Annotated in this window: 56 protein-coding genes, 1 tRNA gene and 1 other RNA gene (2 of these 58 running past the window's edge); 35 read left to right on the top strand and 23 right to left on the bottom strand. The window is 59.5% G+C overall.

The features are described 5' to 3' along the window. Positions 1-107, top strand: the end of a protein-coding gene (locus HBA49_RS03415) for a serine hydrolase domain-containing protein (protein WP_005526449.1). Its footprint begins 724 nt before the window's first position; only the last 107 of its 831 coding nucleotides appear in the window; its start codon lies off the left edge, out of view; it ends in the stop codon at positions 105-107. A gap of 381 nt (positions 108-488) precedes the next feature. Then, positions 489-749 (top strand): hypothetical protein, encoded by a 261-nt coding sequence (locus tag HBA49_RS03420; RefSeq protein WP_050773720.1) that lies wholly within the window; start codon positions 489-491, stop codon positions 747-749. Here the strand turns inward: HBA49_RS03420 and HBA49_RS03425 are convergent. Beyond that, positions 746-1,048: an acyl carrier protein gene (locus tag HBA49_RS03425; protein ID WP_005521663.1), complete on the bottom strand. Its 303-nt coding sequence runs from the start codon at positions 1,046-1,048 to the stop codon at positions 746-748. The two genes, HBA49_RS03420 and HBA49_RS03425, sit on opposite strands and share 4 nt — an antisense overlap. A gap of 79 nt (positions 1,049-1,127) precedes the next feature. Here HBA49_RS03425 and HBA49_RS03430 point away from each other — a divergent pair, with 79 nt between their 5' ends. Genes HBA49_RS03430 through HBA49_RS03440 form a run of 3 tightly spaced genes read left to right on the top strand, consistent with a single transcriptional unit; the run spans position 1,128 to position 5,143 of the window. Next, positions 1,128-2,066 carry an alpha/beta fold hydrolase gene (locus tag HBA49_RS03430; RefSeq protein ID WP_005526064.1) on the top strand — a complete coding sequence of 313 codons (939 nt, stop codon included), beginning with the start codon at positions 1,128-1,130 and terminating at the stop codon, positions 2,064-2,066. Between the two features lie 13 nt (positions 2,067-2,079). Then, on the top strand, positions 2,080-3,420 hold the full coding sequence (locus HBA49_RS03435) for an LssY C-terminal domain-containing protein (protein ID WP_005526136.1): 1,341 nt from the start codon (positions 2,080-2,082) through the stop codon (positions 3,418-3,420). A 34-nt stretch (positions 3,421-3,454) separates the two neighbouring features. Then, positions 3,455-5,143 carry a glycoside hydrolase family 32 protein gene (locus tag HBA49_RS03440; protein WP_040431914.1) on the top strand — a complete coding sequence of 563 codons (1,689 nt, stop codon included), beginning with the start codon at positions 3,455-3,457 and terminating at the stop codon, positions 5,141-5,143. 25 nt (positions 5,144-5,168) lie between these two features. Here HBA49_RS03440 and HBA49_RS03445 read toward each other — a convergent pair whose 3' ends face one another. The 4 genes from HBA49_RS03445 to aceE all read right to left on the bottom strand — a co-directional run bounded on the left by HBA49_RS03445 (position 5,169) and on the right by aceE (position 10,217). Beyond that, entirely contained in the window at positions 5,169-5,963 is a 795-nt protein-coding gene (locus HBA49_RS03445) for a class I SAM-dependent methyltransferase (protein ID WP_005525533.1), read from the bottom strand. 11 nt (positions 5,964-5,974) lie between these two features. Continuing rightward, positions 5,975-6,769 carry a class I SAM-dependent methyltransferase gene (locus tag HBA49_RS03450; RefSeq protein WP_005526522.1) on the bottom strand — a complete coding sequence of 265 codons (795 nt, stop codon included), beginning with the start codon at positions 6,767-6,769 and terminating at the stop codon, positions 5,975-5,977. A gap of 73 nt (positions 6,770-6,842) precedes the next feature. Next, the gene (locus HBA49_RS03455) at positions 6,843-7,346 is read right to left on the bottom strand and encodes a hypothetical protein (RefSeq protein WP_005521671.1); all 504 of its coding nucleotides are present in this window, start codon (positions 7,344-7,346) and stop codon (positions 6,843-6,845) included. A gap of 135 nt (positions 7,347-7,481) precedes the next feature. Continuing rightward, positions 7,482-10,217 carry a pyruvate dehydrogenase (acetyl-transferring), homodimeric type gene (aceE, locus tag HBA49_RS03460; protein WP_040431912.1) on the bottom strand — a complete coding sequence of 912 codons (2,736 nt, stop codon included), beginning with the start codon at positions 10,215-10,217 and terminating at the stop codon, positions 7,482-7,484. 282 nt (positions 10,218-10,499) lie between these two features. Between aceE and HBA49_RS03465 the strand changes: the two genes are divergently transcribed. From HBA49_RS03465 to HBA49_RS03485, 5 genes are all read left to right on the top strand, one after another. Next, the gene (locus HBA49_RS03465; RefSeq protein ID WP_005526345.1) at positions 10,500-10,940 is read left to right on the top strand and encodes a DUF3052 domain-containing protein; all 441 of its coding nucleotides are present in this window, start codon (positions 10,500-10,502) and stop codon (positions 10,938-10,940) included. A 71-nt stretch (positions 10,941-11,011) separates the two neighbouring features. Beyond that, positions 11,012-11,087: transfer RNA gene (locus tag HBA49_RS03470), tRNA-Val, on the top strand. 49 nt (positions 11,088-11,136) lie between these two features. After that, positions 11,137-12,120 carry an adenosylcobinamide-phosphate synthase CbiB gene (cbiB, locus tag HBA49_RS03475; RefSeq protein WP_005526519.1) on the top strand — a complete coding sequence of 328 codons (984 nt, stop codon included), beginning with the start codon at positions 11,137-11,139 and terminating at the stop codon, positions 12,118-12,120. 89 nt (positions 12,121-12,209) lie between these two features. Then, the gene (locus HBA49_RS03480) at positions 12,210-12,653 is read left to right on the top strand and encodes a hypothetical protein (protein WP_005526218.1); all 444 of its coding nucleotides are present in this window, start codon (positions 12,210-12,212) and stop codon (positions 12,651-12,653) included. Beyond that, positions 12,650-12,991, top strand: coding sequence for a hypothetical protein (locus HBA49_RS03485; protein ID WP_005526035.1), 342 nt, complete (start codon positions 12,650-12,652; stop codon positions 12,989-12,991). Before HBA49_RS03480 ends, HBA49_RS03485 begins: the two co-directional genes overlap by 4 nt. A gap of 15 nt (positions 12,992-13,006) precedes the next feature. Here the strand turns inward: HBA49_RS03485 and HBA49_RS03490 are convergent, their stop codons facing one another. The 3 genes from HBA49_RS03490 to HBA49_RS03500 form a co-directional block, all read right to left on the bottom strand. Further along, positions 13,007-14,023, bottom strand: a complete 1,017-nt coding sequence (locus HBA49_RS03490; RefSeq protein ID WP_005526368.1) for an SURF1 family cytochrome oxidase biogenesis protein — start codon at positions 14,021-14,023, stop codon at positions 13,007-13,009. A gap of 66 nt (positions 14,024-14,089) precedes the next feature. Next, positions 14,090-14,680 (bottom strand): low molecular weight protein-tyrosine-phosphatase, encoded by a 591-nt coding sequence (locus HBA49_RS03495; RefSeq protein ID WP_440588163.1) that lies wholly within the window; start codon positions 14,678-14,680, stop codon positions 14,090-14,092. After that, the gene (locus HBA49_RS03500; protein WP_005526524.1) at positions 14,562-15,311 is read right to left on the bottom strand and encodes an HAD-IA family hydrolase; all 750 of its coding nucleotides are present in this window, start codon (positions 15,309-15,311) and stop codon (positions 14,562-14,564) included. The genes HBA49_RS03495 and HBA49_RS03500 overlap by 119 nt, the downstream gene beginning before the upstream one ends. A 74-nt stretch (positions 15,312-15,385) precedes the next feature. Between HBA49_RS03500 and cobC the strand changes: the two genes are divergently transcribed. From cobC to HBA49_RS03530, 6 genes are all read left to right on the top strand, one after another. Next, on the top strand, positions 15,386-16,420 hold the full coding sequence (gene cobC / locus HBA49_RS03505; RefSeq protein ID WP_005525809.1) for an Rv2231c family histidinol phosphate aminotransferase CobC: 1,035 nt from the start codon (positions 15,386-15,388) through the stop codon (positions 16,418-16,420). 3 nt (positions 16,421-16,423) lie between these two features. Next, positions 16,424-17,557: a Nif3-like dinuclear metal center hexameric protein gene (locus HBA49_RS03510; protein ID WP_005525895.1), complete on the top strand. Its 1,134-nt coding sequence runs from the start codon at positions 16,424-16,426 to the stop codon at positions 17,555-17,557. 16 nt (positions 17,558-17,573) lie between these two features. Beyond that, positions 17,574-18,284, top strand: coding sequence for a zinc ribbon domain-containing protein (locus HBA49_RS03515; protein WP_005521685.1), 711 nt, complete (start codon positions 17,574-17,576; stop codon positions 18,282-18,284). Positions 18,285-18,376: 92 nt separating this feature from the next. Next, complete coding sequence (locus HBA49_RS03520) at positions 18,377-19,582, top strand: bifunctional RNase H/acid phosphatase (protein ID WP_005526123.1); 1,206 nt, start codon at positions 18,377-18,379, stop codon at positions 19,580-19,582. 41 nt (positions 19,583-19,623) lie between these two features. Next, positions 19,624-20,030, top strand: an RNA gene (rnpB, locus tag HBA49_RS03525) — RNase P RNA component class A. A 65-nt stretch (positions 20,031-20,095) separates the two neighbouring features. After that, on the top strand, positions 20,096-21,565 hold the full coding sequence (locus HBA49_RS03530; RefSeq protein ID WP_005526237.1) for an RNB domain-containing ribonuclease: 1,470 nt from the start codon (positions 20,096-20,098) through the stop codon (positions 21,563-21,565). An 11-nt stretch (positions 21,566-21,576) separates the two neighbouring features. Here the strand turns inward: HBA49_RS03530 and HBA49_RS03535 are convergent, their stop codons facing one another. Next, positions 21,577-22,908 carry a galactokinase family protein gene (locus HBA49_RS03535; protein ID WP_005525906.1) on the bottom strand — a complete coding sequence of 444 codons (1,332 nt, stop codon included), beginning with the start codon at positions 22,906-22,908 and terminating at the stop codon, positions 21,577-21,579. A 132-nt stretch (positions 22,909-23,040) separates the two neighbouring features. Here HBA49_RS03535 and HBA49_RS03540 point away from each other — a divergent pair, with 132 nt between their 5' ends. Then, positions 23,041-23,235: a hypothetical protein gene (locus tag HBA49_RS03540; RefSeq protein ID WP_040431909.1), complete on the top strand. Its 195-nt coding sequence runs from the start codon at positions 23,041-23,043 to the stop codon at positions 23,233-23,235. Positions 23,236-23,262: 27 nt separating this feature from the next. On the opposite strand, the gene HBA49_RS03545 is transcribed toward HBA49_RS03540, so the two are convergent. Beyond that, the gene (locus tag HBA49_RS03545) at positions 23,263-24,792 is read right to left on the bottom strand and encodes a CYTH and CHAD domain-containing protein (RefSeq protein ID WP_005526144.1); all 1,530 of its coding nucleotides are present in this window, start codon (positions 24,790-24,792) and stop codon (positions 23,263-23,265) included. Positions 24,793-24,873: 81 nt separating this feature from the next. Here HBA49_RS03545 and HBA49_RS03550 point away from each other — a divergent pair, with 81 nt between their 5' ends. The 14 genes from HBA49_RS03550 (at position 24,874) to HBA49_RS03615 (ending at position 39,419) form a co-directional block, all read left to right on the top strand. Further along, positions 24,874-26,214 carry a glutamine synthetase family protein gene (locus tag HBA49_RS03550; protein WP_034995428.1) on the top strand — a complete coding sequence of 447 codons (1,341 nt, stop codon included), beginning with the start codon at positions 24,874-24,876 and terminating at the stop codon, positions 26,212-26,214. 11 nt (positions 26,215-26,225) lie between these two features. Further along, on the top strand, positions 26,226-29,321 hold the full coding sequence (locus HBA49_RS03555; protein WP_005526406.1) for a bifunctional [glutamine synthetase] adenylyltransferase/[glutamine synthetase]-adenylyl-L-tyrosine phosphorylase: 3,096 nt from the start codon (positions 26,226-26,228) through the stop codon (positions 29,319-29,321). A 174-nt stretch (positions 29,322-29,495) separates the two neighbouring features. Then, positions 29,496-31,142 (top strand): hypothetical protein, encoded by a 1,647-nt coding sequence (locus HBA49_RS03560; protein ID WP_005526518.1) that lies wholly within the window; start codon positions 29,496-29,498, stop codon positions 31,140-31,142. A gap of 311 nt (positions 31,143-31,453) precedes the next feature. Then, the gene (locus HBA49_RS03565) at positions 31,454-31,909 is read left to right on the top strand and encodes a hypothetical protein (RefSeq protein ID WP_005526169.1); all 456 of its coding nucleotides are present in this window, start codon (positions 31,454-31,456) and stop codon (positions 31,907-31,909) included. Beyond that, complete coding sequence (locus HBA49_RS03570; protein WP_005526298.1) at positions 31,903-32,364, top strand: hypothetical protein; 462 nt, start codon at positions 31,903-31,905, stop codon at positions 32,362-32,364. Before HBA49_RS03565 ends, HBA49_RS03570 begins: the two co-directional genes overlap by 7 nt. A gap of 15 nt (positions 32,365-32,379) precedes the next feature. Beyond that, the gene (locus HBA49_RS03575; RefSeq protein ID WP_005525966.1) at positions 32,380-32,811 is read left to right on the top strand and encodes a hypothetical protein; all 432 of its coding nucleotides are present in this window, start codon (positions 32,380-32,382) and stop codon (positions 32,809-32,811) included. A 12-nt stretch (positions 32,812-32,823) separates the two neighbouring features. After that, entirely contained in the window at positions 32,824-33,693 is an 870-nt protein-coding gene (locus HBA49_RS03580) for a hypothetical protein (RefSeq protein ID WP_112767159.1), read from the top strand. A gap of 353 nt (positions 33,694-34,046) precedes the next feature. Beyond that, complete coding sequence (locus HBA49_RS03585; protein WP_005521703.1) at positions 34,047-34,352, top strand: hypothetical protein; 306 nt, start codon at positions 34,047-34,049, stop codon at positions 34,350-34,352. Between the two features lie 51 nt (positions 34,353-34,403). After that, positions 34,404-35,831: a threonine synthase gene (gene thrC / locus HBA49_RS03590; protein ID WP_040431907.1), complete on the top strand. Its 1,428-nt coding sequence runs from the start codon at positions 34,404-34,406 to the stop codon at positions 35,829-35,831. 41 nt (positions 35,832-35,872) lie between these two features. Then, complete coding sequence (locus HBA49_RS03595; RefSeq protein ID WP_005526383.1) at positions 35,873-36,010, top strand: hypothetical protein; 138 nt, start codon at positions 35,873-35,875, stop codon at positions 36,008-36,010. Further along, positions 36,010-36,549 (top strand): NUDIX hydrolase, encoded by a 540-nt coding sequence (locus HBA49_RS03600; protein WP_005525602.1) that lies wholly within the window; start codon positions 36,010-36,012, stop codon positions 36,547-36,549. Before HBA49_RS03595 ends, HBA49_RS03600 begins: the two co-directional genes overlap by 1 nt. Before the next feature lie 93 nt (positions 36,550-36,642). Next, positions 36,643-37,572, top strand: a complete 930-nt coding sequence (locus tag HBA49_RS03605; RefSeq protein WP_225866043.1) for a hypothetical protein — start codon at positions 36,643-36,645, stop codon at positions 37,570-37,572. Between the two features lie 68 nt (positions 37,573-37,640). Beyond that, positions 37,641-38,045: a DUF2231 domain-containing protein gene (locus tag HBA49_RS03610; protein WP_005525793.1), complete on the top strand. Its 405-nt coding sequence runs from the start codon at positions 37,641-37,643 to the stop codon at positions 38,043-38,045. A gap of 24 nt (positions 38,046-38,069) precedes the next feature. Then, positions 38,070-39,419, top strand: coding sequence for a Na+/H+ antiporter family protein (locus tag HBA49_RS03615; protein ID WP_005521711.1), 1,350 nt, complete (start codon positions 38,070-38,072; stop codon positions 39,417-39,419). A gap of 7 nt (positions 39,420-39,426) precedes the next feature. Here HBA49_RS03615 and HBA49_RS03620 read toward each other — a convergent pair whose 3' ends face one another. After that, complete coding sequence (locus HBA49_RS03620) at positions 39,427-40,956, bottom strand: LCP family protein (RefSeq protein WP_005525899.1); 1,530 nt, start codon at positions 40,954-40,956, stop codon at positions 39,427-39,429. A gap of 77 nt (positions 40,957-41,033) precedes the next feature. Here HBA49_RS03620 and HBA49_RS03625 point away from each other — a divergent pair, with 77 nt between their 5' ends. Next, on the top strand, positions 41,034-41,591 hold the full coding sequence (locus HBA49_RS03625; protein ID WP_151505522.1) for a hypothetical protein: 558 nt from the start codon (positions 41,034-41,036) through the stop codon (positions 41,589-41,591). Between the two features lie 27 nt (positions 41,592-41,618). Here the strand turns inward: HBA49_RS03625 and HBA49_RS03630 are convergent, their stop codons facing one another. From HBA49_RS03630 to glnA, 3 genes are all read right to left on the bottom strand, one after another. Then, positions 41,619-42,158, bottom strand: a complete 540-nt coding sequence (locus tag HBA49_RS03630; RefSeq protein WP_040431903.1) for a Panacea domain-containing protein — start codon at positions 42,156-42,158, stop codon at positions 41,619-41,621. Positions 42,159-42,222: 64 nt separating this feature from the next. After that, positions 42,223-42,993, bottom strand: coding sequence for a CPBP family intramembrane glutamic endopeptidase (locus HBA49_RS03635; protein WP_005526412.1), 771 nt, complete (start codon positions 42,991-42,993; stop codon positions 42,223-42,225). Between the two features lie 26 nt (positions 42,994-43,019). Beyond that, positions 43,020-44,453 carry a type I glutamate--ammonia ligase gene (glnA, locus tag HBA49_RS03640; protein ID WP_005526236.1) on the bottom strand — a complete coding sequence of 478 codons (1,434 nt, stop codon included), beginning with the start codon at positions 44,451-44,453 and terminating at the stop codon, positions 43,020-43,022. A 129-nt stretch (positions 44,454-44,582) separates the two neighbouring features. On the opposite strand from glnA, the gene HBA49_RS03645 reads away from it, so the two are divergent. Beyond that, on the top strand, positions 44,583-45,068 hold the full coding sequence (locus tag HBA49_RS03645) for an RDD family protein (RefSeq protein WP_005521722.1): 486 nt from the start codon (positions 44,583-44,585) through the stop codon (positions 45,066-45,068). Between the two features lie 42 nt (positions 45,069-45,110). On the opposite strand, the gene HBA49_RS03650 is transcribed toward HBA49_RS03645, so the two are convergent. The 7 genes from HBA49_RS03650 to gcvP all read right to left on the bottom strand — a co-directional run bounded on the left by HBA49_RS03650 (position 45,111) and on the right by gcvP (position 52,694). Next, positions 45,111-45,884, bottom strand: a complete 774-nt coding sequence (locus HBA49_RS03650; RefSeq protein ID WP_005521723.1) for a DUF4191 domain-containing protein — start codon at positions 45,882-45,884, stop codon at positions 45,111-45,113. Between the two features lie 32 nt (positions 45,885-45,916). Further along, the gene (locus HBA49_RS13120) at positions 45,917-46,039 is read right to left on the bottom strand and encodes a hypothetical protein (protein ID WP_256588203.1); all 123 of its coding nucleotides are present in this window, start codon (positions 46,037-46,039) and stop codon (positions 45,917-45,919) included. Positions 46,040-46,153: 114 nt separating this feature from the next. Further along, complete coding sequence (lipA, locus tag HBA49_RS03655) at positions 46,154-47,242, bottom strand: lipoyl synthase (protein ID WP_050762734.1); 1,089 nt, start codon at positions 47,240-47,242, stop codon at positions 46,154-46,156. Between the two features lie 51 nt (positions 47,243-47,293). Continuing rightward, a complete protein-coding gene (gene lipB / locus HBA49_RS03660; RefSeq protein WP_040431901.1) occupies positions 47,294-48,049 on the bottom strand; it encodes a lipoyl(octanoyl) transferase LipB in 756 nt (251 codons plus the stop codon). Positions 48,050-48,206: 157 nt separating this feature from the next. Then, the gene (gene gcvH / locus HBA49_RS03665) at positions 48,207-48,593 is read right to left on the bottom strand and encodes a glycine cleavage system protein GcvH (RefSeq protein WP_005526617.1); all 387 of its coding nucleotides are present in this window, start codon (positions 48,591-48,593) and stop codon (positions 48,207-48,209) included. A 51-nt stretch (positions 48,594-48,644) separates the two neighbouring features. After that, positions 48,645-49,754, bottom strand: coding sequence for a glycine cleavage system aminomethyltransferase GcvT (gene gcvT / locus HBA49_RS03670; RefSeq protein WP_005526159.1), 1,110 nt, complete (start codon positions 49,752-49,754; stop codon positions 48,645-48,647). A 120-nt stretch (positions 49,755-49,874) separates the two neighbouring features. Further along, positions 49,875-52,694 (bottom strand): aminomethyl-transferring glycine dehydrogenase, encoded by a 2,820-nt coding sequence (gene gcvP, locus HBA49_RS03675; RefSeq protein ID WP_050773701.1) that lies wholly within the window; start codon positions 52,692-52,694, stop codon positions 49,875-49,877. A 167-nt stretch (positions 52,695-52,861) separates the two neighbouring features. Between gcvP and HBA49_RS03680 the strand changes: the two genes are divergently transcribed. Continuing rightward, positions 52,862-53,548 carry a DUF3558 family protein gene (locus tag HBA49_RS03680; protein WP_040431899.1) on the top strand — a complete coding sequence of 229 codons (687 nt, stop codon included), beginning with the start codon at positions 52,862-52,864 and terminating at the stop codon, positions 53,546-53,548. 53 nt (positions 53,549-53,601) lie between these two features. On the opposite strand, the gene sucB is transcribed toward HBA49_RS03680, so the two are convergent. Then, a complete protein-coding gene (gene sucB / locus HBA49_RS03685; RefSeq protein ID WP_005525953.1) occupies positions 53,602-55,314 on the bottom strand; it encodes a 2-oxoglutarate dehydrogenase, E2 component, dihydrolipoamide succinyltransferase in 1,713 nt (570 codons plus the stop codon). Positions 55,315-55,444: 130 nt separating this feature from the next. Between sucB and HBA49_RS03690 the strand changes: the two genes are divergently transcribed. After that, positions 55,445-55,831, top strand: a complete 387-nt coding sequence (locus HBA49_RS03690) for a hypothetical protein (protein ID WP_005526054.1) — start codon at positions 55,445-55,447, stop codon at positions 55,829-55,831. A gap of 13 nt (positions 55,832-55,844) precedes the next feature. Here the strand turns inward: HBA49_RS03690 and HBA49_RS03695 are convergent, their stop codons facing one another. Further along, positions 55,845-56,775: the 3' portion of a leucyl aminopeptidase gene (locus HBA49_RS03695; protein ID WP_005526466.1), read on the bottom strand. It continues 560 nt past the right edge of the window; the window shows 931 of its 1,491 coding nt (coding positions 561-1,491); its start codon lies off the right edge, out of view; the stop codon is at positions 55,845-55,847.

Here is a 56,775-nt window from a genome sequence, read left to right on the forward strand (position 1 = left end):
CCACGCGCCGAGGGGCGATTGTTTTGACCGATCGGGCATTCGGGGAGTGGGCGAAGCCGGCCTGGACGCGGCTCAATGATGAGCTGTGGCAGGCATTGGCGACATAGGCACCCACCAGATCTTAGTAATTGACGATAGATGAAAAGATTTTTTATAGGGATGATGCTAATAGGAGCGACTGAAATTTTGATAAAAACAACTGGTAAGAGGTCACTCTAAACTTTTGGTTTAACTTTAAAAGACCTGGTTAAAGTGTAAGTTTAGAGTTGCTGATGGGGGCAGAGTTGTAGTTGAATCGTAAGTAAATCAAAGTGACAGATGTTCATATTGATGCTGTTTCGTATTGGTGTTGAGGCTAGGCCGTTGGGGAAGACGATCCTCGTCTTAGCGGGAGTACCCCATGACTCCCGCTTTCACCATCAGTAGAGAAACGGTTACTTACAGTGGAAAAAGAAGTGCAGCGCATTGCTGTCTTACACGTGAGCGGTATGCCCCGCGCCTACCGCCCCCGAGTAGAACAAGCAATGCTCGACGTTATCACCTCCGAACCCATGTCAGCAGCACCCGGCGCGGACGTTTTAGACGCGACGTGGTGCACCAGGTGGCAGCGCTCCGGTGTTGCTGTCGGTGCCGTTGATTGCCGTCAGGTGCTTAGCGGCACTGATGAAGAACTAGATATATTCTCCGGGGTCATGAGCCTCATGGCCGGGGAGTACGGTTTCCAAGCCTATGTGGAGCTTGTCGGTTAGTTCGTAGACTGCTCACAAAAGCGGAGCACGTCTGCGAAGGTGCGCATAGTGAGATAGGCTTCGGCGTTGGTTTTTACGCCGAAGGTTTGTTCGCAGCGTACCGCTAATTCAATAAGATCAAGGGATTGGAACCCTAGGTCGTCGATAAGTAGCGAATTATCGGCGATGTCCTCGGTGGTGACTCCGGCAATAGATGCCATGAGGGTGCGGAGTTTAGTCGCGGTAGTGGCTTCGGCGCTGGTTGAAGCTGCGGCGGTGTCGGTGTGTAACGCGGCGAGTTGTTCTTGCAAGGAAGTCATAGTTTGACCTTAATAGAGACGGTTACGGGAATGCAGATAAGAATCAAATAGGACAGGGCAAAAGGGTAATCTGGGACCCATGGTGTTTGCTCTTGTGACCAAGAAGTTTCGGGCCTGGAGAATTGCCCGCAATACGCGGGGCCAGGAATTCAAACCGCCCCAATTCAGTCAGGGGCATCGGGTAGGAAAGCTGCGCTACTACACCGAGGGTGACGAGAATTCGCAGGTCACCCTGGTTTTTGTACACGGTTACACATTGGCCGCGCAGGCGTGGCACGTGCAGGTGGCGGCGTTTGCCGACCAGGTGCGGTGTATAGCCATGGATTTGCGGGGGCACGGAAAGTCGGATCCCGTTCCGGCGTCGGAATGCAATATTCCTGATGCCGCGGATGATGTGATGGCGGTGTTGGATGATGCCGGGGTCACAACCCCGATTATTTTGGTGGGTCATTCACTAGGCACCATGGTGGTGCTGAATTTTTTACGACGCTACCCGCAGTTTCGGCTGCGGTGTCGGGGTGTGGTGTTGGTGTCGGCATCGGCGCAACCGTTTGCTTCGGAAGGCATGACGCAACTGCTGAAACTGCCGATCGTGAACTCGCTCCGGCATGTTGCCGAGGAAAACCCCGAGGACGTGCAGGCGTTACGGTCGGCGGTTACCAATGTGGTGGCGCCGGTGGTGACGGCAGCTGCGGCATTGGCCCACGAGGAAGACATGCGGAAACTACACATCAAACTTATCGACGACACCCCGCTGGCGACGATCATCGGCTTCCTGGATGATTTGCAGGAGGAAGACGAAACCGAGTCTTTGGCCCAGCTGTCTAGCATACCGGGGGCCGTGCTGGTGGGGGCCGATGACATATTCACACCGGTGGCCAGCTCGGAATACATTGTGCAGCATTGGCCGGCGGCCCGGCTGACGGTGGTGCCGTCGGCGGGCCACATGCTGCCCCTGGAAAACCCGGCCGCGGTGAACACGGCGATTTCGGCGGTGCTGGCCGCGGCGACTCCATAGCAGTGGGGGAGCGATGAATCATTATCCGATTCCGCGGGATTACCCGGAATACCAGTCGCCCCCGAAAAAGGTATCCGATGGGCGGCGGTTTTCCATCTATGCGGCGCTTGACGCCGTGTTCATTGTGGTGGCCTTGGGGTTGGCGTTGTGGCTGGCCTACATTCTGTTGGTGGGGTCGTTCGTGTGGTCGGTCAAACTGGTCATCCCCCTGACGTTTGGGTGGGCCACCCTGGCGTATTTGGCGCTCCCCAGGCTGCACCAGCTCTTCACACTATTATATGTGCCTAACTATTTTATTGGTAGGACGAAAACCGTGGATGGGATTTTAGGGGACCCGGTCAACCTGGCGTTCGACGGCACAGAAACAGACGTGCACGCCGCCATGCGGAACGCGGGGTGGGTGCCAGCCGACCCCATCACATTACGGTCCTCGTGGAACATCATCATTTCCTCGGTGTTCGGCACCTCATACCCGCGGGCCCCCGTGTCAGACCTGTACCTGTTTGACACCAAACAGGATTTCGCCTACCAGCAGGAGGTGTCGGGTAATGCGTCACAGCGGCACCACGTGCGGTTTTGGCGGGTACCGGAAGGGTGGGTACTCCCGGGCGGTCACCGGGCGGATTGGCTGGCCGCCGGCACCTACGACCGGTCGGTGGGGTTTTCCAGCTTCACATTCCAATTCACCCACAAGGTGGATGCTGACACCGACCTGGAGCGAGACTACATTGTGAAAACCCTACGGTTCAGCGACCACGACATTGGGGTGGAGGTGATCCGGGACTTCTCCACCGCCTACCACCAGCGCAACGGCGGGGGCGACAAAATCAACACCGACGGAAACCTGCCGATCATCGACGTGCGCGATGCCGCCCATCGCACCCCCATGCCGGCGGCTAAGAAATCGCTCCGGAAGTGGAAAGACCCGGCCGACCATGGGGTGCCGCCCGTGTCACTCCTTGTTGCCGGCGGGCTGCTTGTCCTCAACATTGTGGGGGCAATCCAGCTAGGCATAGTCGCCCTGACCGGCCAGGATTGGGGTTGGCTGCTTATCGACGACGGTGCCGACGAACCCTGGTGGATCCTGCTGCTCATGCCATTCATGTCCCTCATCGAGATTTTCCTGCTGGTAGGCACCCTCCTGCGGCACAAATGGGCCCGCATCGGGCTCATGGTGTTGTGCGTGATCTCTGCGGTACAAACACTTGTAGCATTAACGGGGGAAACCACATCGTTCCGGGCCGTGTTGTTCGCATTCCTATCGGTGTTTGTGGTGTTGGGGGTAAGTGGGGATAAAGTCCGGGAATGGGTGTCGGGGGAGCATACAACGCTGCGAACCAAGCAGCAGGCATAAAGACGCCCCTACCCCCGTCCGTAGAATCGGTGCTATGAACAAAAGATCCGTGATGGTATCCGTCATTCTCGCGGCCGTTGCGGTTGTCACCCCGACGGCAACCGCGGAACCCGCCAACCCCGACGGCCTGGTTGCCGCCTACCATCTCACCACCAAAGACGGTTGGTCCAATGATCTACAAAGCATTGTGTGGAACGAAAAAGCCAAACACTACGATCTGTACTTCCTCCACTCCGCTGACGGCGCCGAAAATCCACTAGGGCCCAGAGGCCAAGACTGGTACCACACCACAACCACCGACTTTGTGCACTTCACCGATCAGAAACAAGCCATACCCGCCAGCGGTGGACACGCCACCGACGGGTGGAAATCCGCCTGGACCGGTTCCGTCATCAACCGCGGCGGCACCCCCACCGCCTACATTTCCGGCCTGAAGAAAACCGACGGTTCCCAAAACATTTGGGCCGTGGCGAGCACCGACGGGGGCGCCACCTTCACGAAACCACTCAACGACGGTAAACCCGTACTCGACATCACCGCCCCCAGCGCCTCAGTCAACCGTACCGACGAACGCGACCCCTACGTTTTCACCTACAACGGCAAAACCCTCATGTATGTGGCCGAAGGCGACCACATCGGGGTGTACCGCTCTACCGACGGCATCCGTTGGACCAAGGCTGATGCGGCAGCGGAGGCAAAAATCCAGCCGGCAACCTTCTTCCGCGGCCACACCTGGGCCGATAACGCACCGATCGAATGCCCCGTCCTGAAAACCATGAAAACCCCCGCCGGTGACAAACAAGTTCTTTTCTTCGGCGCCAAAGACGCCAGCCGCGGGGAAACCACCGGCACCTACTACACGGTGGGGCACCTCGACGCCAACGGCATGTTCGTCGCCGACACCGACACCCAACGCCTCGACCACGGTCCCGACTACTATGGTGCCAACTTCACCGGCAGCACCGACATCAGCACCGCGGAAGACACCATCACCTCCCTGGGCTGGGTGGGCAACTGGAACTACACGGCCGATGGGGTACACGCCGCCGACAACGGCAGTGGCCCCTACCTGCGCCGACTAGGGTCTTACAGCCTGGCCAGGGAGCTCACCCTGGGGGCGGACAACCGTATCACCCAAAAACTAAAAACCAGCGACCTGAAATACCGCAATGTGAAAACCCACACCGGCGTGACCAAAGACAAGCCCGTCTCCGCCAGCGGAAAACCTTGGGTTGATCGGAAAGACACTAATGGCGACGTGTATGGGCTTTACGACGTACCAAACCAGGATGCTGCCCAAAAACACACTCTGCGCTTCCGTAACATGGCTGGTAACTACACGGGTCGGATCTACATTGACCTGTGGCAGGGTGGCGACTGGGTGCGGTTCAACTACGACCCCACCGACGGCTGGTATAACGTGAAGGCTCGCGCCGGGGAGCTTGACAACAGCAAGAAGGGGCAGGATTCCACCCACTACTATTTTGATGGGCTTTTGGGTAACGGCAATGGGTACAGTGCCCAATCCTTGGTGCAGGACCAGCGGGACATCACCCTAGAGGTGTACACCGATACCACCTCGGTGGAGTTCGTGTTCCCCAATGGACACACCTTCACGATCGCTAGGTTCTCCCAGTCGGACAAGCAGGACTTCAAAGTGTTTACCGAGGACCCGACCGGCAAGAACACCGTCGACATTGAGGTGGGGGACGTGGGGAGGTAACGATACGAGGTTGGTGGTCGCGTCGCTAGAATCCCATATTCACCACATATATGCCGCGAATACGTTCGAAGAAGCCGAAGAGGATTCGGTACTGTGATGGAATCTGTTTCCGCTGTTCATCGGTGAGGTAATCCAGGAAGTTGAATGTGACGTGGTAGTCCCGCACCGCGTCACTCCAATCCTGAGGTGTGTATGGGTCTTTCACCTTAAACGGCATAGATGCTGGAGTACCATGTCGGGCGATTTGTTTTTCGCTGCCGCGCATCACCATGGGGGATTCGGTTTCATACACCAGTCGGCCACCGGGAAACGCCTGGCCAAATGCATCAACCAGTGCCGCTACCTCGGGGATTGGCAAGTAATAGAACACCCCTGGAGCGACTGCTATGACGCCCTTATCTCCAGATACTTTTGTTAACCATTCGTGATCCGTGGCGGAGTAGGGGAGATCAATCTCGTTGTCAGCCTTGGGTACCCACCGGTGTCGCATGTCGATGACGTCGGGAAAATCCAGGTTATAGATGGTGCAGTCGTAGCCGGCAAGGTCCTCGGATAGTACGTCGAGGCCACAGCCAATATTCACGACCGCGGCACCCGGATGCGTATCTAGGTATTGGGTAATCTCCCGAATGGTAAACAGGTGACGAAGCCCATAGCATAATGTTGGAAAAGTGCCGAGTGGCTGTGCGGGTGTTTTCTCCGCTGCCGCAATGTGCGCGGCCTGGGTGGCCCACGGGTCGGGGAATAGGTCGGGCCATTGACTGGCCGCCTTGGCTCGACCTAGCAGTGGGTAAAACAGGGTTTGGGAAACGTCTTCCATGGGGATTCTCCTTAAAAATCGACGCGAACGAAATACATGCCTTTATTCCACTTCAACATGAGAAAAATCAGGCGGTAGCTCATTGGTAATTGGGAGCGGAGCTTTGGTGCCAGCCGGTCAAGGAAACTAAACTCCACGGTTACGTTTGTGACGGTGGTGCTCCATTTCCGTGGCGAATATGGGTCTTTGACCTTAAACGGCATTTCCGCGGGGGTGCCCTTTTTCTCTAGCATGCGTTCGCTGCGCTTGGTGGCGTCTGGGGATTCGGCGTCATACACCATGCGGCCGCCGGGAAAGGCGGTGCCGAAGGCGTCGATAAGCGAAGAAACGTCGGCGACCTGGAAATAGAAAAACACGCCCCCGGCCAGGGCAATAACCCCGCGGGAGGCGTCAACTTTACTTAGCCACTCGTGATTGGTGGCGGAGTAGGGGAGATCAATCTCATTGTCGGCCTTGGGTACCCACCGGTGCCGCAGCTCGATGACGTCGGGAAGATCCAGGTTGTAGATAGTGCACTCGTGGCCGGAAAGGTCCTCTGCCAGCATGTCCAGGCCGCAACCAATATTGACGACCGCGGCGCCCGGGTGCGTTTCCAAGTACGCCCGTGCCTCCTGCACCAGAATCATGTGCCGCAGGCCGTACACCAGTTCGGGAAACCCATCCATTGGCTGGGCAGTGGTGCCTTCCTGCGCCGCAATCTCCATGGCCTTGTGCGCCCACGGGTCGGGGAATAGCTCGGGCCACCGGTCACTCGCTTGCGCTCTACCGAAGAGCGGATAAAAAAGCGTTTGGGAAACATTATCCATACCGGCAAGCCTAGCCTAAGTTGGCGCCGATGGACAGCAAGTGGGTCCTCAAACGCTATCCATAAATATTTTCTTATTGCTGGGGGACTGTGGGGACATTTTGGCTGGTTGTCATGGTTGACATTGCCGTGTTTCCCGCCGGGTTTGGTGTGGCGGCATCAAATTTTGTGGCCCCCACACTGACCAAAACAGCCACCACCAGGAATAGAATCCACTGCCCCTGCTTGGCGTAATCCATTTTCTTGCGGCCTTTGGAAAACAAGATTGACAACAACCAAAATAGGGCATAGCCCAGGTACCAGAAAAATAGGGCGCTGAGCAGGGCCACATTGACCTCCATGAACTTAAAGCCCATGAGAATCAACAACGCCGCAGGCAGCAATAGGTCTATGCTGCCCATTTGGAATACCGCTCGGCCATTGAGCCATGCGGTGAATTTCTTATCACCCTCGTCGTCCTCGCTGCCTCTTTCCGGACGCAGCGCAGCATAGGCCGCATTGCCCCAGATGAAGTGGTAGCCGAACAAGATAAGCAGCAGCACGCCGGCGATGGAAAAAAGGATATGGGATATTGTCATTATGCCCCTTCTGTCTTATGAACCAGCCACACAGAATACGCCGAAACCTGGGTGTCTGAAAGCGTTGGGGCAATGGTTAACCCCGTCGTCGAAAAGTAGCAAATAACTTAACGACGACGGGGTAGGGAAAACCTATTAAGCCTTGGTTGGATCGGTCAAATTGAACCGTCGAGCGGCCTCAGCAGCCACCGAACGATCAATCTTGCCTTCCAGGGCCAAAGCATTCAGTGCGGCCACAACAATCGACTCCGCGTCGATATTGAAGAACCGGCGTGCCGCGGAGCGCGTGTCCGAGAACCCGAAACCGTCCGCACCCAGCGTGGTGTAGTCACCAGGCACAAACCGACGAATCTGTTCCTGCAAATCGCTGGCGAAGTCGCTCACCGCAATATACGGGCCAGAGGCCTTCCGCAGCTGCTTCGTGGCGAATGCCTCCTCCGGCGGATTCTCCGGGTGGCGCAGATTCTGCCGTGACTTTTCGTGACCCTCACGAGCCAACTCCACCCACGACGTCACCGAGAAAATATTCGTGCCAATGTTGTACTCATCCCGCAGGATCTCCTTGGCGCGCAACGCCTGCTGCATGCCAATACCCGACGCCAACACCGACACCTCATGGTCGCCACCGGCAGCCTTCTCGTACAGGTAAATACCCTTATGCAGGCCCTCAACATCCAGGTCGGCCGGCTCCGCAGGCTGGGGAATCGGCTCATTGTAGATCGTCAGGTAATACATCACATCCTCGCCCCGGCCTGGGCCATACATGCGATCAATACCCTCCAGCAACAGGTGCGCAATCTCATAGGCGAACGCCGGGTCGTACGACACCACCGCCGGGTTGGTGGCGGCCAGCAGTGGCGAATGCCCGTCCATGTGCTGCAAGCCTTCACCAGTGAGCGTGGTCCGGCCGGCCGTGGCACCCAGGATAAACCCACGGGTCATCTGGTCACCTGCGGCCCAGAAATCGTCACCCGTGCGCTGGAACCCGAACATCGAATAGAAGATATACAGCGGAATCATGGGTTCGCCGTGCGTCGCATACGACGTGCCCGCCGCAATGAACGATGCCGTGGAACCGGCCTCGCTGATGCCCTCGTGCAGAATCTGGCCATTCACCTTCTCCGTGTACGACAGCATCAAATCATGGTCCACCGGCACATAGTTTTGGCCGTGCGGGTTATAGATACCCAACGGTGGGAACCACGAATCCATACCAAACGTCCGGGCCTCATCCGGCACAATCGGCACAATCCGCTTCCCCAACTCGGGATCCCGCAGCAGCTCCTTAAACGCCCGAACCACGGCCATTGTGGTGGCCACCTTCTGCTTGCCCGAGCCCTTCCGCAGGCCCCGTAGCTTCGTCAACGGTGGCACCTGCAACGGCTTATAGTTCACCCGACGTTCCGGCAAATACCCGCCCAGTTCTTTCCGGCGGGCCTGAAGATACTGGATTTCCGGGCTGTCCTGACCTGGGTGATAATACGGCGGCAGGTATGGATCCTTCTCCAGCTCCTCATCCGTGATGGGAATACCCTGCTTATCGCGCAGCTTCTTCAAATCCTCCAGTGTCAGCTTCTTCATCTGGTGGGTAGCATTCCGGCCCTCGAAGTTACTGCCCAGGCCGTAACCCTTAATGGTGTGCGCCAAAATCACTGTCGGTCGGTCCTTGGTTTCCAAGGCTCGCTTGTATGCCGCATAGATCTTGCGGTAGTCGTGCCCACCACGCGGCAGCTTCCAAATCTCCGCATCGGTCCAGTTCTCCACCAGCTTGGCGGTCCGGGGATCCTTGTTGAAGAAATGCTCCCGCACGTAGGCGCCATCGTTGGCCTTCATCGTTTGGAAGTCGCCGTCGGCGGTGGTGTTCATCAGATCCACCAACGCCCCTTCCTTATCGGCTTCGAACAGTTGATCCCATTCGCGGCCCCACACGACCTTAATAACCGACCAGCCGGCGCCCCGGAAGAAGGACTCCAACTCCTGAATGATCTTCGTGTTACCACGCACTGGGCCGTCCAGCCGCTGCAGGTTACAGTTAATGACAAACGTCAGGTTATCCAGGTTATTTAGCGCAGCCATTTGGATCAGACCCCGGGACTCCGGCTCGTCCATTTCGCCGTCACCCAGGAACGCCCACACGTGCTGATCCGACGTGTCCTTAATGCCCCGGTTGAGCAGATACCGGTTGAACTTTGCCTGGTAGATGGCATTCATCGGGCCTAAGCCCATGGACACGGTGGGGAATTCCCAGAACGTCTTCATGCCATGCGGGTGCGGATACGACGGCAAGCCGCCCTGCTCGCGGGACACCTCCTGCCGGAACCCGTCAAGGTCGTCTTCCGAAAGTCGGCCCTCTAAAAACGCCCGTGCATACATGCCGGGGGAGGCGTGACCCTGGAAAAACACCTGGTCGCCCCCACCAGGATGGTCCTTGCCGCGGAAGAAATAGTTAAAGCCCACCTCGTAGAGCGGGGCGGCGCCCGCATAGGTGGAAATGTGGCCACCGACGCCAATGCCGGGGCGCTGGGCCCGGTGGACCATCACCGCGGAATTCCACCGAATCCACCGACGGTACCGCTTCTCGATCTCTTCATCGCCCGGGAACTCTGGCTCCATCGAGGTGGGGATCGTATTAACGTAATCCGTAGACGTCATTGCCGGGAGTGGCACCCGTTTGGCCGATGCCCGTTCCAGCATTCGCAGCATTAAATATCGGGCCCGATCTGGACTGGCCTCCCGTAACAGCCCATCCAGTGATTCTAGCCACTCCGAGGTCTCCTCTGGGTCTGAGTCATTTAAGTATGACGCGACACCATCACGAATTAACGCGAAATTAGTGTCATCTGGGTGCTTCCCGGGTTTCGGGTCAGCCATTCCACACCTCCATGTGAGAGAGTCAGTCATAAAAACGATTGAGCCACAATAATCACGCACGGTCACACCGTCGATAAGCGTAAAAATGCGCAAAATACCGGCAACACCCCTACTCTACGTGTACTTGACACATCAGGGGGTAATTTTAGGCAGCCAATCTCCAAATACCAGGCTAAAAACCCTCATGAAACTCCCGCAAATTCCCGAAAAATCGGTGTAATACCAAAAAATTTCCCAGATAGGGTGTAAACCCGCAAATATTACTTGTATCATCATGCTTTGATGAACGTTCAAAAACCCGAAGGGAAAAACACCACTCTCACCACAACCGATGGAATCGCCGCCCGGCTTGGCGTCTCCCATGGATTGATAGTGCAAGAGGTAGGCTGGGACGAGGATTGCGATTCCACGCTCAGCGAAGCAATCGAAGATGCTATCGGCTCCGAATTGCTCGACGAAGACAGCTACGAAATCTGCGACATTGTGCTGCTGTGGTGGCGAAGTGACGACGGCGACCTGGTAGACGGGCTTGTCGACGCCGTCCGGCCGCTCGCCGACACCGGTCGCGTCTGGCTACTCACCCCCGGTAACGGAAAGTCCAATGCTCTGGCCCCCGGAGACATCGCCGAATCCGCGCAACTCGCTGGCATGGTGCAAACCAAAGCCGAACGGTTCGGTGACTGGCAGGGAAGCTGCCTCGTCCGCCGCGGCAATAAACAATAACCAACCAGTGTTTTTGTGCACATTCGCGGTTTGCTGTTAACATTTATCACCGACGCTTTACCGCGTTGTGCGCGCCTTTAGCTCAGCTGGGAGAGCAGCTGGTTTACACCCAGCAGGTCGGCGGTTCGAGCCCGTCAGGGCGCACCAATATGTATGAGGCGGATGACGCCAAAATCACACAGAGAAGGCGGCGGCCATGACCCTGGGAATCTTCCTCGGCATGGCCGCCGATCGCGTGCTTGGCGACCCGCCCACCGCCGTCCACCCCGTTGCCTTGTTCGGCCGCGCCGCCACCAAGCTAGAAAAAGTGTTCTATAGGGATTCCAAGCTGGCTGGCGCGCTCTACCTCACTGCGGCGGTCGTGCCGCCGGTCGTGGCCACCCGTTGGCTGGAGAAACGCTACCCAACCGCTACGATGACCCTGGCATTATTCTCCGCCCTGGGCGGCACCACCCTCGAACGTGTTGGCGAACGCATGGCTCGGGCCCTGGAGGTCAAGGATATCGACCAGGCCCGCGAACTTGTTCCCTGGTTATGCTCCCGCGACCCCCAGTATTTGGACGAACAAGGCATTATCCGCGCCACCGTGGAGTCCCTGGCGGAAAACACCTCGGATGCCGCCACTGCCCCCATTCTCTGGGCCACCTGCGGCGCCTCGGGGGTGGTGCTGCACCGCCTGGTCAACACCTTGGATGCCATGGTGGGCTACCGGTCCCCGCGGTACGAGAATTTCGGGTGGGCAGCCGCCACCTTCGACGACGTGCTAGCCTACCTGCCGGCCCGCTTCACCGCCGGGGTGCATGTGGCCTACGCCGCGGCCAGTGGGGGACTGCCGCGGGCGCGGCGGGCGATGGCAGCCTGGCGGAATGATGCGCCGAAGCATCCCAGCCCCAATGCCGGCCCGGTGGAGGCGACCGCCGCCGGCGCCCTGGGGGTGGTGCTGGGCGGGACCACAACCTACGCGCATGGGGTAGAGCAGCGACCCCTGCTGGGGGCCGCCATCCCCGCCGCGGCGGGCCCCGAAACCCCCGCAACCTCTAAAGCCTTGGGGGCGCCCACGGTGGCGACCATAAGGGAAGCCATTCGGCTTTCTCGTTGCGTCCAATTGATTGCCGGGGTGGCCGCCGGAATTGCCGCGGTGGGGGTGGGCACGCTCCGCCGTCGGGTACGGCGCCGGTAGGCCGTCGACAAGCGTCTGCGGGCGGTAGCGGAACTGTTTTCTTAGACTTTCGGGTGCTGGTGGGAGAAATCCTGCTAGGCTATGTGGGGATGTATGACAACAGTGATACCAGCAAGTTTACTGCAATTAAGCAGTTGCCACAGAACGGCCGCGAACGCTTGGTGTACGAATCCGAGCAGCGAATCATCAATTGGCTCAATAGCAATGTCGCTAAATCTGTGCAACGGATCGGTCGGATTGACGACCTGGATGCGCCCGCACCTAGCACCCTCCCCGACATTGTTGTGGACGATCGAACCGCGGTGATTAAGACCGTTCATTCGAAAGAATCCATAGTCAAACGGGCCGCGTGGGCGGTGCTGCAATCCCGCATGATGATCTTCGACGCCCGGGGCGCCGACGGCCGTAACCTAGTGGGCGAGAAAGACATAGAGGCGGGCATGCGTCAGGCCGTGCAGGACTACGGTATGAACATCGACCTCATCATCGTGTTTAATAACGATGCGACCCTGTTTTGGGAGGCGGAATCATGAGTGTGCGACCCTTCATCGAGGTGGTTTCCGGGCCGGCTAGAGCCTCGGTGGCGACCGAAACCATCGCTGGCATCCTGGGGGTGGCCAAGCAAACCAACGGCCAGGCCGACTGGCTGCCGTTCGCCGGCGACCAGCGGCTCTATATCGTGCCGACGGTGGATGACACGGTGGCCGGCTACCAAATCCACTCGCTTGACGACCCCAGCATCCACGGCCTCTACGACCTGTTCACCACTTTGTGTGACCAGACCGACTGGCATGTGCGGCTCGACTGGGACGAGCTGGAATACCTCGACAAAAGCTTCCCCTACCGGTCGCTGGATTCTGCCGAGGCATAGCCGGATGCGGCCCGGCTAGAACCGTTGATCGTCCCGCTTGGCGAATTTTTCGTAATGGTTGGGGTGCTGATTGCCGTAGCGTGAGCGCCGCGGCCGCGACCCCTGCGCCGCCGTGCTTGTGCTTTGCGACGCCGCCTCCGTCGGGGCCTGCTGGGCCACTGGTGCCGCTGAGACTATCGGGGCCGCCGAGTCTGCCTGCGGTTCCGGGTCCGGCTCACGTTCCGGGGTGGCCGCGGCCTGCGCCGCCATCTCGGCCTCTTCCTCCCGCAACCTCCGCCGTTCCCGGGCCTCCGACCAGAGGAAATACCCAAACCCCAGTGGGGCCATGATGCCGAAGGCAATCCATTGGAAACCGTAGGAAAGATGATTGCCCCGATCCAGCTTGGGGATGGGAATAAAATGCAGCAACCCCGGCTGGTTATCGGAAAGCTGCACATAGTCCTTGGCTAGCGTTAACCCTTCGATCTGGCCGATCTGCTCCGTGTTGATGCCATACACCTGCTTCGGATCCACATCGGTGCGGGGTGCGGTTTGGGGCTGTTGCTCATCGACCCGGGCGTGCGCCAGGATCGTCACCTCCTCGGTTGGTGCCGGCGGGATCGTGGTTTCCTTGTCCGCGGTGGTGGGCTCAAAACCCCGGTTGACCAGGATGATCTCCCCGGAATCCAATTGGAACGGGGTGAGCGCATGCAGCGCCGGGGTGGATTCCACCGGCCGCAGCCGCAGAATCACCTCCTTCTCGGTGAGATACCGGCCGGTGAGGGTCACCCGCATCCACTCCTGATCGTCCTTAATCACACCGTCGCTGGTGAAGATATCCGAATAGGGTTTCGGATCCACGTTGAATGCGTCTTCGATGTGATTATTGCGGTTCACGATCTGTGCGTCCTTGCCCAATTGCCAGGGCGACAAAATGGTGAAAGCCGCGTAGGAGAAACTGATGACCAGCAGGAAGGTAATGACCCAGCCGGGGGTGATAAAGACACGCCACCCGGTTTGTGCGGTTCGGGTGGTGCGAGAAATGCGTGCCATGAGTGTTGACCTGAGAGTAAAAATCCGAGAATAAGAATTCGCTGAACTGTTCTACGCTAGCCGGGGTTATTCCAGCTCGTGCCTGATCCAGTCGAGAATGCCGGGAACAGCCGCCTCGATTTGGGTGCGGGCCAGCTCGAAATCGGAGGCGTAACCATAGTAAGGATCCTCCACATTCAGGTCGCCTGCGGCCACGGATGCCGGGTCGAAGCTGCGCAGCAATCTAATCCGTCCAGGTTCTACCCCTATGGTGGTCAACCACTGTACATGGCGGTCATCCATGGCGATAATCAGGTCGGCGGCCGCGTGCGAATCGTCGAACTGGGCGGCCCGGTGGGCGCTCCCATCGTAGCCGGCCTTCGCCAACTCGGTGAGCGCCCGACGGTCGGCCCCCTGGCCCACATGCCAGCCTCCGGTCCCGCAGGAATCGACGGTGACGCTGTCGGCCAACCCGGCCGCCGCCACCGCCTGATTGAGGATCACATCCCCCATTGGGGAGCGGCAGATATTACCGGTGCAGATGACCGTGATGTGGAGTTTAGGACTGCTCGGTGTTGTAGCCCCAGCCGCGCCTTTCGGGAGCTTCTCCGGGTTCGTCGTCGGATTCGTTGGTGAGTGGTCGCGGCTGGAAACTGTGGGGGGACTGGTTGAAGTCATGAACAATTCCTTTCAATTCCGTCATGGTGCTAGCCGTGCGACAAGCTGCCTGCCATTCATCTGGACTGCCGTAACCCCAAGAAACCAACACGGTTGGTATTCCAAACGGTGTTGCCCCTTCGATGTCATGCATTCGATCGCCAATCATAAGCATATCCGAACCATCGGTGGGGAGATTCATTGAATCAATCACATATTGGATGACGTCGGCTTTGGTTGCCCGTGGACCATATTCCTGCGCCCCCGCAATAAAATCGAAATATTGTTCTATTCCGAAGTTTCGCAGCATGGTCTTAGCGCTCATTTCATTTTTGCTGGTTGCGACGCAGAGGGTGTGCCCATCAGCCTTCCATTCCGCCAGGGTCTCCGGCCATTCGGGATAGAGGCTGGAATCTAACCAACCGCTAAGCTCGTAGTGCTCCCGATACATGCCCTTGGCTACGCGGGCTTCGGCGGGGGTTAAGCCGAGCCGGGTAAATGTGTGCTCGATCGGGGGGCCGGGGATGGTCCGCAGCCAAGCCTCGTCTGGGATGGGGGTACCCAGATCCCGCAGGGTTGCGGTAAAGGATGCGCGGATCCCGGGGTAGGAGTCAATGAGTGTGCCATCTACGTCGAGAAGTAATGTGGTCATGTGCTCAAGTCTGGCATTGATTCACACATTCTGTCACCTTTCCCCTAAAAGTTTCGGTAGTAAAGTGTTACAACATGAATGTGCCAGCTTGCCCGCCGTCCCGCATTCACGGCGATATTGCCGCCCGCGGCGCCCGCATCGACTTCTCTGTCAATGTTGCTACTAGCACGCCTAGCTGGCTTATCGACGCTTTGACCAGCGAAATTGCAAATCTTGCGGCTTATCCCGATGCCGACCGCCTCGCGGCGGCGGAAGAACTCATTGCGGAATATCACGGAGTCCCCCCGGACTATGTGATGTTGCTTGCAGGAGCGGCCGAAGGCTTCGTTTTATTGCCCCACCTGCCCACCACCCACCCGACTATTATCCACCCGGGGTTCTCCGAACCCGACATTATTTTCACCGACGCCGGCCGGCCCGTGGACCGGGTGATCCTGCCCGAACCCTTCACCGTGCTCCCGTCGATAAGCGACGATGCGGACCTCGTGGTCATCGGCAACCCCACCAACCCCACCGGCGTGCTATGGGGGACAGACGACCTGCTGGACCTTGATGACGGGCGGCGGTTCGTCGTGGTCGATGAGGCCTTTATCGACGTGGTGGGGGAGGAGCATTCCGTCATTCCCCAGGTGCCGATTCACCCCCGCCTCATCGTGCTCCGCAGCCTCACGAAAACGTGGGCGATCGCCGGGCTGCGGGTGGGCTATATGGTGGCCGACCCCGACATCGTGCTCGGACCCCTGCGCCGCTGGCGCCCCCACTGGCCGATCGGCACCCTGCAAATCGCCGCCGCCGAGGCAGTCTTCACCCACGGCGTGACCACCCTGCCGGAACATCGCAGCCAGCTGCTAGCCGACCGGGAGGCGATGCTTCGCCAACTGGCCACCGTCGGCTGGCTGCCCGTGAGCGACTCGCGCGCCCCCTTCGTGCTGGTTCGCCCCGGCGACCTGAGCCCCGACCAGGCCCGCACCCGCTACCGGAAGCTGATGGCCCACGGCATTGCCCTGCGCCGATGCGACACATTCCCTGGGCTAGGATGGAACTATTTCCGGCTCGCCGTCCGAAAAAAACCGCAGGTAGATTCCCTCATCACCGCACTTAAGGAGTGACACATGACCACCGTTGCCGACGCGATCGCCGTTTTGGATCGTGCCTACCCACCCCACCTTGCGGAAAGCTGGGACAAGGTTGGTCTCATTTGCGGCGACCCAGCCGACCCCGCCGACACGATCCTCCTGGCCTTGGACTGCACCCAGGAAGTCGCCGACGCCGCCGTGGCCGCCGGCGCCGACATGCTGGTCGTCCACCACCCGCTGCTGCTGCGCGGCGTGACCAGCGTGGCCGCCAACACCCCCAAGGGCAAAATCATCCACACGCTCATCCGCAACGGTGTGGCCCTGTTTGCCGCCCACACCAACGCTGACTCCGCCCGGCCTGGCGTCAACGACCAATTGGCCTACCTGGTGGGCGTCACCCCGGGGCGGCCCATCAAACCCATCAGGCGGGGCTTGGACAAGTGGGGAGTACAGGTGCCCGTCGACCAGGCCCCAGCATTGAAGTCGGCCCTGTTCGCCGCCGGAGCGGGAAACATTGGCGAATACTCCGAATGTGCATTCGCCTGGGAGGGGGCCGGGCAGTTTCGGCCGTCGACAAGCGCCCAGCCCGCAATCGGCAACCGGAACGAATTAACCAAGGTCACAGAGCTGCGGATCGAATTCGTCGCCCCCAGCAGGCTCCGCGAAACCATCATGGGTGCGCTACGAACCGCACACCCGTACGAGGAACCTGCCTTCGACGTGGTGGCCACTGAACCCACCCAACCCCTGGAGGAAGCCTACGGACTGGGGCGCATCGGGGACCTGCCGCACCCCATGCGATTCGCCGACTTTGTGCAGCAGGTCGCCGATGCCCTGCCCGTCACCGAGTGGGGCATTCGTGCCGCCGGCGACCCCGACCAAATGGTGCAAACAATCGCCGTCAGCTCCGGGTCTGGCGACAGCTTCCTTGACGCCGTGACCGGCCTGGGCGTGGACGTGTATGTCACCTCTGACCTGCGTCACCACCCGGCCGACGAACATCTGCGCGGCAGTGGCCCCCTGCTGATCGACACCGCCCACTGGGCCAGCGAATACCCCTGGACCTCGCAGGCCGCCGACATCTTGGCTACCGCACTGCCACACAGTAACGTATCAGTGCTACCTATTCGTACCGATCCGTGGACCATTTCGGCCCACCCCACCGACTAAACCCAAGGGGACTCATATGAAACTTGATCCGCAGCAGCAAGTACTTCTCCTCGAACTCGCCACCACGCAACGCCTGCACGAATCCAGCGGCAAGGCCCCGGAATCCCCGGAACAGGCCGAACTCACCAAGGCCACCAATGCGCTGGCCCGGCAACGCTCCGCCACCCATGCCGCCCAACGCGCCGTCGACGACATGGAACGCGAAATCCTCCGCATCCAAGCCGACGAGGCACGGCTTCGCAGCCGGATCGCGGACAACAAGAAACAACTCATGGCGGCCACCGACCCAAGCACCCGCAAAGACCTCAACAAGGACCTGTACACCACCAAATCCCGCCTCAACGACCTGCTGAGTGAACTGGCCGAGGCCCATAACGAAATCCACGCCCTCCGAAACAACCTCGACCTGGCCAACCAACGACTCGCCGACGCCGAACAAGCATTCGACGCCGCCCAGGCTGCGAAAGACGCCGCGCCAGCCGTTCCCACCGCCGCCGACCGGGAACACCGCATGGCAGAAATCCGCCAGAGCCTACCAGCCGACATCATTGCCGCATACGATGCCCAACGCAACGAAAACTCCGTGGGCGTGGCCGCCTTCAACGGGCGCAGCTGCGGCGGCTGCTTCATCATCCTGCCCGCCGGCGACATCGCCGCCATCCGCGGTGCCGCCGCCGACGAACTACCCCAATGCCCCGACTGCGGCAGCTACCTGGTGCGCACCTAAAACATTCGGCCCCACCAGGTAGCATGGTGGAAAGTCGGGGCGCCGACCACATGTGATAATCACGGACAACCAAACAAGGGAGTGAAACCTTCATGAAACTCGTCATCGAAGCCGACGGCGGCTCCCGCGGTAACCCCGGCATCGCCGGCTCTGGCACCGTCATTTACGAGGCCGACGGCACCACCGTCGTGCGGAAACTCGCCTACGTGGTGGGCACCGCCACCAACAATGTTGCCGAATACCATGCGCTCTACAACGGGCTGTGCGTCGCCCAACAACTCGGGGCCACCGACATCAGCGTCCGCATGGACTCCAAACTTGTAGTCGAACAAATGTCTGGACGGTGGAAGATCAAACATCCCGACATGCGGGAACTCGCCCTCAAATGCCAAAAAATCCTCCGCACTCTGCACTCCGCCGAATTCACTTGGGTGCCCCGCAGACAGAACGCTGCCGCCGACGCCCTCGCTAACCTCGCCATGGATGCCGGTGCCACCGGCCACCCCATCGGGTTTCTCACCCTCGACAACGACGCCACCGAAGACGTCACCGAAACCGCTGACATCGCTGATATCACCCCCACCATGGCGACGCCTATGACCGACGCCGCTGGCAGCAAGGCCACCGCCGCTGAAACCCCCGCACCCACCACCTGGAACGGGGCCACCACCAACGCCACCCGCATGCTCCTGCTCCGCCACGGACAAACCACCATGTCCCGGCGCCGCCAATACTCCGGCCTATCCAACCCGCCGCTGACTGAACTGGGGGAGTGGCAGGCCAGCCGCGCTGCCCACCGCATCGCCGCCGCCGACGACATTCCCACCGCCATTATCGCATCCCCGCTGGCCCGCTGCCAACAAACCGCCCAAACCGTCGCCGACCTGCTCAACCTGCCGGTGAACACCGAACCCGGTCTGGTGGAACTCGACTTCGGGCAGTGGGATGGCCTCACCTTTGCCCAGGCCAATGCGGCCGACCCAAAACTGCACGCCAGGTGGCTTCTCGACCCCACCCTCCCCGCACCCGGCGGGGAATCCCTCGCCCAGGCCCATGAGCGAGTCACCGCCGCCCGAAAAAGACTCCAGGAACGCTACCAGGGCTGCACCATTCTCGTGGTCAGCCACGTCACCCCCATCAAATCCATTCTCGGGCAGGCCCTCGACGCCGCCGCCAACATCTACCACCGGCTCCACCTCGACCTGGCGTCATTATCCATCGCCGAATTCTATGCCGACGGCCCTACCTGTGTGCGACTCGTCAACGACACCTCCTACCTGAAAGTCCAATCAACCTAACCCCACCTCAGGGCAAATCGTGGTAGGCTAAATCCCGCAATTGAGCCGGCCGGGCGATCGCGGCCAGGTGAACCACCCACTGACCACAAGGGTAGGCGCCACGTCGAGGAAAGTCCGGACTCCACAGAGCGGGGTGGTTGTTAACGGCAACCCAGGGTGACCTGCGGGATTAGTGCAACAGAAAGTAAACCGCCCGGCACACAGTGCCAGGTAAGGGTGAAACGGTGCGGTAAGAGCGCACCAGCGGGGTAGGCGACTACCTCGGCTGTGTAAACCCCACCCGGAGCAAGGCAAGCAAGGCGCAGCCGGCACCCGTCGATTGTGCCTGGCATACGTTCGAGGGCTGCTCGCCCGAAGTATGCAGGTAGCCGCTTGAGGCAGCCAGCAATGGTTTGCCCAGATGGATGATCGCCGCCCACAGAATCCGGCTTATAGGTCGACTCAATTGCGCCCCACCTTGGGGTGTGCCAGGCGGGTGTCCCGTCGCCGTGCAAACTGGCACAATCGGAGACTATGAAACTCTATGCGGCCCACCTCGATTTCACCGCAATCATCGACGAATTCCGGCTCGACCCCGCCTTTCCGCCCGATGTGCTTGCCGACGCTGCTACCGCCACCGACCAACATGCCGCCGGCCGCGTCGACGCCACCCACATTCCGCTCGTCACTATCGACCCGCCCGGATCCATGGATCTCGACCAAGCCGTGGGCATCACCATGCTTGACGACGAACGCTATCGCGTGCACTACGCCATCGCCGACCCCGCGGCCTTCATCACCCCCGGGGGTGCCCTCCACGCCGAATCGCTCCGCCGCGGCCAAAGCATCTATCTTCCCGACCAAACCATCCGCCTGCACCCGCCAGCGCTGTCCGAAAACAAGGCCAGTCTCCTCCCCAACGCCACTCGGCCCGCTATCTTGTGGACCATCGACCTTGACCCCGCCGGCGCCTGGATCGACTACACCATAACCCGGGCCATCGTGCGCTCTCGGGCCCGCTTCACCTACGAGGAAACCCAGGCCGCCTACGACGCAGGCACTCTCCACCCCGCCATCGCCCACCTGCCCGCGGTGGGGAAACTTCTCCAAACCAGCGCTGCCCGCAGAGATGCCATCACCCTGAACTTCCCCAGCCAGGAAGTCCAACAAACCCCCGACGGGCTCTTCGAACTCATCATCGAACCACGGTTGCCGATGATGGACTATAACTCCGAAATATCCCTCCTCGCCGGCCGGTGCGCCGGCACCACCATGGCCAACGCTGGCATTGGCATACTCCGCACCCTCGCCGAACCAGAACCCACCGCGGTCAGCCGCTTCTGGGCTGAGGCCGAACACCTTGGTTACACCACCCACCCCGCGTCCCCCGGCGAATTCCTCCGCACCTTGGACGCCAACACTTCCCGCGGCATGGCCATTATGCGGGAAGCGCAAAAACTTCTCCGTGGCAGCGAATACCTCGAACTGGGAGCCAATCCGCCCAGGTCACACTCGGGGGTCATCACCAATAATGATGGTGTGCGACCGGAATATTATGCCCAGGTCACCGCACCGCTTAGGCGGCTTGCCGACCGTTATGCCACCGAGATTGTGTTGAGCCTTGTGGCCGAAACTCCCATACCCGACTGGGTGACATGCGACCTCGAACAGGTGTTTGCCGCCATGACTGCTAGCGGTCGCCTTGCGGCCACCGTCGACCACGCCTGTCTCGACTACTGCGAGGCCGAGGTGCTCAAAACCTTTGTGGGGAACCGATTCCCCGCCACTGTCGTGGAGGTCAACCCCAGGCAGAAGACCGCACGAGTGTTCGTGGACAAACCCCCGGTGTTAGCCGACTGCGACTACGGCGGTGCTTCCGACCTCGCCGAGCCCAGTGCTGAACCTGGCGTCAAGCCCGGCGCTGAACTTGTTGAGGGCGAACGCTACTGTGTCACCCTCAGCGAAGCCGACCCGGTGCGCCGGGTGGTCCGGTTCTGCATCTAGGGCGTTTGGCGCTATTCCGCGGGTGGCTCTGTGAGTAGTTCTATGTCAACCAGTTCCGCGATGCGCCCCTGGCGGAGCGGCATAATGGTCAGCCCCATGTCGCTGAGGTCCGCGGTGAAATTCGCCTCCCGGTCGTGGCGGACGATGGCGATGACGGCGCTCGTGGCGCCGCTGTAGGCGCTGCGGGCGCTGAACGCCCCGCGGCCCAGGCAGAGCTGCGCCACCTGCTCATCAGAGCCGGTTATCTGGTATAGCCCGCTCATGTTCGATTGGGATTGGGAGAGGGCCGGGTATAGCCGGTTAAGTGCTCGGCCGCGGAGGGTTTGGCCGATCGACCGGATGAGTGCTAGTTCTTGGGATTGGAATTCCAACCAGTTTTGCGCCTCGATGAGGGTTGGTAGTCCGTCGCTGCCCTGCACCTCGTGGCGGGCTTGGAGCCAATCTAATACCCGGGTGTTGGCGTCGGGAAGGTGACGTATCGACTCCACCCCGAAGGCCCGGGCGGCCTCATCGAGGAAGACCCGCCGGCGGCGGAGCTCTTCGGGTTTGGTGGTGTGTCGGGGCGGGATGACCAGCAGGGCGACCGTGGTGTTCGATTCGACTATGGGATGGGTGTTTTTGGTGGCTTCGGTGATGGAGTAGTCGGCGTAGTCCACCACGTTGATGACGGTGTCTTTACCGCGGAGGGTCACGAGGTAGGGGGCGCGGAGCGGTGGGATTGCGTGGGAGCGGGTGGCCGCCTGGTAGCAGGTTTCCGCAAGTTTGGCGCGGATTGGTGGGGAGTCTATTTCCTCCACGTTATGGGCTAGGGCTAGGGCGGTGGCTACTTCGATGGCGGCGTCGTCGCCGATGCCGGCCTGCGGGGGGATGGTGGTGGTGAGGGTGATGTCGAAGCCAGCGGTTTCTCGGCTGAGGAGTTGGCGTTGGATGAGGGTGGCAACGAGTTGGGATAATATTTCGGCCCGGGTGGTGCAGGTTGCGGCACTGGAGGGTTCGGATGCTGTGGCGGTGTTTGGGGTGTCGGCGGTGATGTCGTCGAGGGTGGGCGCGGTGGTGGTTTCAGGTTGAAATCCATTGGTGGTGGGTTCGAACGTGTATTCGGTTACATGGATGGTTCGGTCGGGTCGGGGGCTGATGGCCGCGGCGACCCGTGCTTGGCATAGACTCAGTAGCACAATGCCGCCGGCGTGGTCGGTGTGCTCGCCGATAAGCGACCAGGTGGCGGGTGCCGTGGCGAGAGCTTCGGGGGCTCGCCCTGCTGCCGTGGTGTGGTATTCCACCACGGCAGCTATGAGATCATTATTGTCGGCTTGCGAATCAGTATTGGTGGGCCACACCGGCATGACTGTTGACTTTCTATTCCTTGAGGATATTCCTGGGGTTGTATACATCCAATGTAGCGGCAACCGGTCGATTACCGCAGATGTTAAAATGACCAGACGCCAGTTCGTTGGTCGTTGACAGAAAGTAGCATGATGCACAACGAAGATTTGAAATATTACTATAATCTGGAAACCCACCAGGTGGAGCAGGGAAAAATTTCCTCCTACGATAATCGTATTGGCCCGTATGACACCCGCGAGGAAGCGGAGCATGCTCTGGAGATAGCCAAGGAACGCAACCAGGTCGCCGACGCCTATGATGAGCAAGACGATCGGTGGCGTGATTGATATCCTTAGGACAACATTCCCGGTGGGTTAAAGACGCTGATATGCCTGGGTGACCGCAGCCATGGCGGCCGGATAGTCTTGCATGATGTTCCGGCTTAATTCCACTTCGGTTTCGTACAATACACCATAGATGAAGATGTTTTCGCCGCGTTTAAAGGCCTCGTGCGACTTGGCCAGCAGCTTCTTCCGGGAGGTGATGCTGTCCTGGAAATTCCCCAGCACCTCTTGAAGCTGTTTGCAGGCACGATACAGCTGACCTGTGGGAATGTCGGTGGCATCCCCCACGGCTTCCGTGGTGTACCGGAGTTTCTTCGCGGCTTTGCGCACATTGTGGAATTTTTGTTCCTGCTGGGGTCGGAGCGACGAACGTCCATCCCAATCGCTCATGGCCTTGTTATGCAGCTTCATGAGACGCTTATAGCTCTTCCGCAACTGTTCGAGCAGCACGTGTGTTGAGGCTGGGGTGGGGTCGGGGTCAGCCAGTTCCTGCGGGTGGGCGATGAGCTCATCCAATTCGTCCAGCAGCCGCAGGTACCGGTCGTCGTTGAGTGCCGCCACTACTTTTTGGTGCGCGGCAGCGTATTCCGCCAGCATGTCGTCGTGCAACTGCTTGCCGCTCGCGGCATCAATGATTCCGCTGGGGTGCTGGTCGCACAGGTCCTTGAACCGCTCGGCGATGACCTCGGCGTCGCGTGCCACCCCGAGAGTAGCGGCCAGATGCTTGAGTTCTTCGGACACATCTTTGTGGTGGGTGCCTGCAAGAATGCTGGCAAAGCTTTGCAGGTGGCTGCGTAGCTCCCGGGTGGCGACCCGCATTTGGTGGACGGAATCCCACTCGTCCCGCCGCACCCGCGGGTCGTATGCCAATAACTTATCCCGGTTACGCTTCAACGCTGCTATTACCCCGGCGGTGGGGGAGTTCGGGTCAAGGTTATTATCGACCATGGGTTCGGTTGGCAGGTCCGGCCCTAACGCCATCGCTAGTTTCGACGGGCTTTTCGACGCCGCGGCGCCCGCCCGGGTCAAGACCTCAGTGGCGGCCGCGATGAGGGTCGACGGGGCGGCTGGGGTCACCTCAACCTCCCACTCCCGCCAGCTCGTGGCGGTATTCGACTTCAGTGATGTGGCCGACACGTGGTCGTCGCAAAACTCCGCAACAACGGTGCCCGCCGCATCCCCCAACAGTGTTTCATGCCGCTCATTGTCTACCTGGGCGATGGGGGACAAGGGCTCATCACGCACAATCGAACGCACCATCGAACGAATTTCCTCGGGTATTTTTGTGCCCCGATCAATGGGGTGATGTATTTCCAACCGCCCAGTTTTCCCCGGGAACTTAATGTGCCACCCGTCATCCGTGCCCCCGGTGCGCCGCCGCAGGGTTATCTTCGAGCGGGTAAGCCGCAGATCTTCGGTGTCGTAATACACCGCTGACAGGTGATGCACCTTTGTCGACACGATCTGCTCCACCCCCATGATCGTGGTGAGATCCGGCACCACAGTGTCGGATGTGACGGAAAACTTTGCCTCAACTTCCACCTGACTCTTCAGCTCCATAACCAGATTTTACCAGCAAAACCACCATGGGTGGGTGCCGGGAGGACGTCGAAAAGCGAAAAGGCAACTATGGTTAAACCCATGGATTCCCAACAAGAATATGTGCTACGCGCCGTGGAAGAGCGCGATATTCGGATCGTGCGACTCTGGTTCAGCGACATTCTCGGCACCCTCAAATCCGTTGCCATCGCCCCCGCCGAATTAGAAAGCGCGTTCGCCGAAGGCATCGGGTTTGACGGTTCTGCCATCGAGGGGTTTTCTCGCATCTCCGAATCCGACACCATCGCCATGCCCGACCCCTCCACCTTCCAACTGCTTCCCCTCGGCGTCGGCGACGGCGGCATTAAATCCGCCCGCATGTTCTGCGACATCCTCAACCCCGACGGCCAGGCCTTCTACTCCGACCCCCGCCAAGTGCTGCGCCGCCAAGTCCAGACTGCCGCCGACGAAGGCTTCACCTGCAAAGTCAGCCCCGAAATCGAATTCTATCTCGTCGAAGACCAAGAAACCGACGGCCGGCCCCCCAAACCCACCGATGACGGCAGCTACTTCGACCAGGCCAACCGCAGCCTCGCCCCCTACTTCCGCCGCGACGCCATGCTCGCCCTGGAAGACATGGGCATTCCCGTGGAATTCTCCCACCACGAAACCGCCCCCGGCCAGCAAGAAATCGACCTGCGCCACGCCGACATTCTCACCATGGGCGACTCCATCATGACCTTCCGGTACATCACCAAACTCATTGCCCACCGCAATAACGTGGCCGCCACCTTCATGCCCAAACCCTTCACCGACTACGCCGGCTCCGCCATGCACACCCACATGTCCCTCTTCGAAGGCGACATCAACGCATTCCACGACCCCGACGCCGAATTCAGCCTCTCCCGCACCGGCCAACAATTCATCGCCGGCATCCTCACCCACGCCAACGAAATCTCCGCCGTCACCAACCAATGGACCAACTCCTATAAACGCATCCTCTTCGGCAGCGAGGCCCCCACCGCCGCCACCTGGGGTGTGTCCAACCGCTCCGCCATGGTCCGCGTCCCCACCTACCGGCTGGGCAAAGCCGAATCCCGCCGCGTCGAGGTCCGATCCCCCGACTCCGCCTGCAACCCCTACCTTGCCCTCGCCGTCCTCCTCGCTGCCGGCCTGCGCGGCATCCGCGACGGCTACGAACTCAACGAACCAGCCGAAGACGACATTGCCGCCCTCACCCGCCGCGAACGCCGCGCTCTCGGATACGTCGACCTGCCCGCCAGCCTCGACCAGGCCCTGAGAGAAATGGAAAAATCCGACTTCGTCGCCGATATCCTGGGCGAACACGTTTTCGAGTTCTTCCTTCGCAATAAATGGCGCGAATGGCACGACTACCAAAAACAAATCACGCCCTGGGAACTCCAAAACAACCTCAGCTTCTAAAATGAGAAAGCATGACCACCCCGCGCACCACCCGCAGCCACATCCCCACCCCCGGAGCCCTCAGCCTCACCAGTCCCAGAGCCGTCAGCGACCTCACCTGGCTTGGCTGGTGGAATAGTGCCAGCGTGGAAGTCCTCTGGGCGCTCTCTGGAGCGGCTGACGCCGACCTGGCCCTCAACTCCCTCTACCGACTTATGGTCGCTCTCGACGACCACCAAGGCAACCACGACGACATCGACCACGCCATCCGCACCGACCCCGTATTCCGCGTCCGACTCTTCGCTCTCCTCGGCGCATCCAGCGTCCTTGGCGACCACCTCATCGCCAACCCCACCACCTGGCAGCTCCTCCGCCACGACGCCCCCACCCGACGCGATATGCTCCGCGAACTCCTCGGCTGCATCGGCGCCGCCCCCGCCGGCCTGGTCGGCGACACCGCCACCGACACCCTCGACAACGTAGGCACCTACCGGGCCGCCGGCACCGGCACCACCTGCACCACCATCGAAACCACGCTCAAACAAACCTACCGCACCCTCCTCATGCGCATCGCCGCCATCGACCTGGCCGGCACCTACCCCGAAAACTCCCGCCGAGTCGGCCAACCCGAAGTACCACTCGGCACCGTCACCGCCCAACTCGCCGACCTAGCCGACGCCGCCCTCACCGCCGCCCTCGCCGTGGCCATACGACACGTCTACGGCGACAACCCCGTCGAATCCCAACTCGCCGTCATCGCCATGGGCAAATGCGGCGCCCGGGAACTCAACTACATTTCCGACGTCGACGTCGTCTTCGTAGCAGAACCAGCAGACGCAGCAGCCACCAGGGTCGCCAGCGAACTCATCCGCCTCGGCTCCCACTGCTTCTTCGAAGTCGACGCCGCCCTCCGCCCCGAAGGAAAACACGGCGCCCTGGTCCGCACCCTCGAATCCCACGTCACCTACTACCGCCGGTGGGCAGAAACCTGGGAATTCCAAGCCCTCCTCAAACACCGACCCATGACCGGCTACCTGCCGCTAGGGCGCGCCTACAGCGACGTCATCTCCCCCCTGGTATGGCAAGCCAGCCAACGCAACTCCTTCGTCGCCGACGTCCAAGCCATGCGCCGCCGCGTCCTGGAAAACGTGCCCGAAGCCATGAAACACCGAGAACTCAAACTCGGCGAAGGCGGCCTCCGCGACGTCGAATTCGCCGTACAACTCCTCCAACTCGTCCACGGCCGCTACGACGAAACCCTCCGCACCCCAGCCACCATCGACGCCCTCGCCGCACTCATCGAATCCGGCTACGTAGGCCGCGAAGACGGCGCAAACCTCATCGAATGCTACGAATTCCTCCGATCACTCGAACACCGACTCCAACTACAAAAAGTCAAACGCACCCACACCCTCCCCGCGGAATCCGACTACCAAACCCTCCGCTGGCTCGCCCACGCCGCCGGCTTCCGCGGACACATGACCCAATCCAGCGTCGAAAAAATGCTCGACGAACTGCGGAAAGTCCGACTCAGCATCTCCTCACTCCACCACAAACTGTTCTACCGGCCCCTCCTGGATTCGGTGGTCAACCTCAGCGTCGACACCATCAAACTCTCCGCAACCGCGGCAAAAGAACAACTCCGGGCCCTCGGCTACCTCTACCCCGACCGTGCATTCGAACACCTCACCGCACTCGCCGCCGGGGCAAACCGCAAAGCCAAAATCCAAGCAATGCTGCTGCCCACCCTCATGGAATGGCTCTCCACCACCGCCGACCCCGACGCCGGCCTGCTCAACTACCGGAAACTCTCCGATGCCGCATTCGACCGCATCTGGTTCCTCCGACTCCTCCGCGACGAAGGTATCGTAGGCAAACGCCTCATGCGCATCCTCGGCAACTCACCCTTCGCAGCCTCCCTCATCATCGCCGCCCCCGACATTGTCAAACAGCTTGGCGACGGCGCCACCGGCCCCAAACTCCTCGAAACCAAACCCGACACCGTATCCACCTCCCTAGTGCGGGCCGCCTCCCGCCACGACGACCCCGACAAAGCCATCGCCGTCGCCCGGTCCCTCCGCCGCACCGAACTCGCCCGCATCGCCGCCGCCGACCTCCTCGACCTCATGACCGTGCAGGAAGTCTGCCGCAGCCTCTCCCTCGTGTGGGATGCCGTCCTCGAAGCCGCCCTCCGGGCCGAAATCAGCGCCGCCCTCAGGGCCGAAAACCTCACCACCGCCCCCGCTGAAATCGCCGTCATCGGCATGGGCCGCCTCGGCGGTGCGGAACTCGGCTACGGCTCCGACGCCGACGTCATGTTCGTCTGCCAACCCGCCGAAGGCGTCTCCGACACCGACGCGGTCCGCTGGTCCATTGGAATATGTGATCGAATGCGGAAACGACTAGCGAAACCCTCCGGCGACCCACCCCTCGACGTCGACCTGGGACTCCGCCCCGAAGGCCGATCCGGCCCAGTCGTGCGCACCCTGGAATCCTACCGCCGCTACTACCAACAATGGGGAGAAACCTGGGAAATCCAAGCCCTCCTCCGGGCCGTATGGATCGCCGGCTCCCAACAACTCGGGGAACGATTCATCGCCATGATCGACCACTTCCGCTACCCCGACGGCGGGGTGGGAGAGAAAACCATCCGGGAAGTCCGCCGAATGAAAGCACGGGTCGACAACGAACGCCTGCCCCGCGGCGCCGACCGCAACACCCACACCAAACTCGGCCGGGGCGCCCTCACCGACATCGAATGGACCACCCAACTCCTCATCCTCATGCACGCCGACGCCATCCCCGAACTCCGAACCCCCGCCACACTCACCGCACTACAGGTGGTTGCGGAACACAAACTAGTGGACCCGGAAAAAGTCCAAACGCTCATCGACGCCTGGATCATGGCCACCCTGGCCCGCAACGCAATAGTGCTGGTGCGGGGCAAACGAGTCGACCAACTCCCACAACCCGGACCGCAACTCGCGCAGGTGGCGGGTGCTGCTGGCTGGAACCCGGAGGATTCCCAAGAGTTTCTAGAACATTATCTTCGGGTGACGCGCCGGGCTCGGAAGGTGGTGGATGAGGTGTTTTGGGGTGAGGTCATTTCCGAGCACGACGATTATTAAGGCGTCGATAAGCTGAAACCCCATACTAGGCAAGGTTCGACTTGTTGTAGCTTGACGACGCCCGACGGTTGCGGCTGCTCACCGATTTGGGGGAGTAACAAAACCCTAAACGGTAACTGGGGGTATGATAAGAAAACACCACAATCCACCTGTTTTGAGGGAAAGGTATTTCTTATGTTCCCCCCATATTCCGCTTCTGACTATGGTAACGAGAACGGCCCGGGCGTGAGCCTGGTGGAGATTGAGCCCGGTGTGGCGGTCGTGATGGGGGATCGACCACTGGAATCTATGGGTCTACCTGCGGAATTTGACTGCGAGGTCACCCCATTCCAACTCATGCCGCCTGGGGATATACAGAATCTGGCGGATAAAATTTCCCTGGCCACCGGTGGTTTGAACCTGGCGGCTCAGGGGGCGCAGGGGATGGTTTCCGCCCGAGGGCTGGTGCGGTTAGCCCCCGAAACCATGAAAGCCATGAAGTCTGGGTTACAGCCGCTCACGTCCGGGGGTAAAAACCTGGGGGTTTTGGTGGGCAAGGGCGGAAAAATCGCTCACCAGATCCGCTGGGTACCAGCCACCGGAGTCGCGGCCACCAGTGTTCTCGCTGCGTTGGGGCCCGCCGCGGCAGCACTGGCGTTGCAGGCACAGTTGGCGTCTGTTTCAAAAAAGCTTGATAAAAACCTGAAGGAAACTCAGAGCATAGCCCATACGATTTACGGTAACCGCTGGTATGACCTCATGGGATTATATAAGAACGCTGTGCGGGCGTTTCGGGAGGCGCAAGAATTGGGGGTCGTCAACCAGCATACTTTCAGCCTGGTTGCTGCCGACCTGTCGAATTTGGAGGGCAAACGGGGATCGTTCCGGAATAACCTCCGGCAGCATGTTGCTGCTCTCAACACCGATCGGAAACAGCAGCTCGACTACATTCGGGAGAATAGCAACCAGATTCTTGCCGACGTGCAGGCGGTGATGGTGGCGGAGGAAACCTGGCGGTGTTTCCACCTATTGCGCACGGCACACATCAGTTGCGACACAACGATGGATCCGGCGTTGAAGGAAAAACAGCTTGCGCACATGGTGGAGCAGGCCCAGCAGGAATACTCTCAGGTCATGGACGAGGTTTCCCGTATCACATTGGAGCTGGAGCGCATGTGTAGCCTCATTGCGATATTGCCGGGGAAACGTAGCATGTCGTTTTTTGGGAGCAATAATACTCGTAACGATGACGAGGTTGCGCGAATGGCGGCAACCCTGGCAAAAACGGTGTCAGAGATGCGTAACCAAGTGCATGCTATCCCGGAGAAACCCGACCCGAAGGTGACAGCATTTTATGGTCGCGTTCCCGATGATGTCTTGGTGCTGCTGCAATATTTACTGCCCGAGGATGAGCCGCTCTTGGCCCTCGCTGAGGCGAAAAGCTATGATTCATTTTTCGATAGTGACGTGTACCTGGGCATCACGCTGACCCGGTTCTTTGTTTCCGGGAAAAACAAGATGAGTCGGGAAGGCATTATCGACAAAATGTATCCGCTCGCTGATGTGCGCTATGTGCGGTTCCGGGAGCAAGATGGCTTGGGCCCTAAGTTGGAAATCTTCACAGAGAACGACAATATCAGTCTCTATTTTGACACCTGGGCCGCCAACGGCTCGTGGTTGGCGGATGCCCAGCGTATTCGGGATCTGTTTGCTACGGTCATGAACATTCCTGAGCAAGAATACCGTGACGATTCCCTGTTTGCGGAGGCACACCAGGCCCTCGAAGCCGCGAAAACGGGCATGAAAGAATTGCCGCGAAAATCCCGACATTCCGCAGGGTAAAAAGGGATGCCCCACGTATTACGCTTGGGGCCAGGAGCCATGGTGCGTTACGACGTCTATAGCAGTCGCAAACCTATCAATATTGTGTGCGACTGAGACCCGAATAATAGTGAAATGAGGGCACCTGGTAGCGTCATACATTTCCGTAAAAAGGGACCTTGATGTGATTCGCCTGGGTTTTCGAATCACATTATATTGTTAATCCTAGGGTTTACTAGGGAGAAAGCCTAACGTAGGGTTGTGTATTATGCCGTAATGTTATCGGGTTCCTTCCTCTCATAGGGAAGGGCCTTGAGTAGGTGGATTATCTCATGACAGACAGCCCAGACATCACAGAAGTCAAAGAATGCTTTCGTGCAAGTGACGACGCTAAACTTCTTGATGCGTTCCAGCGTTTCATCGCTTCGGATAAGTGGCCCACCAGTTGCCACAAGTGGGGTGAGGAAAACGCCGAAGAACTTTCCGCATTTATCCAACACATTGTGCCGCTGCTGCCGGTTTCCACTCCCGTGGATGTGGTAGGGGAGCTATGCCGAAACTATATGCTAGGCCTTGCGCAGGTACCGCAGTCGATTGATATTACCGCAAAAGTATTTGTCGATTTCTGGAATCGTAAACGTGCGGAAGAAGACGACAATGCGGTTAGTTTCCTCTCGGTTATGCTGACCCACCCCGACGGGGATTACGTTGCCGAAACCGCACGCAATGCGGTGGGGCTTGCCGACCAGCTGGGCATTGATAAAGCTAAGGACACAAAATCATGCTGACCGAAGCAGATATGATCGAGGCTATCAACTACTACCGTGCAGGTGACGATGATAAGCTGCTGGAATTATTCCAACGTTTTGATTTCTATGATTGGGAAACACCTGAATGCAATGAGTGGAAAAAGCACCATGCCCAGGAGTTCTCTGATTTCATTCAATACGTTATGGCAATACTGCCAACAACATCCACGCCCATGATAAACGTCTTGGCCCTATGCGATAACTATATTGACCTATTAGCGCACGTTCCAGCTGCCCCTGATCTTGCTATTCAGATGATTGTCGATTTTTGGAATCGTAAACGTGCAGCAGAAGAGGAGGATGTTGCAAGTTATTTGGCACTTTTGATAAAAAATCCCGATGGCGAACGCGTTGCAGAAATTGCGCAAGGTGCTATTGGTATTGCCAATAAGTTACAAGGCGATGGTCATCTAAGCGCAAACCCAAACCATTGACAGAAAGAGAAGCTGATGATTTTTCCAGATATCACAGAGGTTCAAGAATGTTTCCGCGCGGGTGACGACGCTAAACTGCTGGACGTATTCCAGCGTTTCATTTCTTCGGATGAATGGCCTACCAAATGTTATGAGTGGGGAGAAGAAAACGCGGAAGAATATTCCGCATTCATCCAACACATTGTTCCACTGTTGCCGCCGTCAACGCCGATGGAGGTGGTCTTGATTTTATGTGAGGACTATTTGTTGGAGTTAGTGTATTTGCCGAATTCGATTGACATTGGAGTAAAGGTACTTGTCGATTTTTGGAATCGTAAACGTGCTGTGGAAGACGAATCAATGGTACGTATGCTCTCTGCCTTTCTGATGCACCCTGATGGTGAGCATGTGGTGGAGACAATTCAAAGGGCCACCGGTGGTCTTACTGAGCAGCTTGGTATTAATTAAAGATACGAAATCATGCTGACCGAGTCGGACCTAGTTGAGATCATGGGGTACTACCATGCGGGTGATAATAGCAAGCTGTTAGACGCATTCCAACGTTTCGATCTCCATGATTGGGTAACAGAATGCAATGAGTGGAAAAGAAAACATGCCCAAGAGTTTTCCGATTTTCTCCAACACGTTATTTCGATACTGCCATCAGAATATACATCCATGGGAGATGTGTTGACTTTATGCGAAAACTACGCTCGTGCATTAGCGTATCTTCCAGCAGCACCCGATTGCGCAGCCCAGACGATCGTTAAATTTTGGAATCGCAAACGTTTAGGAGAAGAAGAAAGCATGGTGATTTACTTTTCGCTTTTAATGAGGAAACTTGATAGCGCGTGTATTGCAGAAAATGCGAAGAATGCTGTTGATATTGCCGACAGGATAAACGAGAAGCATCAGTGGAGATTAATAGTTCTTCCCCATATTGAAGAAGTCAAAGAATGCTTCCGTGCCGGTGACGATGCCAAGCTTCTTGACGCGTTCCAGCGCCTGATTGCTTTAGGTGATTGGTATGGCAGTTTTTATGGATGGGGTGAGGAAAACGCCGAGGAATGTTCTGCGTTTGTTCAACGCATTGTCCCGTTGCTTCCGCCGTCAACGCCGATGGATGTGGTGATTGCTCTGTGTGACAATTATTTACTAGAGCTGGTGTGTTTGCCGCATGCAATTGATATTTCCGTCAAGCTGTTTGTTGATTTCTTGAATCGTAAACGGGCCGCGGAAGACCGGGAAGCCATTGAGCTTCTCTCGGCACTCTCGGCCCATCCCGATGGGGATCATGCTGCGGAAATCGCGCAGAGTGCTGTTGGTATTGGGGATAGGCTGAACGGGTGAGCTTCCTGCCCTCATGCTTTTTCGTCGTGAGCGGCGAACTCAACAATATTTTTGGAAGATCTTTTCACTGCTACCGGCGCCTCTGAGTCAGCCATTGTGTCGCATCGACGCCGAAACTTTTCGCTCTTCGCTACTCGCTTTGCGACGATTCCGCTGCCGGTTCCGCCTGTTGGGTGGGGGATAATGCGCAGCCGGCAAGCAGAAATGGCAGACACAAGATTGGGATTTTCGTCATGATGACTCCCCAGGCCAGGAACTCAGGGAAAAAACCGGGGGATACCCCGATGCCGTATCACTATCACCGCTCTAAGCTAGGTATCACACATCACACAATATGAAGAAAGGAATTTCCCATGGCCCTAAAATTTTCCCTCGATCTCGAAGGCGCCACCTTTGATGAGCTTGCCACTTTTGTCGAATCCCTGAAGACCGCGGGCATGAAAGACCACGACACCCTCACGCTTGATGGCACACAATTGGTTGCCACGGTTGAGCCCACCGGCGGCCAGGTCAGCGATACCCGCCGGTCCACCGCAACCCCACGTCAAACCGTCTATCCCGATGCCTTCCCAGGTACCGGCAACCTTGATTTTATGAAGTTTGGGGATGCCGCCCTGGACTCCCTCATCGAGGCCCTGAAGTATCGCCGCGGCCGGTAGGAAAAACCGTCGATAAGTGTAATACGGGTGGGAAACGCTATGGTAGATTCCATGCGTTATATCTCCACCCGCGATGAGTCCCGCACCGAAATCCCGTTTAGTGACATCCTTCTCGGCGGGCTCGCCCCCGACGGTGGCCTCTATCTGCCCGCCGAATATCCGCAGGTCACCGGTGATATGCTCGACAGGTGGCGGAAACTGCTCAACACGCAGGGTTATCCCGCCCTCGCCGCCGAAGTCCTGCAATTATTTATCGACGACATTCCCGCCGATGATCTTACGGACATCGCCTACCGCGCCTACACCTTCCCGAAGTTTGCGCACGCCGAAATCGTGCCGGTGACCAAGCTGGAAGACGGCATGTATATCGGCCATCTTTCCGAGGGACCCACCGCCGCCTTTAAAGACATCGCCATGCAATTGCTCGGGGAATTCTTCGAATACGAGCTGCGCCGACGGGGCGAAACCCTCACCATTGTTGGGGCAACTTCGGGTGACACCGGGTCCGCCGCCGAATACGCCATGAGCGGTCGGGACGGCATTAAGGTCTTCATGCTCACCCCGGCCGGCCGCATGACCCCATTCCAGCAGGCACAAATGTTCGGTCTCAACGACCCCAACATCTTCAACATTGCCCTCGAAGGCGTATTCGACGATTGCCAGGATGTGGTCAAGGCCGTGTCCGCCGATGCCGACTTTAAACGCGCCCACCGCATCGGTGCCGTGAACTCCATTAACTGGGCCCGGCTCGTCGCCCAGGTGGTGTATTACATTTCCTGCTACCTGCATGTTGCCACCTCTAACGAGCAAAAAGTATCGTTCAGCGTGCCCACCGGCAACTTTGGGGACATTTGCGCTGGCCATATCGCCAAGCAAATGGGGGTGCCGATCGACAAGCTCATCGTGGCCACCAACGAGAATGATGTGTTGGACGAATTCTTCCGCACCGGTGTGTACCGGGTGCGGTCCTCCGCAGATACGTTCGAAACCTCGTCGCCGTCCATGGATATTTCCCGCGCATCCAATTTCGAACGATTCATCTATGATCTTCTGGGTCGGGACGCCGTTCGGGTCGCCGACCTGTTTGGCACCCAGGTTCCCCAGGGTGGGTTCACTCTCGCGGATGACCCCGCATTCTTGAAGGTTGGCACCCAGTACGGTTTCCTATCCGGGTCCTCCACCCACGCCGACCGGGTGGCCACCATTCGGGACTGCTACGAGCGGTTGGGCGTCATGATCGACCCCCACACCGCCGACGGCGTGAAAGTCGCCCGCGAACTGCGGAATCAGGTCGACACTCCCATTGTTTGCCTGGAGACCGCCCTGCCCGTGAAATTCGCCCACACCATCAAGGAAGCCACCGGCCGGGAACCGGACCTGCCCGACCGGTTCACCACCATCATGCAGGCCGAACGGCACGTCACGGACTTGCCCAACGATGTGGATGTGGTGAAAGATTTCATTGCGGCAAACGACTAAACTTTAGGCGTCGACAAGCATAGTCAGAAAGGACAACCATTATGGCCCAAGAACGCACCGCCCCCGCTGAATATTTCAACGATTTTGACCCCGAAAAAATGGCGAAACAGCTGGCAGAACAACTAGCCGCCAAGAAAGCCGCCGAAGCGGAAGCCCAGGCGAAATCGGAAGGGGAGTAATGCCCATCCCCGATTTTGTGCGGGCGTTGCGGGAGAAAATCGGCACCGATGAACTGTGGCTGCCGGGCGTGACCGCCGTCATCATCCGTGATGTGCCCGAAGGTGCCCCCATCACCGCCGTGCCGGAAGTGCTGCTGGTCAAACGCGCCGACAACGGCCAATGGACCCCGGTCACCGGCATTGCCGACCCGGGGGAGGAACCGCACCAGACCGCTGTCCGGGAGGCCAAGGAGGAGGTCGGCCTGGACATTCAGGTGGAGGCGCTGCTGGGTGTCGGCGCGGTCGGGCCGGTCACCTACCCCAATGGGGATGTCACCCGCTATATGGACACCGCGGTGCGATGCAGCGTGGTTGGCGACAGTGACGAACCCGTCATCAGCGACGACGAAAACACCGAGGCCGCCTGGTTCTCCATCATGCACATGCCGCCCATGAATCCCAGGTTCCGGCTCATCGTCGGCGATGCGGTAGCACAACTGCGTCGGCCTGAGGGATTTCGCCCTCGAATGGGGTATGTGAAGCGGGATCGCACGCGCTAAACCCGAAAATTACCCGCTAATAGGGTTGAACTGGGAAAAGTAATTCCTCACAGGTGCAGACAACTGTGCAAACCAGTTGTAGGGTTTTCTTGTATGAGACGACCTTTGTGCATCATTCAGCGATTTGGCAGAGCCACCGGTTCCGGCGGCCGTAGAGGCACCATCTGCGCTGCCCGCGCCACCAAAACCGTGGCCGCCGCCATGTCCGGCCTTATCGTGCTGGCCACGAGCATGATTCCCGCGGCCGCTGCCACCGTTGACGTTGCCGCCGCACCCGCGCGCACCCAAATCATCATGATGAAAGACAACGGGGAAGTGATCGAAACCCCCGGTGCCCACGAATCCCGCGCCTCACTGTCCATCGTCAAACTGTATTTGGGCCATTGGGTGTTGCAACATGGCGCCCCTGAGGATAAAGCCCTGGTGTATGAGATGATCCGCAGCTCCCATGATGGGATTGCTTCGAACCTGGATCGGAAATATCGCCAAGCCATCCCCGACACCATTGGTCGGTTCCGGCTCACCGAAACCAACTATCGGGGCAGGTGGGGTGATACCACCACCAGTGTTCACGACATGGCAGCATTTGTGTGGGCAGTTCGCACCGATCCGGCGGCCCGGCCGCTGATCGACGGCATGCGGAACCCGGCCGCCGTGGCCGCCGACGGTTATCCCCAGAATTTTGGTACCGCCACCCTGCCCGGTATTGAGGGCACCAAGTTTGGGTGGTCGGATAAGCGCGATGTGCACGCCACCGTGAGCTTCGGCCCGGGGTTTGTGGTGGCCGCCCACACGTTCGGTTCGGCGCAGGTACACACCGACGATGTGCGTCGTGCCGTGCACACGGATGGCCTGGTGGCCGGGGCGCAGCAGATTCAGATTGGTGGCGTCACCATTCCGGTGGCCAGCGGTGCGGAGCTGAAGGCGCGCACCAGGTGCACCAAGACGGAACAGTTCTGGCAGGGCGTGCCCGACACCGTGCTGGTGCCACGCTACGTGCTCGATGTGATTCCGGCATGCTAGAACCGGCGGCGAGGCGGCGACCGTGGCTGTGATTTGTCGCCGGTTGGTTCGCTGTTACATTTAATGACATGCCCTTACATCCCCTGGCGGTGCATCTTCCCGTCGTCATTATTCCGCTCACCGCCTTGGGATTATTGGCCTGGGTGCTGGTGCCCAGCCTTGGGGCGAAGGTCCGGTCCTGGCTGGTGGGCGGCGGCGTGTTGGGGGTCATTGGGACTGCCTGGTCCAACACCACGGGGGCGGAGTTGCTGAAGGATATTGGTCGCAGTCCGCAGAATCCGGGTGATGTCGCACCCCACATGATGTGGGGGAACGCGCTGGTGGTGGCGAGTATTTTTCTGGCGGCCGCGGCCATAGCACTGTGGTACAAGGAGACCGTGGTGACGCAGATCGCAGCGGTCATTATGGCGGTGGTCGCACTGATTATTACATTTGGCGCAGGTCACTCTGGCGCCCAATTGGTGTGGCACTAACAGTTTCCGTTAATATTATGCGGTATGAATGCTGTCCTCATTGCCGTCCTCGTGATGCTCATCTTGTCCGTCGCCCGGGTGCATGTTGTTATTTCCCTGTTTATCGGGGCGCTGGTTGGTGGTCTCATCAGCGGTATTGGCCTCGGGCCCACCATGGTGGCGTTCCAGGATGGCCTAGCCGGTGGGGCGAAAATCGCCCTGAGTTACGCGCTGTTGGGGGCGTTTGCCATGGCGGTCGCCAGTTCCGGCCTGCCCACGCTGTTGGCCAGATGGATCATGTCCAAGATTGGCAACACCGAGGAATCCGCGAATCGTCGCGCGGTTCTGGTAACAAAATGGCTGATGGTGGCGGGCGTGTTGGCAATGGCCATTATGAGCCAAAACCTGATTCCCGTCCACATTGCCTTCATCCCGCTCATTATTCCGCCGCTGCTCGGGGTGATGAATAAACTCCGTATCGACCGGCGCCTGATTGCCTGTGTGCTCACTTTCGGCTTGGTCACCACCTACATGTGGATCCCGGTGGGGTTCGGTTCGATCTTCCTTAATGAAATTCTCTTGGGCAATATTCGCAAGGCCGGCCTGGACACCACCGGAATTAATATTATGCAGGTCATGTCAATTCCGGCGTTGGGCATGATCGCGGGGTTGATTATCGCCGTGGGGTTCTCCTACCGGAAGCCCCGCGACTACGAAAACCGCCCCCTGGAGGCCGCCCACTCGGTGGAGGAGGTTACGCGCTACAAGGTCATTGTGGCGATCATTGCGATCTTGGCCACGTTTATCGTGCAGGTGGTGATGCAGTTGGCGGATTCGGAGGCGGACTCCCTGCTCATTGGTGCGCTCACCGGCCTGGCGGTGTTCCTGGTGACCGGCGCTGTGAACTGGAAGGAAGCGGATGACGTGTTTACTTCCGGCATGAAAATGATGGCGCTCATTGGGTTCATTATGATTACCGCCCAGGGCTTCGCCGCCGTCATGACCGCCACCGGTCAGGTGGAGACGCTTGTCGACGCCTCTGCGGCGCTGTTCGGCAGCAATAAGGCGATGGGGGCGTTGGTGATGCTCATCGTGGGCTTGATTGTGACGATGGGTATCGGGTCATCGTTTTCAACGCTGCCGATCATTGCCACGATCTATGTGCCCCTGTGCCTGGCCTTGGGCTTCAGCCCCGCCGCCACGGTTGCCATTGTGGGTGCCGCCGGCGCGCTTGGCGACGCCGGGTCGCCCGCATCCGACTCCACCCTAGGGCCCACCGCCGGGTTGAACGCCGACGGCCAGCACGACCATATCCGCGACTCGGTGATTCCCACCTTCCTGCACTATAACCTGCCGCTGATCGTGTCCGGGTGGGTGGCAGCCATGGTGCTTTAGTTGATCTCTAGTTGATGCAGCGTGGTCCGTTGCCGCCGGCATCAATGGTGGGGGAGGCGCTGTTTTTATCCATGGCAGTGCCCTCCTGACCGACCACGCCCGCCCCGGAGCCACTACTGTCGTCGGCGCTGGTGGGGCCAGCATAGTCTGCGGCGAGAACGACAGTGATGGTGCCATTGGTGAGCGTGGCGTCGGCAACAACCGGGAGTCCGCCTAATTCTTGGGCGATCGCTGCCGCTTCCTCGTTGGTTTCTTGCGGCGCCAAGACTTGCGACTGGCTGTAGGTGCCCACCTCGGCGTTGCCGGTATCGCCGACCGTGTAGCCCGCGCTCTTGAGGACGCTTGCCACGGTGGTGGCCAGCCCGGTGGTCCCCGAGGCGTTGAGTACCGTCACTGTCGAGGTTGCTGCGGGTTGTGCCGACGTGGTGGCGGCCGCGGTGGAGCTGCCCAGGTTCTCGTTGCCGCCCAGGAGCTGGTCAAAGAATTTATGCACCTGGCGGGGATCCACCGTCACCACAGATTCACCATTGTCGCCCGTGCCGTCAATAGAGGTCACGGGGATGGTATTGAATTTCACATTGCCGCCGGTCAGGTTAGACATTTGTACCGCCAGTTGGGAGAGGTCCCAGTTGCTGTCGAGGGTGAGTGACCGCTTGGCGGCGTCCTGGAGCTTCAGCAGCGTGCCGCCCTGCAACATGTTGGTCGAAAGTATCTTCGAAACCAGGGAGGCCATGTAGGCCTGCTGCCGCACGATACGATCCAGGTCGCCGCGCGGTAAACCATGCCGTTGCCGCACGAACGCCAACCCCTGCGCCCCGTTGAGGACCTGCCTGCCGGCGGGGAAATTCGCCCCCGAAAACTCGTCGTTGACCGGGGCGTTGAGGCATACCTCGACCCCGCCCACGGCGTCGGTAAGCAGCACGAACCCTACCAGGCCGACCTCTGCGTAGTGGTCCACGCTAATGCCAGTCAGGTCGGAGATGGCATTGATGAGCCCGCGCTGGCCCGCGGCCTTGGCCTTGCGCTCCAGGCTGGGGCCCTCTTTCTCCCCCTCGGCGAGGAGTCGCTCCTTTTCGATGGCCTTGTGGCCGGAGTATACGCCGTTGATTTTGGTGTTCCCGATGTCATCGTCGTGAATATAGGTGTCGCGGGGGATAGAGATCGCAGTTGCCGATGACCCGTCGTTGGGGATGCGGATCACCATGATGGTGTCCGTGTTGTCCGCCTCCTCGTCGCCGGCGTGGAGCATTGCTATTTCCTCCGGGGTGAGGGGGTTGCCCTGCGCATCCGTGCGAGAATCATTGCCCACGAGCAAAACATCCATGGCGCCGTCGGGGGATCCGGCATTAAGCGGTATTGATGGCGAATCTATTTTTGGTATGAGGAAATACCCCACCCCGGCCACCACCAGCATGATGGCAGACAGCAGCGCAATAAGCGCCTTGACGGCGGGCGGGCCCTGCTGTCTAACGGCGGGGCCAACATTCGACCTAGATGACGAATTACGGGAATTACGGTGATGGGACGTAGCACTCATACTGATACCAGAGTAACCAAATAGCCAGGGCTAGACCATGAGCTACCCACAGGTGTCGCCGTGGATATAGTGAAATCATGGTAGATATGACGGAATCCGATAACCTGTTCGAAACGATAGATGATGTGTATTGGCGTGCGACGGTTGGGGATATCATTGCCGCGCACTCCGACCCGCAGCACCCCCTTCAAGCCCTTGACCCGCAACGTTTTACGACGGTGCACCGCGAGGTCACCGCGCTGCTCACCAGGGTTGCCACCACTATGGGCCGGTTTCGCCTCCGGGATCAGGTGCCCGTGCGCCCACCCGGCCGCCAGGTGGCGGTCCCGGTCACAGCTCCCGACACATCAGTCCTGGACCTGGTCGGTCAGCTGCGCGCCGACATCCGTAACCTGCGCACCCCGCATGACCGCTCGGAAATGAGCCGGCTCATGTCCCAGCATTCAGCCACTATCGACGTGCTGGCCCGCACCATCCGTGCCGCGGACGCGGACCATGCGCTGGCGCTCAAGGAAAGCGAAACCCGCAGGCTCCAAGCCCAGCGGTGGGAGCAGGCAGCTCGGCGAACCGCCCGATACTATGCGGCAGCCAGCCTTATCCTTGGTGTTGCGGTGGTGATGATGTGGCTGTTGTAGCTGGTTGGTCACCTTTCGGGATAATTGCTAACGCGTAGCGAGCAACGCCAATGTGCCACCCCACGTCTTTTCTATTTTGGCTATGGCAGCTAATGCTGTTTCGAGAGAATAATTCTCGGGAATGAGAACTCCTGGTGGGCAGGAAGGCACATTCGGTGTGGAATGAAGCAGGTCGGTGAATTCCTCCCGCATTGTCGTCACGCTCAATACTTCCTGGAAGTGTGCGTTATCGGGCAGGTTCCGCCGTGCCTCTTTCCACGCTTTACCTCGGCTGAGTCGAGACAGTTCGATAGAATCTTTATCCCCGTAGAAATCGACCACACTTTCTACAGTGTGCAGCTCGGTGTCCGTCAAGTTTGTGGAATCGCCGCCTGGCTTGCTTCGATCGCGCAGAGCAACAGGGACAGGACCGTTCGCCCATGCCTGTAATGGTTCCTGGAACAATAGGCAACCGGTCCAAGCGAGCTTCCACCCTTGGGAAAAATAGCAGAGTTTATAGAGCTTCATTGTGTCCACGGTTGGAACTAACTCCGTGATGTATTGACCCACGTCGTAAACATTTGCCATTGCTCAAACTCCTTTCCCGCTGTGCCGTTATGTGGTTAGTCTAGTGTTGAATAGACTCCACACACTAGACAAGCAGGGTCATGATGACTATGGGCAGGTTATTGGCAATATGCAGCAGGCTCGACAACACAACATTACGGCCGGACAACACATAGACCAGGCCAAGCCCCAGGCCGGTGGCGGTGAAACTTACGGCGTTAATCCATTCGGATGCCACCAACGAATATACGTGGAACATGCCAAACAGCACGCTCGACACCACCAGCGACATCCAGGTAGGGGCGTGCTTCCCAAGGGAACCAATGAGGAACTGGCGGAAAAACAACTCCTCCACTATCGGCGCCGCAATCCCGATATACACCATGGACAGAATCAGCTGAACCAGGCTTGCCCGGGGTTGGGACAGCTCGCCGGTGTTTTGTGGGTCGGCGAGAGCAACACCGAAATAGTCGAAAAGGTATTGGGTGAGATACCCGACCGCCACGGTCAGGGCCAGGATCCCCAGGTAGCCACCAACTACCATGGCGAACGATCGGGCCCGATGCTGCCACGCCCGACGGGCGGCATCGGCCAGCACCCGGCGGTAGGCCACCAGGGCGGCAATAACCACCACAGCATACACGCCAGGCATGACCACGCTTGGGAGAACCGACCCCAGCAGCGGCCTCGACGCATAAACCAGCACAAAAACCCACGTGGCTATCGTGGTGACATAACTCCGATCACTGACCATGCCCAAACGATACGCCGCATCCGACCACCCCAACGCGCGGGTGCGCCTATCCGGTCGGTCGTCGGAAAGGCACGGAAAAACCAACGATGGCAGGTTCGCCACCGTTGGTCACCGCGTCGACAAGCAAACTAGCAGTCGAAATACAGTTCGAACTCCTGTGGTGTGGGGCGCAACCGCACCGGATCAATCTCGTGATCGTACTTCAACTTGATATACGTATCGATCAGATCCTCGGTAAACACCCCATTATCAGTCAAGAAGTCATGGTTATCCGCCAACGCTTTCAGTGACTCCTCCAACGAACCCGGGGCCTGCGGAATCGACGCAGCCTCCTCCGGTGGCAACTCATACAAATCCTTATCCACCGGTGCGTGCGGCTCAATCCGGTTCTTAATACCGTCCAAACCAGCCAACATCATCGCCGCAAACCCGAAATACGGGTTCCCCGACGGGTCCGGCGCTCGGAACTCAATCCGCTTCGCCTTCGGATTCGAACCCGTGATCGGAATCCGCACCGCCGCCGACCGGTTCCGTTGCGAATACACCAAATTAATCGGTGCCTCAAACCCCGGCACCAACCGGTGATACGAATTCAATGTCGGGTTCGTAAACGCCAACACCGCCGCCGCATGGTGCAAAATGCCACCAATATAATAACGGGCGATATCCGACAGCCCCGCATAGCCCGACTCGTCATGGAACAACGGTTTGCCGTCCTTCCACAACGACTGGTGCGCATGCATGCCCGAACCATTATCGCCAGCCAGCGGCTTCGGCATAAACGTTGCCGTCTTCCCATGCCGGAACGCCACATTCTTAATAATGTATTTAAACGTCTGCAAATCATCCGCAGCATGCAGCAGCGTATTGAACTTATAGTTGATCTCCTGCTGGCCCCCACCAACCTCATGGTGGAACCGCTCTAAATCAAACCCACACTCCAACAACACCTGGACCATATTATCCCGCACATCTTCCGCCTTATCGTACGGCGGCAACGGGAAATACCCACCCTTCATCCGGGTCTTATAGCCCAGATTCGGCTCCCCATTGAGCTCGTGTTTCTTCCCCCGATTCCACCAGCCCTCAACCGAATCCACCTCATAGAACCCGGCATGCGCATCCGTGGAATACCGCACCGAATCAAACAGGTAAAACTCGGCCTCCGCACCAAAGAAACACGTGTCCGCAATACCCGTCGACGCCAAATACTCCTCAGCCTTCAACGCCACCGTCCGCGGATCCCGGCTAAACGGCTCCTGCGTAAACGGATCCACCACAAAAAACTTGATATTCAACGTTTTCGCCGCCCGGAACGGATCCACCTGCGCCGTCGCTAAATCCGCAATCAGATTCATGTCCGACTCGTCAATGCTGGTAAACCCGCGAATAGACGAACCATCAAAAGCTAAACCATCAGTCAACGCGTCTGCATCAAGAATATGGGCCGGGATAGTGAAATGCTGTTCCGTGCCAGGCACATCAGTGAATCGAATGTCAATGAACTCGACATTCTCGTCTTGAATAAACTTCAGCGCCTCATCGGCGGAATGAAAGGCCACGATTACTCCTCAAAAAATTCTGGCAGTACCACCCCATGGTAACCTACTTTCTATAGTGCGACCAATAAAATATTTGGCCTTATCGCCGCCAGTTAAAGAATAATCCCCAAAACAGCTACATTATTAACCATGGCAAAACGTGACCGCAGCACTGGCCGCACCTGGCTCGACGGCCCAACAATCCCCGCTCCCTACGACGACGACACGCCCGCCAAATGGCCCGGCGAAAAACTCGGCCTTCCCCAAACCGGACCCGGCGCCCTCGCATCCGTCGCCCGCCGCGCCGGGGGAGTGGCCATCGACTGGGTAATCTGCTGGATCGTCGCCGGATTCCTCCACATGTTCACCACCTACCTTGGTGACACCGCCACCTTAACCCTCATGCTGTTTGTGATCCTCGGCATTATCAGCGTTGCCCTATTCGCCCGCACCCCCGGCCAGGCGCTGCTCGGCATGGGGGTGGCCCGCGTCGACCAGCGTGACCAGCGGGTTGGTCTCGCCCGGGCCGCGGCCCGCACCCTGCTCACCATTTTTGTGCTCCCCGCCGCCATGGTCGACACCGACGGGCGCGGCATGCACGACCGTGCCACCGGCACCGCGGTCATCCTCGGGTGATCGGCGCTTACAGGCGGGTCCCTCGGGAGGGCGTCGGCAAGCCTACTTGCCCTTGTTCTGCCGTTCCGCGTGCCGACGCGCCCGCCGGTTCATGCCCGACATCTTTGCCTGCGCCCCCTTGGGCAGCGGGCCGCGGGGCAGGCCCTGACGGTTCTGGTCCGCCGCATCCATGGCCTCAATGCGGGCCGCAATCTCGTGCACGTCCTCTTTCTTGTACTTGCGCTCCATCCTCATCAACCGGCTCTGCAACTTCCGCAATGGCACCTGGTCCTCGCCATCGCCCACAATAATCGTGTTGATCGGCACCCCGGGCGCCAACCTACGCAACCGCTTCTGCTGCTGCTGGAAGAGCGGGCGCAGCCGGTGCGGTTCGCCCTCGCCAACCAGCACAATGCCGCCCACACCAATCACCCGGTGCACAATATCCATCTGCGTGTTATAGGCCACGGCCGACTTGGTGCGCCAGGCCATGCCCACCCCTTCCCGCATGTTCTCCAGTGCCCAGCCCGCGGCACCCGGCTGGCCGGCCGCCTGGTTGTACACATTATTCTGCAACCGACGGCTGAAAATCCACAACGCTATCGCAACACCTAAAAGCAGGCCGGTGACCAGCATGAGCCACTGGCCCCTCCACAGCAACCCAATCAGGAAAAATAGCACCCCTGTGCCAATAACGGCCAGCAGCATGAGCGGCACAAGCTTAGAGTCCTGCTTCCGCTGCATTTGGAACGCCTGCCACAATTGCGCCCAATTTTCTTTCCGCCGCGCCCGCTTCGCCGCGCGCTCTTCCTTCTTCGCGTTTTTATCCTCAGCCATGGTCAATACAATAGCCTATGAAAAACCCTAGGTCAGAATAATGCAGCAAACCTGCGCGCCACTGGGTCGGCCACGTCAAACATCCGCCACCCGCCCAACCGGTGCGGCAGGTCCGACAACGGCAAAATGTGAATCGGACGAGCTAGGATTGGCACCCCAAACACCAAGGCCCGATCGGGGACGGCACGAAAAAACCAGCCAGCACCACGACTGGCTGGTTCACGCCGGCACACCCAGCGGGGCCGACCCGGCTCACGCCGCGGAAAAACCTACCGCGACGTCGACACCGGTGTGTCCTGGGACGCACCATAGCGTTCCAGCAACGTGGAAGCCTCCTGCGCCGTCGACACATGCGCGTTCTTTGCTAAATGCCGCAAATTCTCCGGCAGCGGCAACCCCCGGGCCTCCATCGCCTGCGCATACAACTTGCCCGCCCGATACGACGACCGCACCAACGGGCCCGACATCACCGCGCCGAAACCAAGCTCTAATGCGAAATCCCGATGCTCAATAAACTCCTCCGGCTTCACCCACCGGTCAATCGGGTGGAACCTTGGGCCCGGCCGCAAATACTGGGTAATCGTCAAAATGTCGCACCCGGCCGAATGCAAATCCATGAGCGCATCCCGAATCTCCTCCGGGGTCTCACCCATGCCCAAAATCAGATTCGACTTAGTAATAAGACCAAAATCCCTAGCCTGCCGAATCACATCCAGGGAACGGTCATACCGGAACGCCGGCCGGATCCGCTTAAAAATCCGTGGTACCGTCTCTAGATTATGGGCAAACACCTCCGGGCGTGCCTCAAACACCTCATGCAATAAATCCGGCTTGCCCGAAAAATCCGGGGTGAGGTTCTCCACGCCAGTATTCGGATTCAGCGCATGAATCTGCCGCACCACCTCGGCATAGAGCCAAGCGCCCTCATCGTCTAAATCATCCCGGGTCACGCCGGTAATCGTGGAATAATTCAGGCCCATTTCCTTGACCGACTCCGCCACCCGGCGCGGCTCATCCCGGTCTAACGGTTCCGGCTTCGCCGAATTAATCTGGCAGAAATCGCACCGGCGGGAACAATTCGCCCCACCGATTAAAAACGTGGCCTCCCGGGATTCCCAACACTCGTGAATATTGGGGCACCCCGCCTCCTGGCACACGGTGTGCAGGCTCGAACCCGACACTCGTTTTTTAATGTCCTGGTATTCCGGGCCGGTTTTGACCGTGGTGCGGATCCACCGTGGCTTGTTTTCAATGGGGGTTTCAGAATTTCGTACTTCTACTCGGAGTAATTTGCGTCCATTGGGGGCTGCTGTAGTCACGCCCCACACCCTACTACCAATTGCGAAATGTGTCGAAATAAACAAAATCCTTATAATGTTGCCAATAATTGGCTGGTGGCCCATCGTTGGTTACCGGCGCGGCAGCCCCTTGGTTGGGTCGGGTGCCGAATCAAATGTGTGATCCGCAACCACTAGCCGGCCCGAAAAGGCGTCGTCAAGTGCCTGCAATGTGGGTTGGATCATTTCCGCCACCGAAACATCCCGGTCGAGTTCGCGGCTGAGCGTGGTCACGCCCGCGTCGGAAATGCCGCATGGAATAATGTGCTCGTAGAACTCTAGGGTGTTGTCGCAGTTGAGCGCCAACCCGTGCATGGTCACCCCGTGCGTGATCCGAATCCCCAGGGCGGCAATCTTCCGGTGCTCCGCCGGGGTCGCGCCGGGCACCCACACGCCGGAGCGTCCGTCGATGCGGCCCGCGGTGGTCACTCCGGCCTGGCGGACCACTTGGATGAGGGCTTCTTCGACGCGGCGCACGTAATCCACCACGTCGATGGGGTCCGCCAGCTTGATGATGGGGTATGCCACCAATTGGCCGGGGCCGTGCCAGGTGATGCGGCCGCCCCGGTCCACGTCGATGACCGGCAGCCCGTTCGTGGGTCGATCTTCCGGCTGGGTGCGTTTGCCGGCCGTGTAGATGCTGGGGTGTTCCAGCACGATGATGGTGTCGCCGATGTCGCCGCGCGCCCGCTGTGCCGCCAGGTCGGCCTGCATGTCCCACGCCGCGAGATAATCCACCGTGCCCAGCAGCTGGACCGCGATGGGGGAGTCGTTGTCCTGGCGAATGGATTGGTCGGCGGGGAAAAATGGTTGGCGGGGCGCGGTCATGTGTGACTCCTTGTGGTCGGGTGGTGCGGTGGTGCTGGGCAGGGCTTTTCGACGGATTCCCATGGCGAAGCGCCTTAAGACCCGCAGGGGAGGGGTGCTTAAGGCGCAATGCATTAGTGAAACCTTATATTTAAGGTTTATGGTTGGGGGTTTGAGGTTAGATGCCGTTCTTTTCGGCGTATTCGGCGGCGGTGAGCAGCGGGCCCACCTCAGTGACCTCAACCTCGAACAGCCAGCCGGCGGTGAACGGGTCACCATTGATGATGGCGCAGTCGTCCAAGACCTCCTGGTTCACCGCGGTGACCGTGCCCGTGACCGGGGAATACAGGTCGGACACGGACTTGGTGGATTCCACCTCACCGCAGGTTTCGCCGGCCTCCACGGAGTCGCCCACCTGCGGCAGGTCGGCGAATACGATCTCGCCCAGCCGGTCGGTGGCGACGGACGTGATGCCCACCTTCACCTTGGCGCCCACGGCCTTGTCGGCGGTGGTGTCGATCCATTCGTGATCGTCGGAGTAGGAATAATTCTCAGGCAATGACATAGGGGGAGCCTTTCAAAAGTAGATGATTCTGGTTGGGATTCTAGCTGGTCGTTACTTGGCCCGGGAGTAAAATGGGAGTTTTACCACCTCAAACGGGTATTTCTTTCCCCGAATGTCCGCCTCCAGCTTGGTGCCGGGTTCCGCGAGTGCCGTATCCACATAGGCCAAGGCGATCGGGTGACCAAGCGTGGGGGAGGGTTGCCCGGAGGTGACCTCGCCTACCACGGTGCCGTCCGCGTCGAACAGTTCGGCGTGGGCGCGGGCTGCCCGCCGGCCGGTGGAGGTCAACCCCACCAGGATCCGGGTTGGCGGGGTGCCGGACAGCAGTTTCTCCTTGGCCACGAAATCCCCCTCCTTCTTCTTGCCCACCAGGACGCCCAGGCCGGCGTCGATCGGGGTGAGCGTCAGGTTCAGCTCGTTGCCGTAGAGCGGCATGCCCGCCTCCAGGCGCAACGAATCCCGGGCGGCCAGGCCGGCTGGCTTCAGGCCGAACTCGTCACCGGCCTGCAGGATCCGTTCCCACAGATCCGCGGCACCCGCGTTGGGGAGGAATAATTCGAACCCGTCTTCCCCGGTGTAGCCAGTGCGGGCCAGCAGCACCTCGTGGCCGGCCACCGTGACCGGTGCGGCGGAATAATATTTCATTTCTTTGACAATCTGGCCATCCGCTTCGTTGGTGAGCGTAACCAATAATGCTTCCGCATTGGGTCCCTGCACCGCGATCAGGGCGGTGTCGGTGGATTCATTGACGAGCTCCACATCAAACTTGGCTGCCCGATCCACAAACGCCTGGAACACGGTTTCGGCGTTCCCCGCATTGGGCACCACCAGGAATTCGTTCTCGCCCAGGCGGTAGGTGATGAGATCGTCGATGATATGCCCATCCTCGTTGACGATCATCGAATACTTGGCCTTGCCCACCTTAATAATGGACAGGTGAGAGATCAGCGCGTAATCCAAGAACGCGCCGGCGTCGGGGCCGGTCACCCGGATTTCGCCCATGTGGGAGAGGTCGAACAGGCCACAGGCGGTGCGAACAGCCTGGTGCTCTTCCAGCTCGTTACCGTATTTGAGCGGCATGTTCCACGGGCCAAAGGCGGTGAAGGAAGCGCCCAGCTTCTCGTGCTCGGCATGGAGGGGGGACTGACGAAGTTCGGTCATGGGTTTCTTAATTCTTTCTTCTTGGGAAAAGTTTTCATGTGGTGCAGGTTCCGGCCGCCAGGCACTGGGCTACTCGCCGGATGGGCCCAGCGGCCGGAACCAGCGAAAGACCAGCGGCGGCTAGTCGTCGATGTTGAACGCTTCGGGTGGCGGGCAGGAGCACACGAAGTGCCGGTCGCCGAACGCCTCATCAATGCGGCGCACCGGCGGGAAATACTTCACGCCCTGCCGCAGGGACGTCACCGGGTAGGCGGCCTGCCGCCGGCTGAATGCATAGCCCCACTCGTCGTCGGACACCGACTCGGCGGTGAATGGGGCGTGATGCAGCACGGACTCTTCGAATGTGATGCTTCCCTGGGCGATCTCCTCGATCTCGGCGCGGATGCTGCGCATGGCGGCAATAAACCGATCCAACTCGGCCTTATCCTCCGACTCGGTGGGCTCCACCATGAGCGTGCCCGCCACCGGGAACGAAAGGGTGGGGGCGTGGAAACCATAATCCACCAGGCGTTTTGCCACATCCGTGGCGGACACGCCGGTGTCGTGCTCCAGGCCGCGCAGGTCGAAGATGCATTCGTGGCCCACCAGGTCGTTCTTGCCGGTGTAGAGCACCGGGAAGGAGTCGGACAATTCCTTTGCCAGATAGTTGGCGTTTAACACGGCGGTTGCAGAGGCCCGCTCCAGGCCCTCGGCGCCCATCATGGCGACATACGCCCAGGCGATGGGCACCACGCCGGCCGAACCATAGCGGGCCCCCGAGGTCGGCACCCCAATATTGATGGGGGTTTCCTTGGTGAGATCGACCGCATTGGCGTCGGTAGGCAGGAACGGCACCAAATGCTCTGCCACCGCCACCGGTCCCACGCCTGGGCCGCCGCCACCGTGTGGAATGCTGAACGTCTTGTGCAGATTCAGGTGGGAAACATCGCCCCCGAATTCGCCCGGGCGTGCGATACCGGTCAGGGCGTTCAGGTTAGCACCGTCGATATACACCTGACCGCCGACGGCGTGCACCTTTTGGCACACCTCCCGTACCGTGTCCTCAAACACCCCGTGGGTGGACGGGTAGGTAATCATAATGCCGGCAATGTTGTCCGCATGCTTTTCCAGCTTGGCGTCCAAATCGCCCAGGTCAATGGAGCCGTCCGGGGCGGTGGCCACCACCACAACCCGAAGCTTCGCCAGGGTTGCCGAGGCGGCATTGGTGCCGTGGGCGGATTGCGGAATGAGAATGATGTCTCGCTGATGCTCACCATTGGCCTGGTGATAGCGTCGAATAGCGAGCAGGCCGGCAAGCTCACCCTGCGAACCTGCGTTCGGTTGCACCGAAACTTTCGCATACCCAGTGATCTCCGCGAGCCACTCCTCCATTTCGTCGAGCAGCGCCCGCCACCCGGCGGTCTGCGAATCGGGCGCATACGGGTGCACGTTGGCGAACTCCGGCCAGGTGATCGGCTCCATACCGGTGGTCGGGTTCAGCTTCATGGTGCACGACCCCAGCGGGATCATGGTGCGATCCAACGCCAAATCCTTGTCCTTCAACTCCCGCAGGTAGCGCAGCATTTGGGTCTCCGAATGCACCGACGAGAAAATGGGGTGCGTCAAGGTTTCCGTGGTGCGCGGCAGCGGCAGCGGGCGGGCCTCCGACTCGGTTGCGGTGGCACCGAACAACTGTGCGAGCTTTTCGACGTCCTCCCGGGTGGCGCCCTCGCCAAACGACACCGAAACCTTCGAATCCCCCAGGGAACGCACCAGGTAGCCGGCCTCCGCCGCGGCAGCCACAATCGCCGGGGCATCACACTCCACCGTCACCGTGTCGAAAAAGTTTTCGTGCACCACCTTATCGCCCACGGCCTGGGCAAAATCGGAAGCATACTGGTGCACCCGCTCGGCAATCGCCCGCAAACCGGCCGGGCCATGCCAAATGGCGTACATGGCGGCGCACACCGCCAACAGCGCCTGGGCGGTACAAATATTACTGGTGGCTCGCTCCCGGCGAATATGCTGCTCCCGGGTTTGCAGGGCCAGGCGGTAGGCGGGGCGGCCTTCGGCATCCTTCGACACGCCAACAATCCGGCCGGCCAACTGGCGCTTCAACTTGTCAGTGACCGCCATGAACGCGGCGTGCGGGCCGCCGAAAAACAGGGGCACACCAAACCGTTGCGACGAACCCACCGCAATATCCGCCCCCAAGGTGCCGGGGGACTCCAACAATTGCAGGGCCAGAAGATCCGTGGCGATCGCGGCCAGGCCACCCCGGGAATGAATATCCTCAATGGCGCCGCGAACATCGACAATATCCCCCTCGGTGCCGGGGTAGGCCAACACCACGCCAATCAGTGACTCGCCCACCACACCGCTGGAAACGTCGGCGATTTCTACCTCCAAGCCCAGGGTGCGGGCCCGTTCGGTGGTTACCGCCACAACCTGCGGGTGCAGGCGGCGATCCAAAATAACCCGATTACCCTTCTTATTGGTGCGGGCCATGAGCCCCACAGCCTCAGCCACCGCGGTGGCCTCATCGAGCAGCGACGCATTAGCGATGGGCAGGCCGGTGAGTTCCTGCACCATGGTTTGGAAGTTCAATAATGCTTCCAGCCGTCCCTGGGAGATTTCCGGCTGATATGGGGTGTAGGCCGTGTACCAGCCTGGATCCTCCACTACATTCCTACGGATAACCGGCGGGGTGATCGTGTCAAAATAGCCTTGGCCATAAAATGATTGAAGCACCACGTTCTGCTGCGCATAACTGCGGAGCTTCCGTAGTGCTTCTTCTTCGGTGAGGGCCGGTCCGAGGGCGAGCGTGGTGGTGCGAATATCCTCCGGGACCGCGGCGTCGATAAGCGCTGCTAGTGTGGGGTAACCAACACTGCCGAGCATCTCGGCCGTTTCCTTGCTGTCGGGGCCGATATGGCGATCAGAATAACTGGCGGGCGTCATAACGTGACGGACTCCCTTCAAAAAGACCAAATTTATAGTGATTTACATCATTATACCGTCATAATGTAGTCAATATCTGGTTTCTGGATGACTGTCTGATTTCCCGAGGCACTCGCACAGGGGGACAAGACTAGCCATGTTCCCACAGATATAGCACTATTTTGGGTATGCGCTTGTCCGAATCTGTTGTTTACACCACCACAGCCATGAGTTCTATCGTGTTGTGTTGCGTGCTTTTCCTCAGCGGATCCGCCGCTGTACCGCCGTCGCTTATCGACGAGCAACCCACAGCCGCCAGCCCCGACCCCATAGACGCCGAAACCCCAGCACCCGACGACACCACAACCATGGCAGCCAACCCCACCACCCTCGGGGAAGCCCTGGGAGTGGGCGACGGCACCTTCGACCCCACGGTGGACGGCTTTCACCTCTTCGACCCCTGCGCCGAAATCACCACCGAACAATGGGAAAAACTCGGGTGGAAACCACTGCCCGGCCAACAAGTCCGGTCCGATGCGGACCGCAAATTCTGCACCTTCATCCCCGCCACCGACCGGCCCGAATGGGTAACTGGCTTCGCTGAATCCGATGTGCTAGACCAGCGGCAACTCGACCAGCAAGGCCTGCTCATCACCGATGTGAAGGTCACCGCCCCCGATGGCTTCTACCTGTATAAATTCAGCAAGGACGAAAACGAATTCTTCTGCTCCGCGGCAGTAGCCACCAGCCGCGGCCGGGTGAGCTTCACCTTCGGCGCCAACCCGGACATCCCCACCGAAAAGAAACGCACCTGCCAGGTAGCGGCCGACATGCTGCGGGACATCCTCGAATTACCGCCGGCGGCTACGCAATAAAAACCGGCGCCGCAGCGGGTCACGCCAGGTGCCGGTTTCGTCAATTCGAAATCTTACAGGTCAAGATCAGCGGCGAAATTGCCGGTCTCAAGCCGATCCTTAATGGTGGCGGTGAACCGGCCGGCGTCGGCACCATCAACCACCTGGTGGTCATACGTAAACGGCATATAGCACATCTGGCGGATGGCGATGGCGTCGGCGCCATCCACCGAAACCACCACCGGCCGCTTCTGAATAGCAGCCGTGCCCAAGATACCGGCCTGCGGCGGCACCAGGATCGGGGTGTCCGACAGCGCGCCCTCGGAACCAATATTGGTGATCGTGAAGGTGGCGCCGAACAATTCGGTGGGCTTGAGCTTATTATTCCGGGCCCGATCCGCCAGGTCGGCAATGGCCTGGGCGATCTGCGGCAACGTCAGCTCCTGGGCCTTGTGGATTACCGGGGTGAGCAGGCCCCGCGGAGTATCCACGGCAATGGCCACATTCACATCCTCGTGGTAGGTCATTTCCTTGGTCTCGGCGTTATACGACGCATTCACGTTCGGATGGCTGACCAAAGCCTCCACCACGGCCTTCACGAAGAACGGCAGGTACGTCAGGTTCACCCCATGCTTCGCCTGGAACTGTGGCTTGGACTGCTTCCGCAGTTCGGCAATCCGGGTCATATCCACCTCTTGCAGGTGCGTGAGCTGGGCAGACAGCTGGAGTGCCTCCACCATCTTGGCGGCGGTGATCTCCCGAATCCGGTTCACCTTCTTGGTGGTGCCAATCAGCTCTGCCTTGGCCGGATCCACGGACTTGGTGGACCAGTTTGCCCGCGGACCGGTCGGCTCGGCAGGTGCCTGGGCAGCCGGTGCCTCCGCGGCGGCGGGTGCCTGTGCCGCAGCCGCAGCAGCCAACACATCCTGCTTACGGATCCGCCCACCAATGCCGGTGCCGGTCACCGTGGTCAGATCAATGCCATGCTTGTCGGCCAGCTTGCGCACGAGCGGTGTCACATACGGCAGCTTCTTGCCGGCATTTACCTTTGCCGCCGGTGCTGCTGGGGTGGTCGGCGCTGGTGTCGGAGCAGGTGTGGGCTCTGGCTTGGGTGCTGGGGCCGGTGCTGCCGGGGCCGGGGTGGGTTCGGGTTGTGGCTCCGGGGTCGGTGCCGGTGCGGCGGGAGCGGGGGCGGCGTTCTTGTCGCCGATGCGGGCAATAACATCACCCACCTCAACCGTGTCATCCTCTTCGAACAAAATTTCTACGATGGTGCCGGCGATGGGGGAGGGGACCTCCGTGTCGACCTTGTCCGTCGACACCTCAAGCAGCGCCTCATCCACCGCGACGGTGTCTCCCACCGACTTCAACCACTGGGTAATGACGCCCTCGGTGACCGACTCGCCCAACTCCGGCATCACCACATCGACGGCGCCCGAGGTGGCAGGCGCAGCCGGTGCGGCGGGTGTTGCAGGTGCGGCGGCGGCCGGGGCCGGCTCCGGTTCAGCAGGTGCGGCCGGGGCTGCCGGCGTGGTGGCCGGGGCCTCACCAGCGTCACCGATGATCGCAATCACATCACCGACCTCAATGGTGTCGTCTTCCTCGGCGCGGATCTCCAGCAAAACACCGGCGACCGGGGACGGCACCTCCGTATCCACCTTGTCGGTAGAAACCTCAAGCAACGGTTCATCAACCGAAACCGTGTCCCCTACAGCCTTCAACCACTGTGTGATCGTGCCTTCAGTAACTGATTCGCCCAGCTCGGGCATCACAACGGAGTGTGCCATTGTTGTTATGACTCCTAGAAAAGCTTGTTGTATAGACTCTTAATACCCCTATGAGAGTACCTTTTTTACACGCGTCATGTGACTTTTACCATCAGCCACTGAAAAATAATTCCCCCTACAATTGTCTATCGTGTTCAATCTCTTTCGCAGAAAACGTACCAACTCCAGCAACAAACCAGTTCGCGGCCCCGGTGAAACTATCCGCAAGGCCGACCTGGAATACCTCAAACAATGGGCCAACGACCGGGCCATGATCGAAGCCTTTGTGGAACCGGAAACCCTAGTGAACGAAATGTCCGTCGTGCTTGTCGACGTCACCGGGGATTTTACCCGCCGCAACATTGGCGGCCCCAAAGGCATCGACGTCATAGCGAAAGAGCTAGATGTGCCAATATATGACGTGGAAGAAACCGGCTACCCACCCCGAATGCGGCAAAAAATTGAACGCGATCGACTCCTCAAAAAGCGGGAAGAACAGCGGAAACGCCGCGAAAAATTCGAACGCGGCGAAACCTAACGTCGAAAAGCCCCTAGATGCTGGACAAGAATTCGACAAGCGTGCGAACCGGCACCCCAGTCCCCCGTGCGGGGGTAAAGCCATGGGGGGTGGATGTGTTAAACGCCGGCCCAGCAATGTCCACATGCGCCCACTGGATGGGGGGCTTTACGAACTCCCGCAAGAAACACGCGGCCGACAACATGCCGCCGTGCCGCTTCGGCGTCGCATTCCGCAAATCCGCCACCGGTGACTTCACCGCCTCCGCCAACTCCTCCGGCAGCGGCATCGCCCACGCCGGCTCATCAACCTCACGGCCAATATGCGCCAACTGCTCCGCTAACTCCGCATCACCCATCACCCCGGACGTCCGATCCCCCAACGCCACAATCTGCGCGCCAGTCAACGTCGCCACATCAATCAACACATCCGGCTCCTTCTCGCTCGCAAACGCCAGCGCATCCGCCAACACCAGCCGCCCCTCCGCATCAGTATTGAGAATTTCCGTGGTCTTCTCGCCATAATGGGTGATGACATCCCCCGGCCGGTAAGCCGCACCACCTGGCATATTCTCCGCCAACGCCACCGTCGCCGTCACCGCGACCGGCAACTGCAACCGTGCCGCAGCCACCACCGTCGCCACCACCGCAGCAGACCCACCCATATCCGAAATCATGTTCTCCATGTTGGCCGCCGGCTTCATCGAAATCCCGCCCGTATCAAACGTGATTCCCTTGCCGACAAGCGACACATGCTTCTTCGCATCCGCCGGCCAATACCGCAACTGCACCAACCGTGGCTTCCGCGCCGACCCCGACCCCACGGCCAGAATCCCCCCAAACCCCTGCTCCTTCAACTTCGTCTCATCCCAGCACTGAAAGCCCAGATCATAGTTCTGGGCAATAGTGCTCAACGCCGTAGCATATGTTTCGGGATACAAATGCGACGACGGTGTATTCACCAAA

Source organism: Corynebacterium matruchotii (assembly GCF_011612265.2).
GTDB classification, from domain to species: Bacteria; Actinomycetota; Actinomycetes; order Mycobacteriales; family Mycobacteriaceae; genus Corynebacterium; species Corynebacterium matruchotii.

What these genes read in the sequence shown, in the direction of transcription:
- HBA49_RS03500 (WP_005526524.1), bottom strand. Translation starts at nt 15,311, where the DNA reads ATGACCACATTACTTCTCGACGTAGATGGCACACTCATTGACTCCTAC.
- HBA49_RS03625 (WP_151505522.1), top strand. Translation starts at nt 41,034, where the DNA reads ATGGTAGATATGACGGAATCCGATAACCTGTTCGAAACGATAGATGAT.
- HBA49_RS03615 (WP_005521711.1), top strand. Translation starts at nt 38,070, where the DNA reads ATGAATGCTGTCCTCATTGCCGTCCTCGTGATGCTCATCTTGTCCGTC.
- HBA49_RS03485 (WP_005526035.1), top strand. Translation starts at nt 12,650, where the DNA reads ATGAGTGTGCGACCCTTCATCGAGGTGGTTTCCGGGCCGGCTAGAGCC.
- HBA49_RS03575 (WP_005525966.1), top strand. Translation starts at nt 32,380, where the DNA reads ATGATTTTTCCAGATATCACAGAGGTTCAAGAATGTTTCCGCGCGGGT.
- HBA49_RS03530 (WP_005526237.1), top strand. Translation starts at nt 20,096, where the DNA reads ATGAAACTCTATGCGGCCCACCTCGATTTCACCGCAATCATCGACGAA.
- aceE (WP_040431912.1), bottom strand. Translation starts at nt 10,217, where the DNA reads ATGGCTGACCCGAAACCCGGGAAGCACCCAGATGACACTAATTTCGCG.
- HBA49_RS03550 (WP_034995428.1), top strand. Translation starts at nt 24,874, where the DNA reads ATGGATTCCCAACAAGAATATGTGCTACGCGCCGTGGAAGAGCGCGAT.
- HBA49_RS03435 (WP_005526136.1), top strand. Translation starts at nt 2,080, where the DNA reads ATGAATCATTATCCGATTCCGCGGGATTACCCGGAATACCAGTCGCCC.
- HBA49_RS03430 (WP_005526064.1), top strand. Translation starts at nt 1,128, where the DNA reads ATGGTGTTTGCTCTTGTGACCAAGAAGTTTCGGGCCTGGAGAATTGCC.
- HBA49_RS03425 (WP_005521663.1), bottom strand. Translation starts at nt 1,048, where the DNA reads ATGACTTCCTTGCAAGAACAACTCGCCGCGTTACACACCGACACCGCC.
- HBA49_RS03555 (WP_005526406.1), top strand. Translation starts at nt 26,226, where the DNA reads ATGACCACCCCGCGCACCACCCGCAGCCACATCCCCACCCCCGGAGCC.
- HBA49_RS03440 (WP_040431914.1), top strand. Translation starts at nt 3,455, where the DNA reads ATGAACAAAAGATCCGTGATGGTATCCGTCATTCTCGCGGCCGTTGCG.
- HBA49_RS03495 (WP_440588163.1), bottom strand. Translation starts at nt 14,680, where the DNA reads ATGACTTCAACCAGTCCCCCCACAGTTTCCAGCCGCGACCACTCACCA.
- HBA49_RS03580 (WP_112767159.1), top strand. Translation starts at nt 32,824, where the DNA reads ATGCTGACCGAGTCGGACCTAGTTGAGATCATGGGGTACTACCATGCG.
- HBA49_RS03535 (WP_005525906.1), bottom strand. Translation starts at nt 22,908, where the DNA reads ATGCCGGTGTGGCCCACCAATACTGATTCGCAAGCCGACAATAATGAT.
- HBA49_RS03610 (WP_005525793.1), top strand. Translation starts at nt 37,641, where the DNA reads ATGCCCTTACATCCCCTGGCGGTGCATCTTCCCGTCGTCATTATTCCG.
- sucB (WP_005525953.1), bottom strand. Translation starts at nt 55,314, where the DNA reads ATGGCACACTCCGTTGTGATGCCCGAGCTGGGCGAATCAGTTACTGAA.
- HBA49_RS03490 (WP_005526368.1), bottom strand. Translation starts at nt 14,023, where the DNA reads ATGGCACGCATTTCTCGCACCACCCGAACCGCACAAACCGGGTGGCGT.
- HBA49_RS03450 (WP_005526522.1), bottom strand. Translation starts at nt 6,769, where the DNA reads ATGGATAATGTTTCCCAAACGCTTTTTTATCCGCTCTTCGGTAGAGCG.
- HBA49_RS03465 (WP_005526345.1), top strand. Translation starts at nt 10,500, where the DNA reads ATGAACGTTCAAAAACCCGAAGGGAAAAACACCACTCTCACCACAACC.
- HBA49_RS03650 (WP_005521723.1), bottom strand. Translation starts at nt 45,884, where the DNA reads ATGGCTGAGGATAAAAACGCGAAGAAGGAAGAGCGCGCGGCGAAGCGG.
- HBA49_RS03420 (WP_050773720.1), top strand. Translation starts at nt 489, where the DNA reads ATGCCCCGCGCCTACCGCCCCCGAGTAGAACAAGCAATGCTCGACGTT.
- HBA49_RS03455 (WP_005521671.1), bottom strand. Translation starts at nt 7,346, where the DNA reads ATGACAATATCCCATATCCTTTTTTCCATCGCCGGCGTGCTGCTGCTT.
- HBA49_RS03510 (WP_005525895.1), top strand. Translation starts at nt 16,424, where the DNA reads ATGACCACCGTTGCCGACGCGATCGCCGTTTTGGATCGTGCCTACCCA.
- HBA49_RS03560 (WP_005526518.1), top strand. Translation starts at nt 29,496, where the DNA reads ATGTTCCCCCCATATTCCGCTTCTGACTATGGTAACGAGAACGGCCCG.
- HBA49_RS03630 (WP_040431903.1), bottom strand. Translation starts at nt 42,158, where the DNA reads ATGGCAAATGTTTACGACGTGGGTCAATACATCACGGAGTTAGTTCCA.
- gcvH (WP_005526617.1), bottom strand. Translation starts at nt 48,593, where the DNA reads ATGTCATTGCCTGAGAATTATTCCTACTCCGACGATCACGAATGGATC.
- HBA49_RS03520 (WP_005526123.1), top strand. Translation starts at nt 18,377, where the DNA reads ATGAAACTCGTCATCGAAGCCGACGGCGGCTCCCGCGGTAACCCCGGC.
- HBA49_RS03540 (WP_040431909.1), top strand. Translation starts at nt 23,041, where the DNA reads ATGCACAACGAAGATTTGAAATATTACTATAATCTGGAAACCCACCAG.
- cbiB (WP_005526519.1), top strand. Translation starts at nt 11,137, where the DNA reads ATGACCCTGGGAATCTTCCTCGGCATGGCCGCCGATCGCGTGCTTGGC.
- thrC (WP_040431907.1), top strand. Translation starts at nt 34,404, where the DNA reads ATGCGTTATATCTCCACCCGCGATGAGTCCCGCACCGAAATCCCGTTT.
- cobC (WP_005525809.1), top strand. Translation starts at nt 15,386, where the DNA reads ATGAATGTGCCAGCTTGCCCGCCGTCCCGCATTCACGGCGATATTGCC.
- HBA49_RS03595 (WP_005526383.1), top strand. Translation starts at nt 35,873, where the DNA reads ATGGCCCAAGAACGCACCGCCCCCGCTGAATATTTCAACGATTTTGAC.
- lipB (WP_040431901.1), bottom strand. Translation starts at nt 48,049, where the DNA reads ATGACCGCGCCCCGCCAACCATTTTTCCCCGCCGACCAATCCATTCGC.
- HBA49_RS03585 (WP_005521703.1), top strand. Translation starts at nt 34,047, where the DNA reads ATGGCCCTAAAATTTTCCCTCGATCTCGAAGGCGCCACCTTTGATGAG.
- HBA49_RS03480 (WP_005526218.1), top strand. Translation starts at nt 12,210, where the DNA reads ATGTATGACAACAGTGATACCAGCAAGTTTACTGCAATTAAGCAGTTG.
- HBA49_RS03570 (WP_005526298.1), top strand. Translation starts at nt 31,903, where the DNA reads ATGCTGACCGAAGCAGATATGATCGAGGCTATCAACTACTACCGTGCA.
- gcvP (WP_050773701.1), bottom strand. Translation starts at nt 52,694, where the DNA reads ATGACGCCCGCCAGTTATTCTGATCGCCATATCGGCCCCGACAGCAAG.
- HBA49_RS03620 (WP_005525899.1), bottom strand. Translation starts at nt 40,956, where the DNA reads ATGAGTGCTACGTCCCATCACCGTAATTCCCGTAATTCGTCATCTAGG.
- HBA49_RS03645 (WP_005521722.1), top strand. Translation starts at nt 44,583, where the DNA reads ATGGCAAAACGTGACCGCAGCACTGGCCGCACCTGGCTCGACGGCCCA.
- HBA49_RS03605 (WP_225866043.1), top strand. Translation starts at nt 36,643, where the DNA reads ATGAGACGACCTTTGTGCATCATTCAGCGATTTGGCAGAGCCACCGGT.
- HBA49_RS03680 (WP_040431899.1), top strand. Translation starts at nt 52,862, where the DNA reads ATGCGCTTGTCCGAATCTGTTGTTTACACCACCACAGCCATGAGTTCT.
- gcvT (WP_005526159.1), bottom strand. Translation starts at nt 49,754, where the DNA reads ATGACCGAACTTCGTCAGTCCCCCCTCCATGCCGAGCACGAGAAGCTG.
- HBA49_RS03445 (WP_005525533.1), bottom strand. Translation starts at nt 5,963, where the DNA reads ATGGAAGACGTTTCCCAAACCCTGTTTTACCCACTGCTAGGTCGAGCC.
- HBA49_RS03600 (WP_005525602.1), top strand. Translation starts at nt 36,010, where the DNA reads ATGCCCATCCCCGATTTTGTGCGGGCGTTGCGGGAGAAAATCGGCACC.
- HBA49_RS03565 (WP_005526169.1), top strand. Translation starts at nt 31,454, where the DNA reads ATGACAGACAGCCCAGACATCACAGAAGTCAAAGAATGCTTTCGTGCA.
- HBA49_RS03545 (WP_005526144.1), bottom strand. Translation starts at nt 24,792, where the DNA reads ATGGAGCTGAAGAGTCAGGTGGAAGTTGAGGCAAAGTTTTCCGTCACA.
- HBA49_RS03515 (WP_005521685.1), top strand. Translation starts at nt 17,574, where the DNA reads ATGAAACTTGATCCGCAGCAGCAAGTACTTCTCCTCGAACTCGCCACC.